Origin of the sequence: Mesorhizobium sp. 2RAF21 (assembly GCF_052115345.1) — a bacterium.
In the GTDB taxonomy this organism is placed as follows: Bacteria; Pseudomonadota; Alphaproteobacteria; order Rhizobiales; family Rhizobiaceae; genus Mesorhizobium; species Mesorhizobium terrae.
Genome location: NZ_JBFRGM010000005.1, coordinates 219601 through 277011, shown reverse-complemented (window position 1 = coordinate 277011; position 57411 = coordinate 219601). Strand labels below are relative to the sequence as shown.

The 57411-nt window shown below is 64.0% G+C and carries 52 protein-coding genes, 1 tRNA gene and 1 pseudogene (2 of these 54 cut by a window edge); 39 read left to right on the top strand and 15 right to left on the bottom strand.

The window, feature by feature from the left end; genetic code table 11:
* Positions 1-678, bottom strand: partial view of an adenine deaminase gene (ade, locus tag AB4136_RS10605; RefSeq protein WP_024926586.1) — the 5' end (the start) only. It extends 1134 nt beyond the left edge of the window; only the first 678 of its 1812 coding nucleotides appear in the window; its start codon is at positions 676-678; its stop codon lies off the left edge, out of view.
* A gap of 140 nt (positions 679-818) precedes the next feature.
* On the opposite strand from ade, the gene AB4136_RS10600 reads away from it, so the two are divergent.
* The 16 genes from AB4136_RS10600 to bioD all read left to right on the top strand — a co-directional run bounded on the left by AB4136_RS10600 (position 819) and on the right by bioD (position 18714).
* The gene (locus AB4136_RS10600; RefSeq protein WP_024926587.1) at positions 819-2663 is read left to right on the top strand and encodes a sensor histidine kinase; all 1845 of its coding nucleotides are present in this window, start codon (positions 819-821) and stop codon (positions 2661-2663) included.
* The gene (locus tag AB4136_RS10595; RefSeq protein ID WP_024926588.1) at positions 2660-4018 is read left to right on the top strand and encodes a sigma-54-dependent transcriptional regulator; all 1359 of its coding nucleotides are present in this window, start codon (positions 2660-2662) and stop codon (positions 4016-4018) included. Before AB4136_RS10600 ends, AB4136_RS10595 begins: the two co-directional genes overlap by 4 nt.
* Before the next feature lie 222 nt (positions 4019-4240).
* Positions 4241-5218, top strand: coding sequence for a tripartite tricarboxylate transporter substrate-binding protein (locus AB4136_RS10590; protein WP_024926589.1), 978 nt, complete (start codon positions 4241-4243; stop codon positions 5216-5218).
* A gap of 179 nt (positions 5219-5397) precedes the next feature.
* On the top strand, positions 5398-5868 hold the full coding sequence (locus tag AB4136_RS10585; RefSeq protein ID WP_024926590.1) for a tripartite tricarboxylate transporter TctB family protein: 471 nt from the start codon (positions 5398-5400) through the stop codon (positions 5866-5868).
* A 4-nt stretch (positions 5869-5872) separates the two neighbouring features.
* Entirely contained in the window at positions 5873-7384 is a 1512-nt protein-coding gene (locus AB4136_RS10580; protein WP_024926591.1) for a tripartite tricarboxylate transporter permease, read from the top strand.
* A 127-nt stretch (positions 7385-7511) separates the two neighbouring features.
* Entirely contained in the window at positions 7512-8360 is an 849-nt protein-coding gene (locus AB4136_RS10575; protein ID WP_024926592.1) for an alpha/beta fold hydrolase, read from the top strand.
* A 126-nt stretch (positions 8361-8486) separates the two neighbouring features.
* Positions 8487-9512 carry an ABC transporter substrate-binding protein gene (locus tag AB4136_RS10570; RefSeq protein WP_024926593.1) on the top strand — a complete coding sequence of 342 codons (1026 nt, stop codon included), beginning with the start codon at positions 8487-8489 and terminating at the stop codon, positions 9510-9512.
* A gap of 117 nt (positions 9513-9629) precedes the next feature.
* Positions 9630-11129: a sugar ABC transporter ATP-binding protein gene (locus AB4136_RS10565; protein ID WP_024926594.1), complete on the top strand. Its 1500-nt coding sequence runs from the start codon at positions 9630-9632 to the stop codon at positions 11127-11129.
* Entirely contained in the window at positions 11129-12112 is a 984-nt protein-coding gene (locus AB4136_RS10560) for an ABC transporter permease (protein ID WP_024926595.1), read from the top strand. Before AB4136_RS10565 ends, AB4136_RS10560 begins: the two co-directional genes overlap by 1 nt.
* The gene (locus AB4136_RS10555) at positions 12109-13098 is read left to right on the top strand and encodes an ABC transporter permease (protein ID WP_024926596.1); all 990 of its coding nucleotides are present in this window, start codon (positions 12109-12111) and stop codon (positions 13096-13098) included. Before AB4136_RS10560 ends, AB4136_RS10555 begins: the two co-directional genes overlap by 4 nt.
* A 5-nt stretch (positions 13099-13103) precedes the next feature.
* Positions 13104-14123 (top strand): LacI family DNA-binding transcriptional regulator, encoded by a 1020-nt coding sequence (locus AB4136_RS10550; RefSeq protein WP_171020923.1) that lies wholly within the window; start codon positions 13104-13106, stop codon positions 14121-14123.
* Positions 14124-14150: 27 nt separating this feature from the next.
* Positions 14151-15389, top strand: coding sequence for a Gfo/Idh/MocA family protein (locus tag AB4136_RS10545; protein WP_137900454.1), 1239 nt, complete (start codon positions 14151-14153; stop codon positions 15387-15389).
* A 244-nt stretch (positions 15390-15633) separates the two neighbouring features.
* On the top strand, positions 15634-16302 hold the full coding sequence (locus AB4136_RS10540) for a GntR family transcriptional regulator (RefSeq protein ID WP_137900453.1): 669 nt from the start codon (positions 15634-15636) through the stop codon (positions 16300-16302).
* Between the two features lie 92 nt (positions 16303-16394).
* Positions 16395-16961, top strand: coding sequence for a biotin transporter BioY (locus AB4136_RS10535; protein WP_024926600.1), 567 nt, complete (start codon positions 16395-16397; stop codon positions 16959-16961).
* A gap of 17 nt (positions 16962-16978) precedes the next feature.
* Complete coding sequence (gene bioB, locus AB4136_RS10530) at positions 16979-18049, top strand: biotin synthase BioB (RefSeq protein WP_137900507.1); 1071 nt, start codon at positions 16979-16981, stop codon at positions 18047-18049.
* On the top strand, positions 18046-18714 hold the full coding sequence (gene bioD / locus AB4136_RS10525) for a dethiobiotin synthase (protein ID WP_137900452.1): 669 nt from the start codon (positions 18046-18048) through the stop codon (positions 18712-18714). Before bioB ends, bioD begins: the two co-directional genes overlap by 4 nt.
* A gap of 311 nt (positions 18715-19025) precedes the next feature.
* Here bioD and AB4136_RS10520 read toward each other — a convergent pair.
* A tRNA-Leu gene (locus tag AB4136_RS10520) sits at positions 19026-19111 on the bottom strand.
* 83 nt (positions 19112-19194) lie between these two features.
* Here AB4136_RS10520 and AB4136_RS10515 point away from each other — a divergent pair.
* Together AB4136_RS10515 and AB4136_RS10510 are read left to right on the top strand one after the other, a co-directional pair.
* Complete coding sequence (locus AB4136_RS10515) at positions 19195-19767, top strand: hypothetical protein (protein WP_137900451.1); 573 nt, start codon at positions 19195-19197, stop codon at positions 19765-19767.
* A 575-nt stretch (positions 19768-20342) separates the two neighbouring features.
* On the top strand, positions 20343-20540 hold the full coding sequence (locus AB4136_RS10510) for a hypothetical protein (protein ID WP_024926603.1): 198 nt from the start codon (positions 20343-20345) through the stop codon (positions 20538-20540).
* A gap of 20 nt (positions 20541-20560) precedes the next feature.
* Here the strand turns inward: AB4136_RS10510 and AB4136_RS10505 are convergent, their stop codons facing one another.
* A complete protein-coding gene (locus tag AB4136_RS10505; protein ID WP_137900450.1) occupies positions 20561-20947 on the bottom strand; it encodes a RidA family protein in 387 nt (128 codons plus the stop codon).
* 347 nt (positions 20948-21294) lie between these two features.
* Between AB4136_RS10505 and AB4136_RS10500 the strand changes: the two genes are divergently transcribed.
* The gene (locus AB4136_RS10500; protein ID WP_137900449.1) at positions 21295-21627 is read left to right on the top strand and encodes a hypothetical protein; all 333 of its coding nucleotides are present in this window, start codon (positions 21295-21297) and stop codon (positions 21625-21627) included.
* A gap of 65 nt (positions 21628-21692) precedes the next feature.
* Here the strand turns inward: AB4136_RS10500 and AB4136_RS10495 are convergent, their stop codons facing one another.
* Positions 21693-22274: an NUDIX domain-containing protein gene (locus tag AB4136_RS10495; RefSeq protein WP_024926606.1), complete on the bottom strand. Its 582-nt coding sequence runs from the start codon at positions 22272-22274 to the stop codon at positions 21693-21695.
* Positions 22275-22397: 123 nt separating this feature from the next.
* On the opposite strand from AB4136_RS10495, the gene AB4136_RS10490 reads away from it, so the two are divergent.
* The 3 genes from AB4136_RS10490 to AB4136_RS10480 all read left to right on the top strand — a co-directional run bounded on the left by AB4136_RS10490 (position 22398) and on the right by AB4136_RS10480 (position 24350).
* Complete coding sequence (locus tag AB4136_RS10490; RefSeq protein ID WP_024926607.1) at positions 22398-22772, top strand: VOC family protein; 375 nt, start codon at positions 22398-22400, stop codon at positions 22770-22772.
* 112 nt (positions 22773-22884) lie between these two features.
* Positions 22885-23988 (top strand): NADH:flavin oxidoreductase/NADH oxidase, encoded by a 1104-nt coding sequence (locus AB4136_RS10485; RefSeq protein ID WP_024926608.1) that lies wholly within the window; start codon positions 22885-22887, stop codon positions 23986-23988.
* Between the two features lie 110 nt (positions 23989-24098).
* Positions 24099-24350 (top strand): DUF2188 domain-containing protein, encoded by a 252-nt coding sequence (locus AB4136_RS10480; RefSeq protein ID WP_024926609.1) that lies wholly within the window; start codon positions 24099-24101, stop codon positions 24348-24350.
* 34 nt (positions 24351-24384) lie between these two features.
* On the opposite strand, the gene AB4136_RS10475 is transcribed toward AB4136_RS10480, so the two are convergent.
* Both AB4136_RS10475 and wrbA read right to left on the bottom strand, forming a co-directional pair.
* Positions 24385-25365: an alpha/beta fold hydrolase gene (locus AB4136_RS10475; protein ID WP_024926610.1), complete on the bottom strand. Its 981-nt coding sequence runs from the start codon at positions 25363-25365 to the stop codon at positions 24385-24387.
* A gap of 380 nt (positions 25366-25745) precedes the next feature.
* Positions 25746-26345 (bottom strand): NAD(P)H:quinone oxidoreductase type IV, encoded by a 600-nt coding sequence (gene wrbA, locus AB4136_RS10470; RefSeq protein WP_024926611.1) that lies wholly within the window; start codon positions 26343-26345, stop codon positions 25746-25748.
* Between the two features lie 179 nt (positions 26346-26524).
* On the opposite strand from wrbA, the gene AB4136_RS10465 reads away from it, so the two are divergent.
* From AB4136_RS10465 to AB4136_RS10445, 5 genes are all read left to right on the top strand, one after another.
* Positions 26525-27265, top strand: coding sequence for a competence/damage-inducible protein A (locus tag AB4136_RS10465; protein WP_024926612.1), 741 nt, complete (start codon positions 26525-26527; stop codon positions 27263-27265).
* A gap of 111 nt (positions 27266-27376) precedes the next feature.
* Positions 27377-28207: a universal stress protein gene (locus tag AB4136_RS10460; RefSeq protein ID WP_137900448.1), complete on the top strand. Its 831-nt coding sequence runs from the start codon at positions 27377-27379 to the stop codon at positions 28205-28207.
* A 175-nt stretch (positions 28208-28382) separates the two neighbouring features.
* Entirely contained in the window at positions 28383-28880 is a 498-nt protein-coding gene (gene gpt, locus AB4136_RS10455) for a xanthine phosphoribosyltransferase (RefSeq protein ID WP_024926614.1), read from the top strand.
* A gap of 263 nt (positions 28881-29143) precedes the next feature.
* Positions 29144-29635 (top strand): NUDIX hydrolase, encoded by a 492-nt coding sequence (locus tag AB4136_RS10450; protein WP_137900447.1) that lies wholly within the window; start codon positions 29144-29146, stop codon positions 29633-29635.
* A gap of 113 nt (positions 29636-29748) precedes the next feature.
* A complete protein-coding gene (locus tag AB4136_RS10445) occupies positions 29749-30438 on the top strand; it encodes an aspartyl/asparaginyl beta-hydroxylase domain-containing protein (RefSeq protein WP_137900446.1) in 690 nt (229 codons plus the stop codon).
* A gap of 20 nt (positions 30439-30458) precedes the next feature.
* Here the strand turns inward: AB4136_RS10445 and AB4136_RS10440 are convergent, their stop codons facing one another.
* The gene (locus tag AB4136_RS10440; RefSeq protein ID WP_137900445.1) at positions 30459-30839 is read right to left on the bottom strand and encodes a hypothetical protein; all 381 of its coding nucleotides are present in this window, start codon (positions 30837-30839) and stop codon (positions 30459-30461) included.
* Positions 30840-31523: 684 nt separating this feature from the next.
* Between AB4136_RS10440 and AB4136_RS10435 the strand changes: the two genes are divergently transcribed.
* The 4 genes from AB4136_RS10435 to AB4136_RS10420 all read left to right on the top strand — a co-directional run bounded on the left by AB4136_RS10435 (position 31524) and on the right by AB4136_RS10420 (position 37917).
* Positions 31524-35330 (top strand): vitamin B12-dependent ribonucleotide reductase, encoded by a 3807-nt coding sequence (locus AB4136_RS10435; RefSeq protein ID WP_137900444.1) that lies wholly within the window; start codon positions 31524-31526, stop codon positions 35328-35330.
* A 42-nt stretch (positions 35331-35372) separates the two neighbouring features.
* On the top strand, positions 35373-35633 hold the full coding sequence (locus AB4136_RS10430; protein WP_137900443.1) for a helix-turn-helix domain-containing protein: 261 nt from the start codon (positions 35373-35375) through the stop codon (positions 35631-35633).
* A 22-nt stretch (positions 35634-35655) separates the two neighbouring features.
* Positions 35656-36249, top strand: a complete 594-nt coding sequence (locus AB4136_RS10425; protein ID WP_137900442.1) for an ImmA/IrrE family metallo-endopeptidase — start codon at positions 35656-35658, stop codon at positions 36247-36249.
* A 219-nt stretch (positions 36250-36468) separates the two neighbouring features.
* A complete protein-coding gene (locus AB4136_RS10420; RefSeq protein WP_137900441.1) occupies positions 36469-37917 on the top strand; it encodes an aromatic amino acid lyase in 1449 nt (482 codons plus the stop codon).
* Between the two features lie 43 nt (positions 37918-37960).
* Here AB4136_RS10420 and AB4136_RS10415 read toward each other — a convergent pair whose 3' ends face one another.
* Positions 37961-38470, bottom strand: a complete 510-nt coding sequence (locus tag AB4136_RS10415) for a hypothetical protein (RefSeq protein ID WP_161773075.1) — start codon at positions 38468-38470, stop codon at positions 37961-37963.
* A 247-nt stretch (positions 38471-38717) separates the two neighbouring features.
* Between AB4136_RS10415 and AB4136_RS10410 the strand changes: the two genes are divergently transcribed.
* Together AB4136_RS10410 and AB4136_RS10405 are read left to right on the top strand one after the other, a co-directional pair.
* Entirely contained in the window at positions 38718-38960 is a 243-nt protein-coding gene (locus AB4136_RS10410; RefSeq protein WP_024926620.1) for a hypothetical protein, read from the top strand.
* A gap of 153 nt (positions 38961-39113) precedes the next feature.
* The gene (locus AB4136_RS10405; RefSeq protein ID WP_024926621.1) at positions 39114-39386 is read left to right on the top strand and encodes a hypothetical protein; all 273 of its coding nucleotides are present in this window, start codon (positions 39114-39116) and stop codon (positions 39384-39386) included.
* Positions 39387-40653: 1267 nt separating this feature from the next.
* On the opposite strand, the gene yghU is transcribed toward AB4136_RS10405, so the two are convergent.
* The 5 genes from yghU to bcsN all read right to left on the bottom strand — a co-directional run bounded on the left by yghU (position 40654) and on the right by bcsN (position 49374).
* A complete protein-coding gene (yghU, locus tag AB4136_RS10400; protein ID WP_024923716.1) occupies positions 40654-41529 on the bottom strand; it encodes a glutathione-dependent disulfide-bond oxidoreductase in 876 nt (291 codons plus the stop codon).
* A gap of 171 nt (positions 41530-41700) precedes the next feature.
* Positions 41701-43836: a hypothetical protein gene (locus AB4136_RS10395; protein ID WP_065998101.1), complete on the bottom strand. Its 2136-nt coding sequence runs from the start codon at positions 43834-43836 to the stop codon at positions 41701-41703.
* Positions 43833-46145: a cellulose biosynthesis cyclic di-GMP-binding regulatory protein BcsB gene (locus AB4136_RS10390; protein WP_024923717.1), complete on the bottom strand. Its 2313-nt coding sequence runs from the start codon at positions 46143-46145 to the stop codon at positions 43833-43835. Before AB4136_RS10390 ends, AB4136_RS10395 begins: the two co-directional genes overlap by 4 nt.
* Positions 46142-48340: a UDP-forming cellulose synthase catalytic subunit gene (gene bcsA, locus AB4136_RS10385; protein WP_065998103.1), complete on the bottom strand. Its 2199-nt coding sequence runs from the start codon at positions 48338-48340 to the stop codon at positions 46142-46144. The genes AB4136_RS10390 and bcsA overlap by 4 nt, the downstream gene beginning before the upstream one ends.
* A 179-nt stretch (positions 48341-48519) precedes the next feature.
* A complete protein-coding gene (gene bcsN, locus AB4136_RS10380) occupies positions 48520-49374 on the bottom strand; it encodes a cellulose biosynthesis protein BcsN (protein WP_161773074.1) in 855 nt (284 codons plus the stop codon).
* A 431-nt stretch (positions 49375-49805) separates the two neighbouring features.
* Between bcsN and AB4136_RS10375 the strand changes: the two genes are divergently transcribed.
* On the top strand, positions 49806-50717 hold the full coding sequence (locus AB4136_RS10375) for an alpha/beta hydrolase family protein (RefSeq protein WP_024923720.1): 912 nt from the start codon (positions 49806-49808) through the stop codon (positions 50715-50717).
* Between the two features lie 48 nt (positions 50718-50765).
* Here AB4136_RS10375 and AB4136_RS10370 read toward each other — a convergent pair whose 3' ends face one another.
* A complete protein-coding gene (locus tag AB4136_RS10370; protein ID WP_024923721.1) occupies positions 50766-51965 on the bottom strand; it encodes a helix-turn-helix domain-containing protein in 1200 nt (399 codons plus the stop codon).
* Positions 51966-52188: 223 nt separating this feature from the next.
* Between AB4136_RS10370 and AB4136_RS10365 the strand changes: the two genes are divergently transcribed.
* From AB4136_RS10365 to AB4136_RS10355, 3 genes are all read left to right on the top strand, one after another.
* Positions 52189-53142, top strand: coding sequence for an AraC family transcriptional regulator (locus tag AB4136_RS10365; protein WP_036253957.1), 954 nt, complete (start codon positions 52189-52191; stop codon positions 53140-53142).
* Positions 53143-53352: 210 nt separating this feature from the next.
* Entirely contained in the window at positions 53353-53895 is a 543-nt protein-coding gene (locus tag AB4136_RS10360) for a helix-turn-helix transcriptional regulator (RefSeq protein WP_081769993.1), read from the top strand.
* Between the two features lie 263 nt (positions 53896-54158).
* Positions 54159-54800 carry a hypothetical protein gene (locus AB4136_RS10355; RefSeq protein ID WP_244431205.1) on the top strand — a complete coding sequence of 214 codons (642 nt, stop codon included), beginning with the start codon at positions 54159-54161 and terminating at the stop codon, positions 54798-54800.
* 870 nt (positions 54801-55670) lie between these two features.
* Here the strand turns inward: AB4136_RS10355 and AB4136_RS10350 are convergent.
* Complete coding sequence (locus AB4136_RS10350; RefSeq protein ID WP_161773073.1) at positions 55671-56270, bottom strand: hypothetical protein; 600 nt, start codon at positions 56268-56270, stop codon at positions 55671-55673.
* Here AB4136_RS10350 and AB4136_RS10345 point away from each other — a divergent pair.
* Together AB4136_RS10345 and AB4136_RS10340 are read left to right on the top strand one after the other, a co-directional pair.
* Positions 56211-56396, top strand: a pseudogene (locus tag AB4136_RS10345) (hypothetical protein); the annotation flags it as partial. The gene AB4136_RS10350 and the pseudogene AB4136_RS10345 sit on opposite strands and share 60 nt — an antisense overlap.
* A gap of 39 nt (positions 56397-56435) precedes the next feature.
* Positions 56436-57411 carry the beginning of an autotransporter outer membrane beta-barrel domain-containing protein gene (locus AB4136_RS10340; protein WP_441931237.1) on the top strand. The gene runs 1847 nt beyond the window's last position, so the window shows 976 of its 2823 coding nt (coding positions 1-976); it begins with the start codon at positions 56436-56438; its stop codon lies off the right edge, out of view.

The following is a 57411-nucleotide window of genomic DNA, read 5'->3' as shown; positions in this document are numbered from 1 at the left end:
GCCGAGATCCGGCGAGGCATAGTGGCCGCCCACCGTCTTGCCGGCGCGCACGGTCGCGGCGATCTCGCCCGACATCACCGGATTGTTGGCGGCGACGCCCGGGAAGTTCATAACCTCGCCGAGCCCAATGATGTTTTCCCAGCCCATCGCCTCGACGACATCCTCGACGGTGAGCTGAGCACCGGCATTTTCCAGCCCCGGCGCCGAAGGCACGCAGGACGGCATCTGCACATGCACGTTGATCGGCATGGCCAGCGCCTCGTCATGCATCAGCCGCACGCCGGGCAGACCCAGCACATTGGCGATCTCATGCGGGTCGATGAACATGGAGGTGGTGCCGTGCGGAATGACGGCACGGCTGAACTCGGTCACCGTCACCATGCCGCTTTCGACATGCATGTGCGCGTCGCACAGGCCGGGCACCAGATAGCGCCCGCCGGCATCGACCACCTGCGTATCAGGGCCGATGGCGTGCGAGACATCGGGCCCGCAATAGGCGAAGCGCCCGCCGACCACGGCGATATCGGTGCCGGAAACAATCTCGCCGGAATGGACATTGACCCAGCGGCCGTTGCGCACGACGAGGTCGGCCGGCTTGCGGCCCATGGCGACGTCGACCAGCAGCGTCGCCATTTCGGTCCAGGGTCGCGGCTTGGAAAAGGATGAATTTTTCGGCATTGCAAGGAGATTCCCGTGTTTCTTCGCGACTGTAGCGAAAGCCGCCGCGGAAAACAGCGGCTCGGTTGTTTGAACTGAGACCGTGGCTATACTCGATAACAGAATTGTTCCGGGTCTTTAGGACCTGCCATGGACTTCCGATGCCGCAGTTCCTCAAAGGTCGCCGCTGGATCTGGCCTGCGCTCGCGGTCGCGACGCTGGCTGTGGCGCTCGCCTTCTATGGCAGCAGCTTCGCCTCGCGCGCTTATCTCGACCAAGCGGCATCGCGCGGCAAAACCACGCTGAGACTGGCCGTCGCCGCCTTGCAGGGGCAGCTCAACCGCTTCGAACCGCTGCCCTCGCTGATCGCCGACAATGACGACATCAAGGATTTGCTGGCCGACCCCGGCAATCCGGAACTCCGCGCCAGGGGCAATGCCTATCTCAGGCAAATCAACGCGTTGCTGCAATCTTCCGACATCTATGTGATCGGCCCGGACGGCGAGACGATCATCGCCAGCAATTTCGACCGCCCGATCAGCTTCGTCGGGGAGAATTTTTCCTATCGACCCTATTTCCAAGACGCGATCGAAGGCAAGCGCGGCCGCTTTTTCGCGCTCGGCACCACCTCGCTGAAGCGCGGTTACTATTTCTCGGCCCCGGTGCGTGTCGGCAGCGCCATCCGCGGGGTCGTGGTGTTCAAGGTCGAGGTCGATGCCATCGAGGCCTCATGGCTTGGCGGCGACGACGAGATCATCGTCACCGACCCCGAGGGCATCATCTTCATGGCGGAACGGCCGGAGTGGCTCTATTCCAGCCTTTTGCCGCTGACACCGGACCGGCTTGCCCGCACCGCCGCCTCGCGGCGTTACGCGACCGCCACGCTGCGTGAACTGCCGATCACGCGCAGCAGCTTCGGTGACCGGCTTCCGCTGATGACCGTCAATTTCGAAAGCCAGCGCAGCGAATATCTGGTCCTGTCGGAGGCGATGCCGGACGCCGGCTGGACGATCAGTGTGCTGCTGGACACACGTTCGGCGCATACCCAGGCCTTGATCACCGTGACCGTCGCGCTGCTGGCGCTCGGCCTTGCCGCCCTGGCCGGCTTTGTTTTCCTGCAGCGACGGGCCCGGCTGGCCGAGCGGCTGCTTCTGCAACGCAACGCCCAGGCCGAGCTCGAACGCCGCGTCGACGAACGCACCCACGACCTCGCGCTGGTCAACACGCGCCTGGAGACCGAGGTCACCGAGCGCCGCGCCACCGAACAGCAACTCAGGCAAACGCAAGCAGACCTGATCCAGGCCGGCAAGCTCGCCGCGCTCGGCCAGATGTCGGCGGCGCTGTCGCATGAGTTCAACCAGCCGCTGGCGGCGGTGAAAACCTATGCCGACAACGCCGCCGTACTGATCGACCGCGAGCGCGCGGCCGAGGCCCGCGACAATGTCGCGCGCATCTCCAGCCTCGCCGACCGCATGGCCTCGATCAGCCGGCATCTGCGCAATTTCGCCCGCAAGCCGAACGAAAAACTCGGGCCGGTCGACCTCGCCGAAGTGATCCGCGACACGCAGGAGATCGTCGCCTGGCGGCTGAAGGCGGCGGACGCGACGCTCACGGTCGATCTCGGCCGCGCGCCGCTGACGGTCAAGGCCGGCTCGGTGCGGCTGCAGCAGGTGCTGGTCAACATCATCACCAACGCCGCCGATGCCGTCGAAGGTTTGCCGGACCGGCGGATCGAACTGGTGGCGAAACGGCGGGCCGGCAAGGTGGCGATATCGGTACGCGATCATGGTCCCGGCATCGCCGAGGCGATCGCGGAACGCATCTTCGACCCGTTCTTCTCGACCAAGGGCGTCGGCAAGGGTCTTGGTCTCGGCCTTTCGATTTCTTATAACATCGTCAAGGATTTCGGCGGGGACCTTGCTGTTTTGAATCATCCCGAGGGTGGCGCCCTGTTCACCATCGAGCTCGACGCGGCGCGCAGCGGCGTGCGCGAGGCGGCCGAATGAAGCCGCCCATCGTGCTCCTGGTCGACGACGAGGAGGAGCCGCGCCGTGCTGCCGCCCAATCGCTCGACCTCGCCGGTCTCGCCGTGCAGGACTGCGCTTCCGCCGAGCGCGCGCTCGATTTCATCACGCAGGGTTTCCACGGCGTCGTCATGTCGGACATCCGCATGCCAGGCATGGACGGCATGACACTGCTCGGGCGCATCCGCGAGATCGACGCCGACATCCCCGTCATCCTCGTCACCGGTCATGGCGACGTGCAGCTTGCTGTGCGCGCCATGCGCGAGGGCGCCTACGACTTCATCGAAAAACCCTATGCGACGCAGCATCTGGTGGAGATGGCCATGCGCGCCATCGACCGGCGCAAGCTGGTGCTGGAAAACCGCCAGCTGCGGGCGGCGGCCGGCAAGAACGACGACCTCGAAACCCGCCTGCCCGGGCGCACCCAGGTGATGGTCGAGTTGCGCTACAAATTGCGCGCCATCGCCGCCACCGACGCCGACATATTGGTGATCGGCGATACCGGAACCGGCAAGGAAGTGGCGGCACGCGCGCTGCACGACATCAGCGGCCGCGCCACCAAACCTTTCGTCGCCATCAATTGCGCGGCACTGCCCGCCACGCTGATCGAAAGCGAGCTGTTCGGCCATGAGGCCGGCGCCTTTCCGGGCGCGCTGCGCCCGCGCTTCGGCAAGTTCGAACATGCCAGGGGCGGCACAGTGCTCCTCGACGAGATCGGCTCGATGCCGGCCGACCTGCAGGCGAAGCTCCTGCGCGTCATCCAGGACCGGGTGATCTACCGGCTCGGCTCCAACGAGCCGATACTGCTCGACGTCCGCTTCATCGCCGCCAGCAAGGTCGACCTCGACGAAGAAGTCGCGGCGGGCCGCTTCCGCGCCGACCTGCTCTACCGCCTCAATGTGGTGACGCTGCGCATGCCTTCACTTGCCGCGCGGCGGGAAGACGTGCCGCTGCTTTTCCTGCAACTGGTGCGCGAGGCCACCGGCCGCTATCGCCGCGACGACACCGACGTGCCACCGCACATCATCGCCGATGTCGCCAGCCGCGACTGGCCGGGCAATGTGCGCGAACTGCGCAATGCCGCCGACCGTTTTGTCCTTGGCCTCGGGCAGCATGGCGCCGAAGAGCCGGCCGGGGCGGACGCCGGAGACTTGCGTCTCGCCGATCGCGTCGCCGAATTCGAGAAGGATGTCATCGTGGCGGCGCTGCTTGCCCATGGCGGCAGCCTCAAGCCGGTCTACGAACAGCTCGGAATCTCGCGCAAGACGCTCTATGAGAAGATGCAGCGCTACGGGCTCGACAAGAAGCGGCTGGGCGTTTCGGAAGCCGCCGACTAGGTCCGGCTCCGACTGCCGCGCCCGCATGTGTGGAAACCCACACACGCCGGAGCGGCGATGTTACGATTTCCACCCATCGCGCGACACTCCTTGCGGAAATGCCGCCGTTTTGCGCCTGCGTCGTGTTGCCGAACGCGGCTCTGGCCCCTCCTATTCGCCATCCACTGCCTGCGCTGGAGGAAACCAGGGCGTCGGCAGGGCACGCATATTTGGGAGGACTCCATGAAGACGCTCATCGCCTCGCTGGCGACGGCTGCCGCCATTGCCATGCTGACCGGTTCGGCCATGGCCGAAAGCTATCCAGACCGCACCATCACCGTCATCGTGCCGTTCTCGGCCGGGGGCCCGACCGACACCGTTACCCGGCTGGTCGCCGAGGCCATGTCCAAGGATCTCGGCCAGCAGGTGATCGTGGAGAATGTCGGCGGCGCCGGCGGTACGCTGGGCGCGGCCCGCGTCGCCGATGCCGACCCGGACGGCTATACGCTTTTGCTCCACCACATCGGCATGGCCACCAGCGCCACGCTCTACCGCAAGCTCGCCTACGATACTTTGAACGCCTTCGACTATGTCGGCCTCGTCACCGACGTGCCGATGACCATCGTGGCACGCAAGGATTTCGAGCCGACCGACCTCAAGGGCCTGATCGACTATGTGAAGGCCAACAAGGACAAGGTCACCCTTGCCAATGCCGGCATCGGCGCCGCCTCGCATCTGTGCGGCATGATGTTCATGAACGCCATCCAGACCCCGTTCGTGACGGTTCCTTATAAGGGCACCGGACCGGCGATGACCGATCTGGTCGGCGGCCAGGTCGACCTGATGTGCGACCAGACCACCAACACCACCAAACAGATCCTGGGCGGCACCATCAAGGCCTATGCCGTCACCTCGCCGGCCCGGCTGGACGTGCTGCCCACCGTCGCCACCGCCGAGGAAGGCGGCCTGCCCGGCTTCCAGGTCGGCATCTGGCACGGCATCTACGCGCCCAAGGGAACGGCGCCGGAAAAGCTCGACCGGCTCTCCAAGTCGCTGCAAAAGGCGCTCAAGGACGAGAACGTGGTCGCCCGCTTCGCCGAGCTCGGCACCAAGCCGTCGCCCGAGGCCGACGCCACGCCGGCGGCGCTGAAGGCCAAGCTCGAAGGCGAGATCGCCCGCTGGAAGCCGGTGATCGAGGCCGCCGGCCAATACGCCGACTAAGGCATACGGCAGGGCGAGCATCCCCTCACCCCGAGGGCAATCGCAGGCGAGCCTACCCCTCATCCGGCGCCGACGGCCTCCTCTCCCTCGGGGAGAGGTCGGTCCGGGTCCGGCAGCGAAGCCGCAGCATGCGGAGGCTGAGTGAGAGGGATGGCCGCACCAGGCATTGGGAGGGAACCGTGGACAAGCTTTCCATCGACCGAACGAACGCGGCGTGCGGCGCGATCTTCATCGCCGCCGGCCTGTTCTTCGGCTACCAGTCGCTCGGGCAGGAAATGGGAACGGCCTTTCGCATGGGCCCGGGTTATTTCCCGCTCGTCCTGTCGGGCGTTCTCGTGCTGCTCGGCGCCATCATCGCCATCCAGGCGATGCGCATGGCGGGCGAACCGATCGGGCCGATCGCCTGGCGTGGCCTGTTCTTCATCCTGCCGGCCCCGATCTTCTTCGGGCTCACCGTGCGCGGGCTGGGCTTCGTGCCGTCGCTGTTCTTCACGGCGCTGATTGCCGCCTTCGCTTCGCAGCGCATGCGGCCCACCACCGCGATCATCATCGCCGCGGCGCTTACGCTGTTTTCGGTCGTCGTCTTCAGCTACGCGCTCGGCCTTCCCTTCCAACGTTTCGGGCCGTGGCTCGCCGGGCTAGGAGCCTGACGCGATGGATCTCTTCAGCAATCTCGCACTCGGCTTTATGACGGCGTCGACGCTGGCCAATCTGGGCTTCTGCCTGATCGGCGTGCTGCTCGGCACCCTGATCGGCGTGCTGCCGGGCATCGGCGCCACCGCCACCATCGCCATGCTGTTGCCCGTCACCTTCCAGATCGGCGACCCGGTGTCGTCGCTGATCATGCTGGCCGGCATCTATTACGGCGCCCAGTATGGCGGCTCCACCACCGCCATCCTCATCAACATGCCGGGCGAATCCTCCTCCGCCGTCACCGCCATCGACGGCTACCAGATGGCGCGCAACGGCCGCGCCGGCGCTGCCCTGGCAACGGCCGCGCTCGGTTCCTTCTTCGCCGGCACCGTCGCCACCTTCCTTGTCGCCATCTTCGCCCCGCCGCTGACCAGGATCGCGCTGGAATTCGGCGCGGCCGAATATTTCTCGCTGATGGTCGTCGGCCTCGTCTCCTCGATCGCGCTCGCGCACGGCTCCATCGTCAAGGCGCTCGCCATGGTGGTGCTCGGCCTGCTGCTCGGCCTGGTCGGCTCCGACATTTTCGAAGGCACGCCGCGCTTCACGCTCGGCATCCGCGAATTCTCCGACGGGCTGAATTTCGTGGCCGTGGCGGTCGGCGTGTTCGGCGTGGCCGAGATCCTGCGCAATCTGGAAAACGAGCACGACCGCTCGGTGATGATCCGCAAGGTGACCGGGCTGATGCCGACGCGCGAGGACTTCCGGCGCATGACGGCGCCGGTGCTGCGCGGCACGGCATTGGGCTCGGCGCTGGGCATCCTGCCTGGCGGCGGCTCCATCCTGGCCTCCTTCGCCTCCTACACGCTGGAAAAACGCGTCGCGAAAAATCCCGAGGAGTTTGGCAAGGGCGCGATCGAGGGCGTGGCCGGGCCGGAATCGGCCAACAACGCGGCCGCGCAGACCTCCTTCATCCCCATGCTCACCCTCGGCATCCCGGCCAACCCGGTGATGGCGCTGATGATCGGCGCCATGATCATCCAGGGCATCGTGCCTGGCCCGGACGTGGCTGCCGAACGGCCGGCGCTGTTCTGGGGCCTGATCGTGTCGATGTGGATCGGCAACCTGATGCTGATCGTGCTCAACCTGCCGCTGATCGGCCTGTGGGTGAAGCTTCTTACGGTGCCCTACACCGTGCTGTTCCCGGCGATCATGGCGTTTTCGGCCATCGGCGTCTATTCGGTGAAATCGAGCGCCTTCGACCTCTACGCGGTCGCCTTCTTCGGCCTGCTCGGCTATGTGCTGGCCAAATTGCGCTGCGAGCCGGCGCCGCTGCTGCTCGGTTTCGTGCTCGGCCCGCTGTTCGAGGAGAACCTGCGCAGGGCGATGATCCTGTCGCGCGGCGACCCGTCCATCTTCGTCACCCGTCCGATCAGCGCAGGCCTTCTGGCCGTCGCGGCGCTGATCCTGGTGGTGGTGCTGTTGCCGGCGGTGCGCAAGAAGCGCGAGGAAGTGTTCGTCGAGGAGGACGCGTAAGGTCTCAGGGGCGAAGGTTCGTGCCGGGGTCGGGAATCCATTCCCGACCCCGGCGTCGCTTTTGCCCGATGTTGACTTTGCGCGGCGGAAGGCGGTTGATCCGGGTTCAATCCCGGAGGACCGCCCGATGTCGCGTTTGTGGACCGCTTTGGCCTTTGTCGCCCTTCTCATCGTCTCGGGCGCCGCGCGCGCCGAGGAACGCTGGCTGACCCTGCCCGAACCCGCGCCCATGCCGAAGGCCGAGGAAAGCGGCTATGCGCCGGTCAACGGCATCCAGATGTATTACGCCGTCTACGGCAAGGGCGATCCGGTCCTGCTCATCCATGGCGGCCTCGGCCATGCCGACATCTGGTCGAGCCAGGTGGCGGAACTGGCCAAGACGCACAAGGTGATCGTGGCCGACAGCCGCGGACATGGCCGCTCCACCCGCACCGAAGAGCCCTATGGCTACGACCTGATGGCGTCCGACTACCTTGCCCTGCTCGACCATCTCAAGATCGACAAGACGGCGCTGGTCGGCTGGAGCGATGGCGGCATCATCGGCATCGACATCGCCATGAAGCATCCCGAACGGCTGACCCGCCTGTTCGCGCAAGCCGCCAACGTCACCACCGATGGCGTCGATCCCGGCGTGCTCACCAACAAGACTTTCGCCGCCTATATCGAGCGCTCGGGCCGCGACTACAAAAAACTCTCCAAGACGCCCGACCAGTACGACGCCTTCGTCGCCCAGATTAGCAAGATGTGGGAGACGCAGCCGAACTGGAGCAAGGAGCAGGTCGCCAAGATCACCACGCCGACGGCCATCGTAGCCGGCGATCACGACGAGGCGATCAAGCGCGAGCACACCGACTACATGGCCAAGACCATTCCGGGCGCCAAGGAGATCATCCTGCCCAACGCCAGTCATTTCGCCATGCTGCAGGCGCCCGACGAATACACCAAGGCGGTCGTCGACTTCATCGACCAGAAGTGAAGACGCAACGATAGCCCGTCCCTGCCCGCATGGAGGCGGGCTCATCCCCCAAAAAGCTGCGTTTGCGCTATTGAAATCGATTTCATTCCTGTTACCATTCGCGCCGTCGCACTCAGGGAGGAACATATGAAAAAGGCGATCGCATTAGCTTTGACGGCCACCACCGCGCTGGCCATATCGGCGTTTTCCACTTACGCAGCAGATTTCAAGATCGGCCTTTCCAACGGCTGGGTCGGTTCCGAATGGCGCACCCAGATGATTGACGAGGCGAAGGCCGCGGCAGCCGCCTGGAAGGACAAGGGCGTCAATGTCGAGGTCGTGGTGCAGAGCGCCAATGTCGACGTGCCCGGCCAGATCGCGCAGGTGCGCAATTTCATGAGCCAGGGCGTCAACGCCATCATCATCAACCCGAACAGCCCGACCGCGTTCGACCCGATCTTCAAGCAGGCCAAGGACGCCGGCATCCTGGTGATCGCCACCGACGCCGAGGTGTCGTCCAAGGATGCCACCTATGTCGGTATCGACCAGAAGGCCTGGGGCGCCGCCGGCGCCAAGTGGCTGGCCGAGACGCTGGGCGGCAAGGGCAATGTCGTGGCCATCAACGGCGTCGCCGGCCATCCGGCCAACGAGATGCGCGTTGCCGGCTACAAGGAAGTGTTCGGCAAGTATCCCGACATCAAGATCGTCAACGAAGTGAACGCCAACTGGGACCAGGCGCAGGGCCAGCAGGCCATGCAGAACCTGCTCGCCACCTATCCCGACATCAACGGCGTGTGGGTGCAGGACGGCATGGCCGCCGGCGCCTGGAAGTCGATCATCGATGCCGGCAAGCAGTCGTCGATCGCCGCCACCGGCGAGATCCGCAAGGACTTCATCGACATCTGGACCAAGGACAAGCTGAACTCCGGCGCTTCGGTCAATCCTCCGGGCGTCATGGCCTCGGCGCTCAATGTCGCCGTGCTGATGCTGCAGGGCAAGGAACTGAAGGAGCCGGCGGCGGCCGGGCAGTACAAGAACGCCATGTACCTGCCGATCCCGTTCATCGATTCCAAGAACCTTCCGGAAGCAGCGAAAGCAGTGGACGGCAAGCCCGGCTACTACTCCTTCACCAGCCAGCTTTCGATCGAAGACGCTGAAAAGCTCTTCAAGTAATTCCTCCCAAGGAACTCCGTTCGGCGGCTTCGGTCGCCGGGCGGACCTGGGACGAAATTTCAAGTAATCTGGCAATTTCCGGGGTTTTACCCCTGCCCTGCCGAAGGAACGGCATCGATGTCCGAACTCATCGTTCGCGGCGCGCGCAAGGCCTATGGCGCAACGGTTGCGCTAAGCCGAGGCGACCTGCATCTCAAGCCTGGCGAAGTGCATGTGCTGATCGGCTCGAACGGCTCGGGCAAGTCGACGCTGTGCAAGATCGTCGCCGGCAGCGTCAAGCCGGACGCCGGCGAGGTGCTGCTGGACGGCAAGCCGGTGACGATTGACGGACCGCGCGCGGCGCGGGCACTCGGCATCGGCATCTTCTACCAGGAGCTCAGCCTGGCCGCGCGGCGCACCGTGGCCGAGAACATCCTGTTGCCGGCGATGCCGGTGAAGGGCGGCGTCTTTGTCGACCGCACCGCATTGGAAGAGCGCGCGGCAAAGGTGATCGCCGAGTTCAAGGATGTCGCCGGCGAAGGTTTTGCCGCCGACGTGACGGTGGACCGGCTGCGCGCCGACCAGCGGCAGCTGGTCGAGATCATGAAGGCGCTGGCCACCGAAGCCCCCATCCTCATCTTCGACGAACCGACATCGGCGCTCGACCGCGCCCAGGTCGACCGTTTCTTCGAAATCCTGCGCCGCCTGAAACAGGAAGGCCGCGCCATGGTGTTCATCTCGCACCGCATGGACGAAATCTTTTCGATCGGCGACCGCGTCACCGTCATCCGCGACGGCGCCACCGTCGCCACTTCGGCCATCGCCGAGACCAATGCCGATACGGTCATCCGCCAGATGGTGGGCGAGCGCGAGGCGGTATTTGTCGATGCCAAGCCGCCGGTGCCGGCCACCGCCGGCGATGCGGTACTGTCCGTCGCCAACCTATCGGGCGCGGGCTTCCGCGACATTTCCTTCAGCGTCGGCAAGGGCGAGATTCTCGGTTTCGGCGGCCTGCACGGCCAGGGCCAGTCGTCGGTGCTGCGCGCCATCTTCGGGGCGCTGGCCCATAATTCCGGCGCCATCCATGTCGGCGGCAAGCCGTGCGCGGCCCGCACGCCGGCCGAGGCGATCCGCAACGGCATCGCCTATGTCTCGGGTGACCGCGGCCGCGACGGCACGCTGACCGGCCGGCCGATCCTGGAAAACGTCACGCCGATCCATTTCCTGCGCAACGGGCTGCATCTGGCCCGGCCGGGTGCGCTGACCGCACTGGTCGACGGGCCGCTCAAGGCGTTGAAAACCAAGTTCCAGGACATCGGCCAGCCGGTGAATTCACTGTCGGGAGGCAACCAGCAGAAGGTGGTGATCGCCCGCTGGCTGGTCGACCGTCCGTCGATCCTTTTGCTCGACGATCCCACCAAGGGCATCGACCTCGCCGCCAAGTCCGACCTTTTCCAGCTCATCCGTTCGCTGGCCGCCGACGGCATGGGCATCGTGCTCTATTCCTCGGAGGACGCCGAACTGCTTGCCAATGCCGACCGTATCCTGGTCTTCAACTCGGGCGCGGTGACGCGCGAACTGAAGGGCGAGGACCGCACCCGCTACAATCTCTACCACGCCGCCTACGAGGCCGCCTGATGAGCGACGCGACCCAACAATCAAGAACCGGCGGCCTCGGTCGCCTGATCCGGCGTTATCCCTTCCTGCCGGCGCTGATCATCCTTGTCGCGCTGCTGGCGCTCAACGGCATCTTCGAGCCGCGCAGCCTCGGCTTCCGCGCCATGACCGGCCTCGTTTCCACCTATCTGGCGCTGATGATGCTGGCGGTGGCGCAGACCTATGTCGTGTTCTCCGGCGATATCGACCTTTCGGCCGGCAGCATCGTGTCGCTGGTCAATGTGTCGGTGATCGTGCTGATGCAGAAATGGGGCGGCGACGGCTTTTCCGTGATCGCCGCCTGCCTTGCCGGCGCCCTGATCGGGCTCGCCTGCGGGCTCATCAACGGCATCATCGTCGCCGGCCTCAGGCTGCAGGCGATCGTCGCTACCTTCGCGACCTCGATCTTCTTCACCGGCCTTGCGCTCACCGTGCTGCCGGTGGCCGGAACGCCGGCGCCGGAAGCCTACTGGACCACCTATGGCGGACGCTTCTTCGGCATCCCCTTCGTGCTCTACGCGGTTGTTGCCGTGGCGATCGTGCTCGCCTTCCTGATGCGCATGCGGCTGACCACGCAGATGCTGGCCGTCGGCGACGACCAGCAGGCCGCCTTCCAGAGCGGCTTGCCGGTCACCGCCATCCGCATCAAGGGTTATGTCTTCTGCGGCCTGTTCGCGGCACTCGCCGCACTCTGCATCACCGGCGACACGGCGAGCGGCGACCCGCTGGTCGGCGGCAAGATGACGCTCTATTCGGTCGCGGCCGTGGTGCTGGGCGGCTCGGCGCTGGCCGGCGGCTTCGGCACGGTCACTGGCTCGCTGATCGGCGCCCTCATCATCGGCCTTATCAACGCGCTGGTCTTCTTCGTCGGCACGCCGTCGGAATGGCAGAACTTCGCGCAGGGCTTCGCCATCCTGGCCGCCCTGATGACCGGCATCCTCGTCAGCCGCGGAGCACGGGCATGAGCGCCGACGCCCTCGCCTCGAAGCCGGCGCAGAACGCCGTGCTGGCCTTCCTGAAGAAGCCGCTCGTGGTGGCGCTGATCCTCATCGTGCTGCTGCTCGCCGTCGGCGAATGGCTGTCGCCGGGCTTCGCCTCGCCGGGGCAGGTGCTCAGGCTGCTCATCGTTGCAGCCTTGCTCGGCATCGTCGCCGCCGGCCAGAACCTCGTCATCCTGGGCGGGCGCGAAGGCATCGATCTGTCGGTCGGTGGCATCGTCTCGCTGGCGGCGATCCTTGCCGGCAATGTCATGAACGGCGCCGATGGCGGCATCCTGCCGGCCATCCTGGTCTGCATTGTCGTCGGCGCTTTCTTTGGCCTCATCAACGGCGTCGGCGTCACGCTGCTGCGCATCCCGCCGCTGGTGATGACGCTCGGCATGCTGGGCGTGCTGCAGGGCCTGCTGGTGGTGATCCGCAACGGCATCCCGTCGGGACGCGCCGCACCCGGCCTCTCCGACTTCGTCGTCAAGCCGTTCCTGCTCGGCCTGCCCGGCATCATCTGGCTATGGCTTCTGATCGGCCTTGCCATGGCGCTGCTGCTGCGCCGCACCGTGTTCGGCTACCGGGTCTACGCCATCGGCTCCAACGAGCAGGCCGCCTTCATGGCCGGCGTGCCGGTGAAGACGATCCGCATCGCGCTGTTCATGCTGTCGGGTGCCTTCGCGGCAATCGCCGGCATGTGCCTGCTCGGCTATTCCGGCTCGTCCTTCGCCAATGTCGGCGAACAATACATGCTGCCGTCCATCATCGCCGTGGTTCTGGGCGGCACGCCGCTTTCCGGCGGCAAGGGCGGTTACACCGGCACCATGGCCGGCGCGGTGCTGCTGGTGCTGCTGCAAAGCATCCTGACCACCGTGCATATCGACGAATCCGGCCGCCAGATGGTGTTCGGCGCGACGCTGGTGGCGCTGATGCTGTTCTACGGCCGCGCCAAGGCGATGCGGAGCTGATCGGCATGGCCGGGCCCGCCAAGATCAAGGACATCGCCGCGCGCGCCGGGGTTTCCCCGGCGACGGTCTCGCGGGCGCTTTCCGACACCGGACTGGTGGCCGAGCCGACCCTGTCGCGCATCCGCGAGGTGGCGCAGTCGCTGAACTACCGGCCCAATGTCAGTGCCCGCAACCTGCGCACACAGCGCTCCATGGCGGTGCTGATGGTGGTGCGCGACGTCGGCAACCCCTTCTATCTCGAGATCATGAAAGGCGTCGAAGCGACCGCGCGCGCCGCCGGCTATTCGGTGCTGATGGGCAACACCGAAAACAATGCCGAACGCGAGGTCGAATATTTCGACATGCTGCGCGACGGCCATGCCGACGGCATGATCCTGATCACCGGCAAATTGCCCTGGCCTGTTCAGGAAAGCCGCTCTCACCTGCAGGGCCTGCCTGTCGTGGTGGCGCTGGAAACCATCGAGGGCCTCGGCCTGCCGCATGTGCAGATCGACAATGTCGGCGCCTCGCGCGCCGCCGTCGAACATCTCATCGACCTCGGCCACAAGCGCATCGCCCATATCAGCGGGCCGGTGCCGGAGGTCATGAGCGTCAAGCGCCGCGACGGCTATCGCCAGGCGATGTCGGCCGCCGGGCTCACTATTCCGGACGGCTACGAGCCGGTCGGCGACTATCTGCTGCATTCGGGCGAGACGCTGTGCCGGGCGCTGTGCGAGCGGCCGGACCGGCCGACCGCCATCTTCGTGGCCAATGACGAAATGGCTTTCGGCACCATCAACGAATTGCGCCGGCTGGGTCTCGACGTGCCGCGTGACGTTTCAGTGGTCGGCTTCGACGACCTGTTCCTGAGCCAGGCCTTCTACCCGCCGCTGACCACGGTGCGCCAGCCGCGCGCCGAGATCGGCCAGGAAGCGATGCGGCAGCTTTTGCGCGTGCTGACCGGCGACCTGACGGAAGCCGAGACGCTGGAAATGCCGACGGCCTTGCAGGTTCGCGGCTCGACGGCGCGCGCCAAACCGATCTGAGAGATTTCAAAGCAGGAAAGGACGACCATGGCACAGTTGCCGAAGGAGAGATTGCGCGTCGGATTCGTGGGCACGGGCTTCATCGCCCAGTTTCACCTGAAATCGCTGGTCGGCGTGCGCAACATCGACGTCGTCGGCGTCTACAGCCGCTCGAACGAGAAGCGCGCGCATTTCGTGAAGCTCGCCGACGAGCTCGGCCTCGGCGCCTGCAAAAACCACGACAGCCTCGAAAGCCTGCTTGGCGACCCTTCGCTGGATGCCGTCTGGATCCTGACGCCCAACTACACCCGCCTCGACGTGATGCGCACATTGCATGCGGAAGTGAAGGCCGGTCGCTCGAAAGTGTTCGCCGTCGCTTGCGAAAAGCCGCTGGCGCGCACCGTGGCCGAGGCGCGCGAAATGCTGCGGCTGGCCGAGGATGCCGGGCTGAACCACGGCTATCTCGAAAACCAGGTGTTCTCGACGCCAGTCATCCGCGGCAAGGAAATCATCTGGCGTCGCGCCGCCTCCACCACCGGCCGCCCCTATCTGGCGCGTGCGGCGGAGGAGCATTCCGGCCCGCACGAAGCCTGGTTCTGGCAGGGCGACAAGCAGGGCGGCGGTGTCTTGTCCGACATGATGTGCCACAGCCTCGAAGTCGCCCGTCACCTGCTCACCGCGCCAGGTGCCGCGCGCAACTCGCTGCGAGTGAAGTCTGTCAGCGGCACCGTCGCCAACCTCAAATGGACGCGGCCGCATTACGCCGACGACCTCGCTCGCCGCTTCGGCCCGGGCGTCGACTACCGCAACCATCCGTCCGAGGACTTTGCCCGTGGCGTGGTGGCATTGGAAGACGAGGCCGGCAACGAGCTGATGATCGAGGCCACCACTTCCTGGGCCTATGTCGGCGCCGGCCTGCGCATCCAGCTCGAACTGCTCGGGCCAGAATATGCGATGGAGTTCAACTCGCTGGGCACCGGCCTCAAAATATTCATGTCGCGCGCCGTCAAAGGCTCGGAAGGCGAGGACCTGGTCGAGAAGCAGAACGCCGAACAGGGCCTGATGCCGGTGCTGGAGGATGAGGCCGGCGTCTATGGCTACACCGACGAGAACCGCCACATGACCGAATGTTTCCGCAAGGGCGAGACGCCGCAGGAAACCTTCCATGACGGGCTCGGCGTGGTCGAGATGATGATGGGCCTCTACAAATCCGCCGAAACCGGCGAGACGGTGCATTTCCCGGCACCCGACCTCGAACATTACGTGCCGCCGGTGGCGCGGCGCTAGCTTCCGGCAACAGGCGTCGAGGCGATGCGGATGAAGGGATGAACCCCGCCTGCCATTAGAGGCAGATCCGCGCTTCGACGCCCGTCTTCAAGGCAAGGTGCCCTCCCGTACCTTGCCTTTCTTTTTGGGCCTTTCTTTTTGTCCCCTCGCGTCCGGCGGGCCGCGTCACCCGGTCAGGCTATGCGCCTGTGGCTTGTCGCGCCGGCCAATCGACAAGCGTCGCGCGTCAAATTATCTATGAAATATGGGCGCACAAAAAGAAGACACGCTGGCGGTCCGAATCTCCAGGACGCTGGCCGACCGCATCATCGCAGGCAAGATCGAGCCCGGCTCGCGGCTGCGACAGGACCATATCGCCGAGGAATTCGGCGCCAGCCACGTTCCGGTGCGCGAGGCGTTCCGCCGCCTCGAGGCGCAAGGGCTTGCGGTGAGCGAGCCGCGCCGCGGCGTGCGTGTCGCCAGCTTCGACCTCGCCGAAGTGAAGGAAGTGGCGGAAATGCGCGCCGCGCTCGAAGTTTTGGCGCTGCGCCATTCGGCGCCGCACATCACGCCCGCCATTCTCGACGCGGCCGAGGAAGCCACCAGGGCCGGCGACAATTCCCGCGACGTGCGCTCCTGGGAAGAGGCGAACCGGCGTTTTCACCGCGTCATCCTCGAACCCTGCGCCATGCCGCGCCTGCTTTCGGCGATCGACGATCTGCACGCCGCCAGCGCCCGTTTTCTGTTCGCCGCCTGGCGTTCCGACTGGGAAGCCCGCACCGACCATGACCACCGCGCCATTCTTGCCGCCTTGCGCAAGGGCCAGGTCGAAACCGCCTGCGGCACGCTTGCCGGCCATGTGCAGTGGATCGGCCGCCGGCCGCAGAAGTCGGCAAGCGGTAGCGTTCGCGACGCTTTCGCGATCGTCGGATAAAAATATCTATAATTTAGTTGCGACTCGTTTCCTTTTGTGGATTCAATGTAGATATAGATCATAAATTATCTATAATCTGCGAAAGGAAAAATATGAGCCAGACCCTCACGCTGCGCGGCGTCAAGCCGCGCGAGGCGATCAAGACCGCCGCCGTCATCGTCGCCGGCGTCGCCTTGCTCACGCTGTGCGCCAAGATCCGCATCCCGTTCTGGCCGGTGCCGCTGACCATGTACACGCTGGCGGTGATGGGCATCGCCGTGGCGACCGGCCCGCGCATCGCCACCGCCACCTTCTTCTCCTTCCTGGCGGTGGGTGCCGCCGGCCTGCCGGTCTTCTCCGGCTCGCCGGAACGCGGCATCGGCCTTGCCTATATGATGGGCCCGACCGGCGGCTATCTGCTCGGCTACCTGTTCGCCAGCTGGCTGACGGGCGCACTCGCCGAAGGCCGGCAGATGTTCGGCCGCACCATGGCCATGCTCGCCGGCCTCGCCGTGACCTACGCCGTCGGCCTGCCCTGGCTCGGCCTCTACATTCCGATGAAGGACGTCATCGCGCTCGGCTTCACCCCCTTCATCCTGGGCGACCTGATCAACATCGCCATGGTTGCCGCGGGCTCCGCCATGATCCCGGCCCGCCTTTTGGGCAGGATCGGCCGGTGAGCGTGCCGCGCCAAGCAATGGGGGATCGCCTGTCTCTGCTGGGGACGGGCGATCTCCGCACCGACTGGACGCAGGAGGAAGCGGCGGCGATCCACGCCCTGCCCCTGCCCGACCTCATCTTCATTGCGCAATGCCTGCACCGCCGGTATTTCGACCCGACCGAGGTCGAGACCGCCAGCCTGCTCAGCGTCAAGACGGGCGGCTGCCCGGAAGATTGCGGTTACTGCTCGCAGAGCGCGCATCACAAGACCGGCGTCAAGGCGACCAAGCTGATGGCGGTGGACCAGGTGATCGAGGAAGCCAGGCGCGCCAAGGCCGGCGGCGCGACGCGCTTCTGCATGGGAGCGGCCTGGCGCGGCCCGAAGGACCGCGACATGGGCCAGGTCTGCGCCATGATCGAGGGCGTCAGCGCGCTCGGCATGGAAACCTGCGTGACGCTCGGCATGCTGACGGAGCCGCAGGTCGAGCGCCTCGGCGAAGCCGGTCTCGACTACTACAACCACAACATCGACACCTCGCGGGCCTATTATCCCGAGATCGCCACCACCCGCAGCATGGACGACCGGCTGGAGACGCTGGCGCTGGTGCGCGCCGGCGGCATCAAGGTCTGCTCGGGCGGCATCGTCGGCATGGGCGAGACGATGGAAGACCGCATCGCCATGCTGGTCATCCTGGCGACGCTCGAACAGCATCCCGAAAGCGTTCCCATCAACGTGTGGAACGAGATCAAGGGCACGCCGGTGATGGAGAAGAGCCGGCCGGTGGAACCGATCGCCTTCGTGCGGCTCGTCGCGCTGGCGCGCATCCTGATGCCGAAAAGCGTGGTGCGGCTGTCGGCCGGGCGGCACGCGATGAGCGACGAATTGCAGGCGCTGTGTTTCCTGGCCGGCGCCAATTCGATCTTCACCGGCGACGTGCTTCTGACCACCGGCAATCCCGGCCGCGGCAAGGATTTTTCGCTGCTGGAAAAGCTCGGCATGCGCGCCGCGTTGCGCCCTGTGCATGAAGACGTCTGCGATGATAGCCCGGCAGGCGTCGGCCTCAGGCCTCAATCGGCACCGCCTGCCCCAACGGTCGAAGCCCAATGACAACACGCATCGTCGTCACCGGCACCGACACCAATGTCGGCAAGACGGTGTTCGCCGCCGGGCTCACCGGTTTCCTCGGCGCGTCCTACTGGAAACCGGTGCAGGCCGGCCTGCTCGGCGAGACCGACAGCGAAACCGTGATGCGGCTCGGCGGCATTCCCGCCCGGCGCATCCTGCCCGAGGCCTGGCGGCTGAACGCGCCGGCCTCGCCGCATCATGCCGCCGCCATCGACGGCGTCGCCATCGATCCCGAAAAGCTGACGATACCGGACACGCAAGGCCCTCTCGTCATCGAGGGCGCCGGGGGCGTACTGGCGCCGTTGACGCGGACCGTCACCTTCGCCGATCTCCTCGCCCGCTGGAAGGTGCCGGCGGTGCTCTGCGCCCGCACCCGGCTCGGCACCATCAACCATACGCTGCTGTCGCTGGAAGCGCTGCGCGCCCGCGCCGTGCCGGTGCTCGGCATTGCTTTCATCGGCGACGCGGAACCCGAAACCGAACGCATCATCTGCGAGATGGGCCGGACAAAATCGCTCGGCCGCCTGCCCTTGCTCGATCCATCGACCCCGGCAACGCTGCACGGCGCATTCGCGGCGGCGTTCCGGACTGAGGATTTTCTGTCCGGTTCGGCCCACTGCCTGTTCGCCGGGCAAAACACCGGTTGACGAACTCCGCTCAAGCCTCGAAAAGCAGGGCGCGCGGACGTGGCGGAACTGGTAGACGCAAGGGACTTAAAATCCCTTGCGTGGATTTCTTATAAATCAATAGCTTAGCGGAATTTCAACACCCCCTTTTTTACACTAAGGGGTTGTGCAATTTTTCAATTATCGGCTGCAATCCTGTAAGCAACTGAAAAAAATCGCGATTTTATCATCGCACGAACAGGAAGGTCTCACTTCCGGGACGGGATTTTGTAATTTGGGGGATTGTAGGGATTTTTGTAGGAGACAATATTTAGTCGGCTATTTTGATTTGGTGGTGCGGGCGGCGGGACTTGAACCCGCACGGCCTATGGCCTCCGGATTTTAAGTCCGGTGTGTATACCAATTTCACCACGCCCGCATTCCGGCGCGTAATTAAGCTACTCGACTGCATTTGCAAAGCTTACTTCTACTCGCCTACCACTAATCGTCGGAGGGTGCTCATTGGATAAGTTTCTCTGCACGCAGGCGTACAACGACAGCGTCGATGCGGTGGCGCGCTTAGCTACGTTCTGCACATCCGACTACGTGAAAAAGATTGGGCATGGACAGTATGAAGACAGAGCCGTGTCAATGGCATCACGAGACATGATGCTGATGTGCATTTCGCTTCGGCGATTGGCAGAGTTAACCGCGACCCAGGCTATGCTGCGGCAGGAGCAAATACGTGCATTTACTCCAAAGCGGCAAGGAGAGAATCTGGACGTGGCCGACGCCGGCCATGGCTATTCGGCGTGGGATATACTCGGGAACGTAATCCATGCGAAGCTTCTACTAATCGTCACGGATGACGCCGAACTGAAGCACCTTTTGTACGCCACCAATGATATTGATTCAATCTTGCAAGCGATAACAAAAAGAAAGCAGATCGAGCCAGTCTGCTTCATCAAATCTGACAAGGGGGCAAAGGGCTTCAGAAGTCTTCACCTAGTCAAAGCTGCAGTTCGATACCTCGAAGACATTGAGGATGTACTCGGAGACAATCGTATCTTTGTAGGCGGGCTAATGTTTGACTAGCGGCGCATCGTGCACTTGCCAAACGGCGGCGATGCCACCACCGAAGTGTGTAGGATTTCTTCTAGGAGATCAGTAAGAATTTCCTACAAGCACATGGCAGGCGTTGCGAAATCAGCGCGTCCAAAACTTAATAATGTTACATATTCAAAGGCATACAGCTTAGTCCCTATCGCTCGCATCGTCGCAAAAGTAGGAAAAAGTGGACTTAAAATCCCTCGATCCTCGATCGTACGGGTTCGATTCCCGTCGTCCGCACCATTTTCCAAATAATATTTATAAAAATCAGCTGGATAAGACCAAAGAACCTTATCTACCCCCGTTGCAATCCCTATTTGCGGCGTCGCTCGGCCTGGCGATACACATCCACTATCGCGCTGTTTTCGGGCCATCCAGACAATGCATCACGACACCACAGAACCTCTCGCGATGCGGGAAGAAACCGAGACCTGGCTAACCGCGTCGTGGGAAGAGGCGATGACGCTGCAGCGTTCTCTTCCTGACAACATGACAGCCTTGGTTGATGCACCCAGCGACGCGATCAGCGTTCGACAGGTGCTGTTTTCTAGGAGGTTCGAATGGACCGGATTGTTCGCCTCGACACACGGCGGGAAACCGCATTGCAGCGCATCGCCGACCGCTTCGTCGCCAGCCACAAGGGCGACGTGATGATGGCGCTGAAACAGATGATCGTGCTCAATGGCGAGATGCAGCAGCGCCTCGATACGCTGGGAGATGGCTCGCCGTTCGACCAGCAGCCTCGCAGCCATCATTGAGTGATGGATGATGGCCTATCTCACGCGGCCGCGACCACCTCGATCTCGACCAGCCATTCCGGCACAAGCGTCTGGGCCACGATCGCGGTTGTTGGAATGCGCCGGTCACCCAGAGCCTTGATGCGGGCGTTCTGGTTTGCCTCGGCGTATGACGCATCGCGCAGATAGCTCGTCAGCCGCACGATGTTGTCGGTCGTCATATGGGCTTCTGCAAGGATACGCCGGAGATTGGACCAAATCAGATCGAGCTGTTCCTCCAGGCTTTCCGGGGCATTGCCCTGGGTATCAAGCCCCATCGTACCGCTGATGAACAGGAAGCGCTCTGCGCTTCTCACCTCCATGGCATGCACGTAGTCATCGGTCGCGGGATAGATGCCGTCGCGTGGATTGCAAGGTGTCAGCTGCATTCTCGTTTCTCTCCGGTCGACATGTTGCCGTTACGCTTTTTTGGCCGCGGTTTCCAGGAAGAAGCTATAGCGGCGGATACATGCCGTTCGGTCGCGTCGAACGGTGGACAGCCCGATGGATTGGATTTCCCGGTCAAAGTGAACAGGTCAATTCGGCCAGAGCGCCAACGATGGGCTGATAAGAAATAGCGTGCACAGGGTAGCGCACCTGCTGATCCTTGCGGAAGGCAAGCCACATCGCGCTATCCGAAACCGGGTACCGACCTACCCAACCGCCCCGGGAAGCGTGAACATGCCGGCCTCGCCCGCCGGTTCCAATTCACCGCCGGCCTTGCTAGGCTGGCGCCATGAAAGCGATCGGCCTCCGTTTCCCGGCAACCGCCTTTCTGCTCGGCCTTCTGGCGGGCTGCGGGTCGATGAAATCCGTCGATCCCTCGCAATATGCGTCGATGGATTGCAGCGGTCTCAACGCCGCGCTCGGCGTCGTCGCCACCGATGTCACCCGCAACGCCCTCAGCCGTGGCACCATTTCGAACGCAGATGTGCCGCTGTGGCTGCCGGGCGGACAGAAGGCGGTGTCGCTGCTGAAGGACAGGCGAACGGCGGAGATCGAGCGCCTGCAGGCGCAAGGCGCGGCCATCGAGGCTGCGCGCAATCGCCGCTGCAAGGGCGAACTGTAGCATTCGCGCCAACCCACGCCGGGTATCCAGTGAGCTGTTTCGTCTATCGAAAAGCGGCGCTTCCCTCAGCCGAACAGCGCCGGATTGAGCTTCAGGTGCTGCAGGAGAATAATGGTCTTGCCGTCGATGATGCGGCCGTCGGCGACCGCCGCCATCGCCTCGTCGACCGGCATTTCCAGCACCTCGATGTCCTCGCCCTCGTCGGCCGCGCCGCCGCCGGCGGAGATGCGGTCGGCCGGGCTGTAGCGGCCGGCGAACAGCCACAGCCGTTCGGTGACGCTGCCGGGGCTCATATAGGTGGAGAACAACAGCTTCACCCCGTTCAGCCTGTAACCCAGCTCCTCTTCCGCCTCCTTGCGGATGCAGGTTTCGGCATCGTCCTTGTCGAGCAGGCCGGCGCAGGCCTCGATCAGCGGTTCCTTGTGGCCGGTGACATAGGCCGGCCAGCGGAACTGGCGCACCAGAAGCACGGTGCCGCGGTCGGGGTCGAAGGGCAGGATCGCGGCGCCGTCGCCACGGTCGTAGGTCTGGCGCACCTGCGTCTCCCACACGCCGTCGCTGCGGCGGTAGTCGAAGGTCGTCTTCTTGAGGATGGCCCAGTCGTCGGAAAGGATTTCCTGCGAAAGAATGCGAATACGGTCGTCCATGCTTGCCTCGTCTCGGGGGATGCGCTGGGATAGCGCGCGGCGACGCGGCCCGCAAGGATGGCGGCCGGAAACAGGACATCTACCGGCCTCATCGGGCGGCGGCGATGCAAGTGCGAGGTTTTGATGCGGCTCAATCAGGTCACCGTGACCGCCCCCGATCTCGACGCCGCCTGGGAATTTTACCGCAGGCTCGGGCTCATTCCCGTCGTCGACAGCCGGCCGCACTACATCCGTTTTCTCTGCCCGGACGGCGACAGTACATTTTCCGTCGATCAGGGCGAACGCACGGGAAGCGGAACGACCGTCTACTTCGAGATGGACGATCTCGACGCCGAGGTCGCACGCTTCAAATCGCTGGGCTTCGCATTCACCTCCGGGCCCCGGGACCAGCGCTGGCTTTGGCGGGAAGCGGAACTCTTCGATCCCGCTGGCAACAGGATCGTCCTCTATCATGCCGGAAAGAACCGCATCGACCCGCCATGGCGGGTGCGGGCTTAGGTCAGGACTTGGTGCCAATCATGGCAGTGTTTGGGCCAATCCACGCCGGCCTTGATCCGCGGCGCGCGGCGGCCTTTAGTGGGAAAACGGTCGCGACAACGCCGGAGATGTCATGACAGCCGCCCTTTTCCAGCCCATTTCGCTCGATGGCCTCGTTCTGCCCAACCGCATCGCGGTCGCGCCGATGTGCCAGTATTCGGCCGATGACGGCTCCGCCACCGACTGGCACATCTGCCACTGGATGAACCTTGCCATGTCCGGCGCCGGCATGATCACGGTGGAGATGACCGACGTCGAACGGCGCGGCCGCATCTCGCACAATTGCCTTGGCCTTTATTCCGACCACAACGAGGCCGCCGCCAAGCGGGCGCTCGATGCGGCAAGGCGCGTCGCCATGCCCGGCGCCAAGTTCGGCGTGCAGCTTGCCCATGCCGGCCGCAAGGCGTCCTGCCAGCGGCCCTGGGAAGGCGGCGGACCGCTGATGCCGGGGCAAGACCCGTGGGCGGTCGTCTCGGCCTCGGCAATAGCCTATGACACCGGCTGGCAGGTCCCGCATGCGCTGGACGAAGACGAGGTGCTTGGCGTCATCCAGCGTTTCGCCGAGGCGGCGCGACGGGCCGAGCGCGCCGGCTTCGATTTCATCGAGCTGCACGCCGCCCATGGCTATCTGATCTTCCAGTTCCTGTCGCCGCTTTCCAACCGGCGCACCGACCGCTGGGGCGGTTCGCTGGAAAACCGCATGCGCTTCGCGGTCGAGGTCGCCAAGGCGGTGAAAGCGGCAGCACCCAAGCTGATGCTGGGCGCCAGGCTTTCGGTGAAGGAGTGGGTGGATGGAGGTTTCGACGTGCCGGAGGCGATCGAGGTGGCCAAGACGCTGAAGCAAGCGGGCGTCGCCTATCTGTGCTGCTCGAGCGGCGGCAACTCGCCGCTGCAGAAGCTGCCGACCGGCGCCGGCTACCAGGTGCATCTGGGCGAAGCGGTGCGCAAGGCCACCGGCATCGCCACCCGCACCGTAGGCCTCATCACCGACCCCGACTACGCCAACACCATCGTGGCGCAAGGCAAGGCCGACATCGTGGCGCTCGGCCGCGCCTTCCTCGCCGATCCGCGCTGGGGCTGGCGCGCGGCGGCGACGCTGGGCGAGAAGATCCACCCCGCCCCGCAGCTCGCGCGCGCCGTCACCACCATGGAACACTGGCTCAAGGACGACGATTGAACAGGGCGTCATGGCGCCGGCAAAACCAGCCGAAGGTTGAAATCCGCGCGAAAGTGCTGGAAAGTGCGGGAAGTTGGCTTTCGATCGCGGCCAACTGACCGGAGGTTTTCATGACGAAGCTGACCTACAAGATCGTCGAGCATGACGGCGGCTGGGCCTACAAGGTTGGCGGCACCTATTCCGAGACGTTCCCGAGCCATTCCGACGCGTTGCAGGCCGCCCAGATCGCCTCCTCGGAACAGCAGATTGCCGGCCAGACCGACGGCATCGAATATGAGGATGCCACTGGCAAATGGCATTCGGAACTGGCCGACGGACGTGACCGGCCGCAGACGGAAGTGCAGGACGACAGCAACGCCTGACGACGGATGCGCCTGATCGACCGGCCGGGACCGGTCAGGCCGCCGCGCGACCGGCGAATGCGCGCTCGGCAATGCGGCGAATGAAGGCAGCAACCTGGTCGGGGCCGACGAATTGCGGCATGTGGCCAAGCCCTTCGGCGATCTCCAGATCCAGCCCCGCGATCTTCTCCTTGACCGGCGTGCCCTGCACTTCGAGCCTGATGATCGGATCGACGCCACCGAACAGAAGGCCGGTCGGCACCTTGATCTCATTGTAGCGCTCCGACAGGCGCGGCAGGTCCATCTCGATGACTGCGAAATCGGTGGCGCTGGCGTAATAGTGGCTGGGCCGCAGCCCGATATAGCCGCCATTGTCGGTCATGTAGTTCTTCGGCGCCGGATGCGGCGCGAAGATCAACCCCATCGTCTTCATGCCGTATTTCAGCCCGGCGGGCGCCGAGACGGTGTGCGCGAGGATAAACCGCTTCAGCGGCGAGGAGACGAACAACGCCTTGAATTCCGGCCTGAGCTCGACCTCCTTGTGGGTGAGCGCTGACAGAAGCACGAGACCGGAAATCGCCTCGGGATGTTCGACGGCGATGGCGAGTGCCACCGATCCGCCCAGCGAATGGCCAACGATGACGGGCTTCTCCAGACCAAGCTGTTCCATGAAGGCGCAGACGATGTCGGCCTGCTCCGGCAGGCGCCCGGTCGAGCCCCTGGCGCGCGTCGAATAGCCCGAGCCCGGCCGGTCGAGCGCGATCAGCCGGTAGCCAGGTCCGAACACCTTGAACAGCGGATCGGTGAAATGGTGCAGCTGGGCGCCGAGGCCGTGCAGGAACACGATGGGCGGCCCCTCGCCCATATCGACATAGTGGATGCGGTTGCCCTTCACCTCGATGAACTTGCCCGCCGGCGGCATGGTGCGTTCGACCCAGGCAACGATGCGCTGCGTCTTGAACACGAAGTAGCCGACGACGGCCACGGCGGCCAAGATGATAGCGGCGAGCAGCCAGAGAAGAACCGTGAGCAACATCAGCAGCCTCTAATCCACACGATCCGCATATCGGCGTGTCCGCCGGCTCCGTGTCAAGGCAAGCCATGTTGCGTGGCTAAGAGAATGGGAAATGGATGGCGACAAGGTAAATACAGCCACGGTGCCGATCGCGGCGAGGCAGCGCGATTGATGCCCCAATGCGGCCCAAAGACAAAAATCCGGACCGTTTCCAGTCCGGATTTCCGGCAAGCTCGTTACCCCACCCGAAGCCCCGGAGCCCGCGGCCGCACGCTAGCGGAGGACACGCCTCAAGGGCATACGGCAAATGACGTATATTAAGGCCCGCCGCTCCGGTATTTTCAAAGCGGAACGGGCGGCCCTTGCGGACCGCCCGTCGCAAGCCACCGGCCGTGAGACGCTCAGCCGTGCAGCTTGTTGGCGATTTCGGCGACGCGCTTGCCCTGGAAATGCGCACCTTCCAGTTCCTGCGCCGAAGGCTGGCGCGAACCGTCGCCGTCGGAGGTGGTGGTCATGCCGTAGGGCGCGCCACCGCGCACCACGTCGATGCCCATCTGGCCCTGATAGGCATAGGACAGCGGCACGATCACCATGCCCTGGTGCTGCATGAAGACCTGCGCGTTGATCAGGGCGAGCTCGCCGCCGCCATGCTGGGTCGCGGTCGAGACCATGACCGAGCCGACCTTGTTGAGCAGCGCACCCTGGGCCCAGAGCGGGCCGGTCTGGTCGAGGAAATTCTTCATCTGCGCCGCCATGGTACCATAACGCGTGGCGGTGCCCAAAATGATGGCATCGTAATTGGCGAGTTCCAGCGGGTCGGCGACCGGCGCGTCCTGGTCGAGCTTGTAGAAGGCGGCCTTGGCAACGTCTTCGGGCACCAGCTCGGGCACGCGCTTCACCGTCACCTCGGCGCCGCCCTCGCGCGCGCCCTCGGCAGCGGCCCGCGCCATCTGCTCCATATGCCCCCAGCTCGAATAATAAAGGACCAGGACCTTCGCCATGCAGTGTCTCCTTGATGATGGATTGTCGGGACTGGAAGCGTCCCGCCGCGCGGCAAAATAGGGCCCTGATCGTTCACCGGAAGACTGCAATGCCGATACGCACTGTTCACTGTTTCAGGAGCATTGCCCGCATCCGTGCGGCGCGGTATTCGACTGCGTCCCTGCCCTCGGAGCCAGCCATGCCAGATATCGTCACTGCCGCCATGATCGTCATCGGCGACGAAATCCTGTCCGGCCGCACCAAGGACAAGAACATCGGCCATCTGGCCGACATGATGACGGCGATCGGCATCGACCTGAAGGAAGTGCGCGTCGTGCCGGACGAGGAGGACGAGATCGCCGCCGCCGTCAACGCGCTGCGCGCCCGCTACACCTATGTGTTCACCACCGGCGGCATCGGCCCGACCCATGACGACATCACCGCCGATTCCGTTTCCAAGGCTTTTGGGGTGCCTTGCGAATACGACGCCAAGGCGCTGACGCTGCTCGCCGCCAGCTATGAGAAGCGCGGCATCGAATTCAACGACGCGCGCAAGCGCATGGCCCGCATGCCGCGCGGCGCCGAGCATATCGACAATCCCGTCTCGGTCGCGCCTGGCTTCCGCATTGGCAACGTCCATGTCATGGCCGGCGTGCCGTCGATCTTCCAGGCGATGCTGGACAATGTCATGCCGACGCTGAAGACCGGCACCAAGCTGCTTTCCGCCACCGTGCAATGCCCGTTTGGCGAAGGCCGCATCGGCGAACCGCTGGCGGCGATCCAGAAGGCGCATCCCGACACCATCATCGGCTCCTATCCGAAATATGCCGACGGTTCGTTCTGGACCGAACTGGTGGTGCGCGCCCGCTCGGCCGAAGCGCTGGAAGCCGCGCGCGCCGAGGTCGAAGCCATGGTCGCTGGGCTCGTCGCCGAGGGCTGACAGGGGGAACCTGTCCCAATCCTCCACGTTTTATCATTATCCGAGATGTCGCTGTTATGCCGCCGCGGTGGCGGCTACAGTGCGGACGGAGAATGCAGGCAGGAGGGTTTGATGACGTTCAAGACCATCGTCGCCATCGTTCAGAACGAACAGGATGCCGAGCGGGTGCTCGACGGCGCCATTGCGCTTGCCTCCCGCTTCGGCGCCCATGTCATCGGCGTGCACGCCGAGGCGCTGCCGATGCCGTATACATCCGCGACGGGCTTTCCAGACACCGAGTTCCTGCAGGTCTCGGCCGACCTCAACAAGGAACGCTCGGCCAAGCTGAAGGCGATCTTCCAGAAGCGCCTGCAGCCCTCCGGCCTCTCCTTCGAATGGCGTGCGCAGGAGACTTTCTCCGGCGACAGCGCGCTGTCCAGCCTGTCCAGCGTGCGCGCCGCCGACCTGGTGGTGGCGGCGCAGCGCGACGCCGGCGGCGATTCCAACGCCGATATCGGTTCGCTGATCTACGACGCCGGACGCCCGGTGCTGGTGGTGCCGCATGCGGGGCCGGCGGCCGCCAGTTTCCGCCATGTCATGCTGGCCTGGAACGGCAGCCGCGAGGCGGCGCGCGCCGCCTTCGACGCTCTGCCCTTCATGATCGGGGCCGAGAAGGTCGAAATCTTCGTGGTCGACCCCGGCGAGGACGGCGACGAGGACGATGCGGGCGGCGCCGGCATCGCGGCGGCACTGTCGCGCCATGGCGTCAAGGCGGCCGTGGCAATCCGCCAGTCCAAGGGCGGCACGATCGAGGATGCCGTGCAGAACCGCCTGGTCGAGACCGGCGCCGACATGATCGTCGTCGGCGCCTACAGCCATTCCTGGCTGCACCGGCTGCTTTATGGCGGCGTGACGCGTACGGTGCTGCGCTCCTCCCCGGTCACCGCCTTCCTGTCGCGCTGAAACGGCTGGCCCCCGCGGGTTGTTGAAGACGATGAACGGCCGTGGGTGGTGGATATCCTCGGCCCGGACCGGAGGACAATTCCGCAAGCCCTTGCCAAGCACGCGGCTTTCCGGCTAATTCCGCCCGCATTCCTTGATTTCTGCGCGCGGTCGGCGCGCCTGCGGAGTGCGAGCCATGTCCCTTCCCGAAAAGGCCTTTCCCGTTTCCTGGGACCAGTTCCACCGCGACGCGCGCGCGCTTGCGTGGCGCCTGTCGGGCGTCAACGGCCAATGGAAGGCGATCGTCTGCATCACGCGCGGCGGGCTGGTGCCCGCGGCGATCATTTCGCGCGAACTCGGCATCCGCATCATCGAGACGGTGTGTGTCGCCTCCTACCACGACTATACCTCGCAGGGTCAGATGCAGGTGCTGAAGCACATCGAGCCCTCGCTGCTGGCCGACGAAGGCGTCGGTATCCTGATCATCGACGACCTCACCGACACCGGTAAAACCGCCGGCGTGGTGCGCGCCATGATGCCGAAGGCGCATTTCGCCACCGTCTATGCCAAGCCGAAAGGCCGGCCGCTGGTCGACACTTTCGTCACCGAGGTCAGCCAGGACACCTGGATCTATTTCCCCTGGGACATGGGCTTCACCTACCAGAAGCCGATCGCCGACGACCACGCCGGCTGACCGGCACCGACGACCCCGATCTTCGAAAATTGTCCGGTTTCGGGTTCGGGCTCGAATCAGCGCTTGCGCGCGCCTGTCGAAACGCAATGCGAAAGCGGCCGGCAAGGCATCCGCATCTGTTTTTCCGCCAGCATTTCACAACTTTTTCCAGTTTTCGGGCGGTTTCCGGAAACATCTGTGAAGTTTTTACTTTTGTTTCGGAAAATAGCGCCCATATTTCGTGAAACAGCGAAGAAGTTTCGATTTCTTGCGGCGATTTTCGAATGTTGAACAGGCCCCTCTCTCAAGACCATATCACCGAACGTGTGCGCAAGCTGTTCGGCAAGGCGCCGTTGCGCCTGCAGGTGGCGGCCCTGCCCTGGCGGCAGAATGACGGGACGCTGGAGGTGATGCTGATCACCAGCCGCGATACCGGCCGCTGGGTGCTGCCGAAGGGCTGGCCGGAAGCGCGCGAGCCGCTCTGCGAGGCGGCAGCCCGCGAGGCCGGCGAGGAAGCCGGGCTGACCGGCAAGGTCTCGACCATCGAGGCCGGACGTTATTTTTATGCCAAGGCGCTTTCCACTGGCCAGCAGGTGCCGTGCGAGGTGCTGGTCTTCCCGCTGCTTGTCGACACCATCGCCGACAAGTGGAAGGAATGCCATCAGCGCGAACGAAAATGGGTCACCCCGGCGCAGGCCACGCGCATGGTCAACGAACCCGACCTCGGCCAGATCATCGCCTATTTCGGCACCGACCCGCAGCGCTTCGCCGCCTGATTGCATCGCGGCAGCCGCCTGCGACCTGCCGTTGATCGCGGCTGGCATCACACGCGCTCAGGGAACCACTTCACGCCTGCGGAGTTTATCGTCGTCCTTGTCTCGGATGGGAGATGGCGGTGTCTTTCTACGACAGTGCATCGGGCCTGGTGCGGCGCATCTATGAACGCCGGATCGACGCACCTCCCATCCTCGACGCCGCCACCGAATTCCCCGACGCCCAAAAATTCACCGCCCAATGGCAAGCGATCCGCGACGAGGCGCTGGCGGTGCGCATCGACAAGGTGCCGCGCTTCCACGAGATCATGCCCGAACAGGCCGACATCTCGGCCAATGACGGGCTCGACTGGCGCATGTTCGTGCTGAAGGCCTATGACGTCGCCGTGCCGGAGAATGTCGCCCGCATGCCGGTGCTGGCCCGTATCCTCGGCGAATGCCCCGAAGTGAAGTCGGCGGCGATCTCGTTCCTCGCGCCCCACAAGCACATACCGCGCCATCGCGGCCCGTTCCGCGGCATCATGCGTTTCCATCTCGGCCTGCAGATCCCGAGCCTGCCCGACGGACGGCCGGCGACGATCATGATGATCGACGACGAGGAACACCGCATCTCGGATGGCGAATGCATGTTGTGGGACGACACCTATCCGCATGAGGTGATGAACCTGTCGGACAAGCCGCGTGTCGCGCTTCTTCTCGACGTATGGCGTCCGCACATGCCGGTCGACATGGAAATGCTGTCGCGCGCCATCGTGGGCGCGGTGCAGCTCGGCATGCGATATCGCGGCGTTTCCTACTCCGCCTGAAGCCAACCTTACGACCGGGGCTAAGCGACCTTGTCCGGCGTCGCGCGCTTTGGCGCGGCATCCCGCGATGAAACGCTTTTGCCGGACCATTCGCGAATCAACTTCAGCGCGGCCGGCTTCAGCGGCTTCCATTCCAGTTCGCCGCCCTCGCGCAATTCGTCGTCCCATTGCTGGGAAAAGGCAGCGTCCTCGAGGCCGGTTTCCGTTCCGTCCTCGGCCAGTGGCCATTGTGTCTGCGTGGAGCCGGGAACAAGCAGGCCGCCCATCGGCGCCGGCGCATAGTCGCAGATCGCCGGGTCGCAGCATTCGTCGACAAGCGCGGCAAGCAACACCAGGGATGGGGCGACAAAAAACCCGACGACTTCGCAGTCGACGGACTTGCGGACAAAATAGGCCTTCAACTGTCACCCCAATGTGTGACGGCTGCCACTCTCAGCCATATTCCCCCGCGCCTCTTTTACGCACGCGTACGAAACACGCAAGCCGTCAGCGACAAATTCCTGACAAGGCCCGTCGTTAGCCGGGCGGTTTTCTCCCCATTATCCACATATGTGACACACAATATGTTGGGGTCACAAAATCTACAAAAACGAATCCTTGACGGGTCGGGGCGAGTCGACTTTTATAAGCCATGCGCTCGTGTTTCGGGCGCGGCCGGAAAGTTTCGAGGCCGGTCTTTTTCCCAGGATCTTGTGCGTTTTCGCTCGTATTCCGCCTTACCCACCAGGCCGGCGGAGGCGTGACGTTTGCCGGGCGGGAAGCACCGAAAAGGAGACTTTTACGGCTGGAATAAATGACCTGTTAACACTATATTTAGTGTTTGCAGCCATGATCAGCCCTAGATAATGTGAATTTCCCTCCAGTGAGGGAATCGAGATTTTTTCGAATTTGAGGGACCCGCGCGGGTCCGTCGACAGGCTGAGCAGGGTTTCGCAAGAGGCTTCAGGCGGCAAGGCGGCGACAGGGCGCGGAGAGGACCCCCGGCTGTTGCGAGGCGGCCGGAGAGCTGGGACGTGCGCTTTTCGAAAGGGACCGGGAAATCTCCCGCGAAAAGCGCTATATATAGATGAAAAGGGACCACGACGATGCGCATCGAGCGGCGTTTCACCAAGCAGGGACAATCGGCCTATGCGGAGATCGAATTCCGCAAGGCGCTTTCGGAAATCAAGAACCCCGACGGCTCCGTGGTGTTCCGCCTCGACGGCATTGACGTGCCCTCGCAGTTCTCCCAGGTCGCGGCCGACATTCTGGCGCAGAAGTATTTCCGCAAGGCCGGCGTTCCTGCGCGCCTGAAGAAGGTCGAGGAAAACGACGTTCCTTCCTTCCTGTGGCGCTCCATCGCCGACGAGGCCGAACTCGAAAAGCTGCCGGAAAACGAGCGCTACGGTTCCGAGCGCGACGCCCGCCAGGTCTTCGACCGTCTTGCCGGCACCTGGGCCTATTGGGGCTGGAAGGGCGGCTATTTCGCCTCGGAGGAAGATGCCTCCGCCTTCCGTGACGAACTCGCCTATATGCTCGCCACCCAGCGCGTGGCGCCGAATTCGCCGCAGTGGTTCAACACCGGCCTGCACTGGGCCTATGGCATCGATGGCCCCGGCCAGGGCCACTATTATGTCGACCCCTTCACCGGCAAGCTGACCAAGTCGAAGTCGGCTTACGAACACCCGCAGCCGCATGCCTGCTTCATCCAGTCCGTCGGCGACGACCTCGTCAACGAGGGCGGCATCATGGACCTGTGGGTGCGCGAGGCGCGCCTGTTCAAATACGGCTCGGGCACCGGCTCGAACTTCTCCTATCTGCGTGGCGAGGGCGAAAAGCTGTCGGGCGGCGGCAAGTCGTCGGGCCTGATGAGCTTCCTCAAGATCGGCGACCGCGCCGCCGGCGCCATCAAGTCGGGCGGCACCACGCGCCGCGCCGCCAAGATGGTCATCGTCGACGCTGACCATCCCGATATCGAGGCCTTCATCGACTGGAAGGTCAAGGAAGAGCAGAAGGTCGCCTCGCTGGTCGCCGGCTCCAAGATCGTCAAGAAGCACCTCGACGCGATCATGCGCGCCTGCGTCAACTGCGAAGGCCAGGATGACGACTGCTTCGACCCCGCCGTCAACACGGCGCTGAAGCGCGAGATCAAGGCCGCCAAGAAGAACGCCGTGCCGGAGAACTACATCCAGCGCGTCATCCAGTTCGCGCGCCAGGGCTACACCGCGCTCGACTTCAAGACCTATGACACCGACTGGGATTCGGAAGCCTACCTCACCGTCTCCGGCCAGAACTCCAACAACTCCGTCTCGCTGAAGGACGACTTCCTGCGCGCCGTCGAGCAGGACAGCGACTGGCATCTGACCGCCCGCAAGGACGGCAAGGTCCTGAAGACGCTGAAGGCCCGCGACCTGTGGGAAAAGATCGGCTACGCCGCCTGGGCTTCGGCCGATCCCGGCCTGCACTTCAACACCACGATGAACGACTGGCACACCTGCGCTTCGGCCGGCGCCATCCGCGCCTCGAACCCGTGCTCGGAATACATGTTCCTCGACGACACGGCCTGCAATCTCGCCTCGATCAACCTCTTGCCCTACCGCAGGGCCGATAGCTCGATCGACATTGAGGCCTATGAGCACACCGCCCGCCTGTGGACCATCGTGCTCGAAATCTCGGTGATGATGGCGCAGTTCCCGTCCAAGGAGATCGCCAAGCTCTCCTACGAATACCGCACGCTCGGCCTTGGCTACGCCAATATCGGCGGCCTGCTGATGACCTCCGGCATCCCGTATGACTCGGCCGAAGGCCGCGCCATCTGCGCAGCGCTGACCGCCATCATGACCGGCGTCGCCTATGCCACCTCCGCCGAAATGGCCCGCGAGCTCGGCGCCTTCCCGGACTACGACCGCAACGCCGTCAACATGCTGCGCGTCATGCGCAACCACCGCCGCGCCGCCTATGGCGACAAGGCCGGCTACGAGAAGCTGGCGGTCGACCCGGTGCCGCTGGTCCATGCCGACCTGAAGCAGGTCGAGCTCGGCCAGCACGCCAAGGCCGCCTGGGACCGCGCCATCGAGCTCGGCGAGGAGCACGGCTACCGCAACGCGCAGGCCACCGTGATTGCGCCCACCGGCACGATCGGCCTGGTGATGGATTGCGACACCACCGGCATCGAGCCCGACTTCGCGCTGGTGAAGTTCAAGAAGCTGGCCGGCGGCGGCTATTTCAAGATCATCAACGCCGCCGTTCCGGAAGCGCTGCGCACGCTCGGCTATTCCGAAAGCCAGATCGCCGAGATCGACGCCTATGCCGTCGGCCATGGCAACCTCAACCAGGCGCCCGGCATCAACCCGTCGACGCTGAAGGCCAAGGGTTTCACCGACGCCAAGATCGAGGCCGTCAATGCCGCGCTGAAGAGCGCCTTCGACATCAAGTTCGTCTTCAACCAGTGGACGCTGGGCGCCGACTGGGTGAAGGAAACCTTCGGCTTCACCGACGAGCAGCTCGGCGACTTCTCCTTCGAGATGCTGCCGGCGCTGGGCTTCTCCAGGAAGGAGATCGAGGCCGCCAACGTCCATGTCTGCGGTGCGATGACGCTGGAAGGCGCGCCCTTCCTGAAGACCGAGCACTATGCGGTGTTCGACTGCGCCAATCCCTGCGGCAAGATCGGCAAGCGCTATCTGTCGGTGGAAAGCCACATCCGCATGATGGCCGCCGCCCAGCCCTTCATCTCGGGCGCCATCTCCAAGACCATCAACATGCCGAACGAGGCGACCGTCGAGGACGCCAAGAGCGCCTATATGCTGTCGTGGAAGCTGGCTTTGAAGGCGAACGCGCTCTACCGCGACGGCTCGAAGCTGTCGCAGCCGCTGAATGCCTCGCTGATTGCCGATGACGACGAGGACGAGGATGACGCCGTCGAGGCGCTGATCGCCGCCCCCGCCGCTGCCAAGGCGGTGCAGGTGACGGAGAAGATCGTCGAGCGCGTCATCGAACGCCTCTACCGCGACCGCGAGAAACTGCCGAACCGCCGCAAGGGCTACACCCAGAAGGCGGTCGTCGGCGGCCACAAGGTCTATCTGCGCACCGGCGAGTTCGACGACGGCCGCCTCGGCGAGATCTTCATCGACATGCACAAGGAAGGTGCCGCCTTCCGCGCCATGATGAACAACTTCGCCATCGCGATCTCGCTCGGCCTGCAATATGGCGTGCCGCTGGACGAATATGTCGAGGCCTTCACCTTCACCAAGTTCGAGCCGGCCGGCATGGTCGTCGGCAACGACGCCATCAAGAACGCCACCTCGATCCTCGACTATGTGTTCCGCGAGCTCGCCGTCTCCTATCTGTCGCGGCACGACCTCGCCCATGTCGACCAGTCGGACCTCGACAAGACCTCGCTGGGCAAGGGCATCACCGAAGGCAAGACGACCCCCTTCTCCAAGGGGCTCTATCGCGGCGCCTCGCCGGTGAAGCTGGTGTCGGGCATGGGTGCAGCCGAACCCAAGGGTTTTGCCGGCCAGAGCCCGGCCGCCCCTGCCCGCGCGGCACCGACCGCCTTCTCCGGCTCCAACGTGCTGGCGCTGGCGACGGCTTCCGCCACGGCTCTGCGCCCCTCGGCCGATGAATCGACCGCCTACAAGCGCGACTATGAAGAGCGCGCCAAGGAACTGGCCGAAGACATCGCCGTCGAGGAAAGCGCCGACCAGGCGTCCGACACCACCTCGGCGCTGTTCACCGACGCCGCCGCCAGGGAGGCAGCCGACGCGAAGAAGCTCGCCGCCGATCGCCGCGCCAAGTCGCTGCTGCAAGGCTACACCGGCAACTCCTGCTCGGAGTGCCAGAACTTCACCATGGTGCGCAACGGCACCTGCGAGAAGTGCGACACGTGCGGGGCCACGAGCGGGTGTAGCTGAGCAAGCCATTTCCAAAGACGAAACGAATTTCAGGAGGCTAAAGTGATTGAGCCTGGACCGGAAAAGTTTGGGAAATTTATCGAACGCTATCGTTGCGGACACCGTTGGTCTCAGAACCAATTGGGCAAGCTAATTGGCGTGAGGAGCTCTTACGTAACGAGTGTGGAAAACGGGGAACTTTGGCCCGATGACCATGTGATTGATCAGTTCGCAGCCCTTTTTGGAGTGCCTCATGAGCATCTCTACGCTATGCTTGGCCCGAAGCCGCTGGCAGTTGAGAACCGCTTGAAATCGAGCATTTGAAGATTGGCGGTCGGAGGAAATTATGAGGTCCATCGACCGCTCAAATCCTGAAAAACAAAATGAACTTGATATCGCTCTACGGGCTGTGCGGTTTAGAGAGCATCTTGGTATCGCTGAAACCCTCTACGTTGACATTGTCGAGATTCTCGAATTTCGAGTGAGGGAATTTATACCAGAATTCAAATTGATGGTCAGAAGGGATATTGAACTCGATAAGACCGCAATAACAACCGAGAATCCTCCCCGAATATATGTTCGGGAAACCATTTATGACGCAGCATGCGAAGGCGATAGTGAGTCCCGGCGCATACTGGCGCACGAGCTCGGCCATCTGCTGCTACATCATAAAATAGATGGCCCAAAACATAAAAGCTTGGAGTCCTACCAGCCAGAATTTAGCGGGATGACCTCACTAGATAGTTCTGAAGACCAAGCAGATATTTATGCTCGGAATCTTCTGGTGCCTCCTTTTTTAGCATTTCAATACAGACACGACACCTCTAGCCTTTCCCGGATTACTGGCGCACCGCTTCGAATTGCGAACGCCGCCGCCACAATCTCCCGTCGGCAGGAAATGTTAAGAGTGCGGCAGCCGGTACATCGAGACAAACGATGATACCGTTCAGCGACAACTGACAGCTCGAGATTAGTTCTTGCGCCGCGATTAGAATCTTTGACCGCCTACCCACCGCCGCCCTTCGCCCGCGCTGATGTTCCCTGTCTCGCATAGCCAAACAACCACCGTGGCGCCTAGCAAAACAACCGCTCGACACCCTTGACGCCGCGCCCACCGCACTTCTTCCATCACTGCGTCAAGCACACCGGGGAAGCAGCGATGACGGTCACCATCACCTCTAGGAACGACATCAATCTCGACACCGTGCAACGTGTCGCCTGGCAGAACGAGCCGGTGACGCTGAGCGCCGCCGCCCTTGCCGAGATCGCCCGCTGCCGCGCCGCCTTCCTCAGCCTCATCGACACCGACCCGTCGCTCGTCATCTATGGCGTGACCACCGCAATGGGCGAGTTGGCCCACACCCGGCTTTCGATCGAGGAACGCGAGCGCCACGCCCGCATAAAAGCCTTCGCCGCCGCGACATCCTTCGGCGATCCTTTCCCCGAGCGCGTCGTGCGGGCGATGGTGCTGGCGCGGCTGGCGAATTTCGTCGAGGGCCACGCGGCCACCACGCCGCGCATCGCGCTTGCCGTGGCCGAAATGCTCGATGGCCGGCCGATGCCCAGCGTCGCCTCGTCCGGCCAGGGCGGGGCCGGCGAAATCCTCGCGCTCTACCCCCTGTTCGCAGCACTCACCGCAAGCCTCGACCTGGAAGTCAAGGAACGCGGCTCGCTGATCAACGGCTCGCCCTGCGCGGCGGCGCTCGTTGCCGACGCGGCACTTGCCGCCCGGCGGCGCCTGCGGCGCGCCGAGCAGGTTTTCGCGCTTTCCATCGAGGCGTTCCGGGCGCCGCTCGAACATTATGACGCCGCCCTCGAAACGCTGTGGGGCGACGAGCATGAGGCGGCGGCGCTCAGCGGCCTGCGCCATCTGCTCGAAGGCGGCGCCGGCGAGCGGCGCAACTACCAGGCGCCGGTCTCCTTCCGCATCGTGCCCCGGGTGCTCGGACAGGCGCACCGCGCCTTGGCGGCGGCCGAGCGCGCCGCGACGATCTCGCTGCGCTCGGCCTCCGACAATCCGATCTTCATTCCGCCGGACGAGACGCATGTCCACGGCCGTTGCATCAGCACCGGCGGCTACCACAACGCCATGGCCGCACCCGCCATGGACGATCTCGCGGCGATCTGGGCGGATCTCTGCCTGCTCTGCGACCGCCATGGATCGAAGCTGCTCAACGGCGCGGTCTCCCATTTGCCTAATCTGTTGATGGTCGACCGGCACCCGAGCGACAGCGACGGGCATGGCGCACTCGGCTATGTGCCGATGGCCTCGACGGGCTATCTCGAACAGGCGAAGCTCGCGGCCCAGACCACCTTCATCCCCGGCACGGAATCGGCGGGTTCGGGCCAGGACGATGTCGCGACCACGGCCTTCATCGCCTGGGCGAAGGAGGAAAAGGCCGGCCGCTGCCTCGACGCCTGCATGGCGGCGCTGTCAGTCGTCGCCTCGCAGGCCTTCCACGCCACCCGGCGCAACGCCCCGCCCCGGCTCGCCCCCTTCATCGACGAAATACGCTCCATCGTGCCGCCGGTGAACGAGGACAGGGTGCTCGGCCCGGAGCTGGAGCGGCTTTCGCGACACTTCACCTCGGAGACGTTCAAAGCCTAGGCGAAGAAGTCAAAGCGAGGGCGGATATAGGCTACAGAACCGCCTACTGTTTGAAAACACTGGGCACGCGAATGTAAGAATTCTGTTGTGAGTACTCTGTTTTCGGAACTCCCACTCCCAACGTCACAGCACCCGGTATGAGTTTTCCTTTTGGTCCGAATTGGTATTCTATCGCAGAACAAAGGTGGGCAAGATCAAAGTATGAAAACTGACGCAACGAAGATTCAGCTTCAAACGCAGCAGAATTACCTTCATTGACAGTAATATTTGACCAATTCGACAAATATTCTTTCAATAGCTTTTTGTTGAAGGTTGATCCTTTGCACCACGCACCTTCCATGCGCGCCAGCAGCGAATTCCGAAAGGCCGTTGATGGCGCGTCTTTCAGGTCGGCAGTGTATTTTTTCAGCGGGTAGTTTAGTGCGGGATCATTGACCATCGACTTCCGCCAAAACCTTGGAATCTCATCAGCGCTCGCAACGCTGGCGATTGCAGCCAAGGCAAGCACAACTGCCGCCAGACCAGCTTTCCGTTTCAAACAGCGATGAGACATAGAATACCCTCTTGCTGTGACCATCGCACACCCGACCAGAGCTAACAACGGCTGCTGCGCGCATTAGCCTCGTGGGGCATTTTCACAGGAAAACCCTGCGAATGACTTCGACGCAGCGACCTTAGCGACACACTCGCTTACGCCTGGCCGCCCGGCCCCTCCTCCGCCGGGCGTTGACCATCCTTCAGCCGTTTCCCGGCTTTGGCAGGCTACGATACCCGCCATCCTTGTCATCGGGTTCTCGTCCATGGTCTCCTCGATCTCCTCCACCCCTCCCCGCCCGCCGCTCTCGGCATCGCCGTCGGGGCAACAGACCGAAGCCGCGCTCAGGCGGCAGATTGCGGCAAAGGAAGCCGAAATCCAGGCCACCACCAACAAGGCCCAGGCCGCCCGGCTGGCCGAAGAAGTGGCCGCCCTGAAAACAAGACTGGAAATTTTGCAGCAGAAGAAGGAAACGGCACGGACCGGCGGCGGCCCCGCCCAACGCTGACCGTCGCGGGACCCGGTCCAGCGATCATTTGCGGACGCCGGGCGTCTGTAGCCGGCCACGTATCGCCGGTTCTGTGCAAGCCGATCCTTACGCGCTAAACTGCCGGCAACCCTGGGGGCAATACCCGGGTGAAGCACAGTCGGGCACCAGATCATGCGGGCTCCGCTCATCGTCATGCTTCTATTGCTGGCCGGTTGCGACGACCGCCCGGGCGAATGGTCGGCGATCGTCTATCCAAACCGCGCCGACCGCACGAAATTCGACGTCACGCCGCGCTTCAAGACCGCCGAATACTGCAAGGAAGCAGCGATCGAACGCATGAACACGCTTAAGCTAAACGGCAGCGGCGACTACGAATGCGGCTATAAATGCGACACCTCCGGCGATCCCCACAAAATGAACCGCTGCGTGGAAACCCGCAAATAATGGGCGGGTGAGCCGAGACGGCCAATCGGGGCGGAAGCGGAAAAGCCCGGCGAGGCCGGTTCCCAAGAGTTGGTTAGGCTCTGGCGTGACGCCAGTCGACAGGTTCTTCATGTCCGATCGTTCTGGGCGGCAGCTGACATTTGGCTCCGAACCGTGGGCGACACCGTCAACGTTCCGGCATGGATTCCCGACACGCTCCAGTCGCTTCGCTCCTTCACGCGGTTGGGAATGACGAGAGGCGTGGATGGTCTCGCCAATTGTCCGTGCCCGGCTTTGCATCAGGGGCGCTGCGAACGACAGCGATCCCTAAAACCGTTGGTGTGAACAACGGCGGTCATCGAAACCGACGCGAACGACAACTACTCTCAAAACCGTTGGCGATTGACGAAAGCGCTCAAGGACATTCGTCATTCCCGACCGCGTGAGCGAGGAACGAGCGGAGCGTGTCGGGAATCCATGCCGGAACGCTGACGCGCCCGCGCGGTGCAGGATGTGGATTGGATGCGTGGAGGAAGGCGTAGGTCGAAAGAAAGAACCTTGTCCGTTCAATCCCTTGCCGCAAACCACGCGAAAAATCGTTCGCGGATTTATCCACGCCCTCGCGACACACGCCACAATCGGCCCGTCGCCCTCACGGGAACCTGGTGCGCACCGGGTATCAGGGAGGGCGCCGGTGCCGGACTGGCAGCGCTACGGTGGCGCTGTCTGGTGACGAGCCCTAAGTCCGGGCCCTGGAAAAACCCGGCCGCCGCGAATGGCGGCTTTGAGGCCCGAAGTCTGCCGTCGCGAATGACGGCGAGGTCGGTCCGGGGCAAGAACACTGGCGGGGCGCCCGGAAGGCGCCACGTACTATTTGCTAAGAGGCACCGACCCGGCGCCCCGCTTCCCACCTCCCGCAAGGGAGCATTTCTTGGCAAAGGCCAGGGCGGATTTCCGCAGCGTGGCGATGAAGAAGTGTATCAACGCGTCATCGCGTCGACGCGACTGCGCCACCGCCGTCATTCCGGCTGAGCGCAGCGAGAGCCGGAACCCATTGGCCGCCCGTCGTCGGGCACGGCTCGGTCCTCGTCCTGGACCGCCCAGCAGCCGAACCGACGCCGCATATTTCACAGCTGTCCGTGCGAACTCAGGACCCGGCCGTGCTGCTCAATGGGTTCCGGGTCGGCGCTCGGCTTCGCCTCGCTGGCCCGGAATGACGAACGCGTGGGAGATGCCGCCTCGTCACATCCCTCTGACAGCCAGTAACAGGCTAAAGGGCGGCAAGCCCCTACCCGACGGTCTCCAGCTTGTCCTGCGTCCTCGTCTCGAAATCGCTGGCATCGTGGCGTTCGCGCAGCTGGCCGGCCGGATCGCCCGAGACGCGGTTGACCATGCGCCCGCGCTTGACCGCGGCCCGAGCATAAATCTGGTCGGCCCAGCGCAGCACGTTTTTGTATTCGTGCACCGACAGGAACTCGGCCGCACCGTAGTTCCAGCCCTTCACCATGCCGCCATACCAGGGCCAGATCGCCATGTCGGCGATGGTGTATTCGGAACCGGCGACATAGTCGCTCTCGGCCAGCCTGCGGTCGAGCACGTCGAGCTGGCGCTTGGTCTCCATCGCGTAGCGATCGATGGCGTATTCGATCTTTTCCGGCGCATAGGCATAGAAATGGCCGAAGCCGCCGCCGAGGAACGGCGTCGAGCCCATCTGCCAGAACAGCCAGGACAGAGCTTCGGCGCGCGCCGGCTGTGCTGTGGGCAGGAAGGCGCCGAATTTTTCGGCCAGATACATCAGGATCGCGCCGGATTCGAACACACGCACCGGCTTGTCGCCGCTCCGGTCCATCAGCGCCGGGATCTTGGAGTTCGGATTGACGTCGACGAAGCCGGAGCCGAACTGGTCGCCCTCGTTGATGCGGATCAGCCAGGCGTCGTATTCGGCGCCCTTGTGGCCGAGCGCCAGCAACTCCTCCAGCATGATGGTGACCTTCTGGCCGTTAGGCGTGCCCAGCGAATAAAGCTGCAGCGGGTGCTTGCCGACCGGCAGGTCCTTGTCGTGAGTGGCGCCGGCGATCGGCCGGTTTATGGAAGCGAAGGCGCCGCCATTGGCCTTGTCCCAGGTCCAGACTTTCGGCGGCGTGTATTGCGGGGTGTCGGTCATATTGGGCTCCAGAGGCGCGGTTGGCACGAGGATAGGCGATCGTCCCTTGATGACATAGGTCGCCAATACCGTGGCCGCCAATCTTCTTGGCGGCGATCGTTGGTCCAGCGCGGCAATATCTGCTAGGCGTCGCACGGCTCTCGCCAGGAAATCGGAGCCGCCTCCCGGTTGCTAATTCGGATTGCGGGCGCGAGCGAGATCGCCGAGCGCCTTCAAGGCGTCGCGGTCGCCGGTGGCGGCGGCGGCACGAAAAACCTGCTCGGCATCGGAGAAGCGGCGCAGCTTGAGATAGGCATAGCCGCGCAGGATCATCAGGTTGATGCGCTCGGGCGCGATGCGGGCCCGTTCCTCCAGCGTCATCAGGGTCTCGCGATAGCGGCCGTGCTCGAAGGCGGCGAGCGCCTGCTGTTCCAGAAGCGCGGTGCGGATTTCGGTGGCGCGGCCGCCGCTCAGCGGGGCTTTCGTCGATGCCACCGCCGCCCGGTCGGCAAGGCCGGCGCGCAGATAGGCCAGGCTTTGACCATAGGCCGCGTCGCTGCGGGTGCGGCCGCTGCCGCGCAGGGCGACCTCGAAGGCGGCGGCGGCCTCGAGCGGCCGGTTGATCTCCATCAGGCACCAGCCGCGCGACAGGGCCTGTTCGGGCGCCATGCCGGTGGGGTCCTGCGTTGCCTGGCAATTGCGCGGCTGCGCCGCAGCACGACGCGGCCGAGCCCGGCGTTCGGGCGCGGCCTCCTGCGTCGGCGATACGGCGACCGGCGCCCTCGCCTGCGGCTCGACCCGGGGCTGGGTTGGCGCCAGGGGCGGCAGAGGTGCCGTTGGCGTGCCGTTGCGCGGTTTCGCCTCGGGTTCGCCCACCCGGGCGATCCGTTCCGAACGGCCGGCCCAGGCCCTTTGCATCTCGCGCACGCCGGCCTTGTCGCCGAGCTTCCAGCGCATCAGGGCAAGCCCATAGGCATTGGGCTCGTCGTCGGGTTTCCAGCCGAGTGCCAGCGCAAACCATTGGCCCGCTGTCTGGAACTGGTTCAAAGCGTCGGCATACCAGCCGAACTGCTGCGCCGACACGGGATCCTTCGCGGCCACCACAGCGCGCGACATGCGGTCCAGCACTTCCGGCGTCGGCTGCGGCGGTGGATTGGCGGCAAGCAGATTGGCGACGGCGGCCAGATAGACTTTTTTCGTGTCGTCGCTGCTGTCGCGCCACTGGAACAGGACCGTTTCGGCCTCGGCGGCGCGGTTGGTGTCGACCAGGCTGAGCGCCAGGCCTTGTGCGGTCTCGGCGGAGCTTTCCTTCAGATAGGCCCTGCGGAACCAGGTTTCGGCGCCCTGCGGATTGTCGCGGCGCAAATGGTACCAGCCAAGCAGAAGGTTGTCGGAGACCAGGTTCTGGTCGTTCGCCAGCTTTTCGACGAGGGCCAGGTCTTCCGGCAGGACGGTGAGTTTCGGATCCTTGCCGGCATCGGCCAGGCTTTGGCGGGCGATGTCGGCGCGCACCGGTTCGAACTCGCCCTTGCCGTCGGGCGCCTTGCGCTCCAGCGCAAGCAGCAGGGCAATGTCCGAGCGCGGCAGCAGCGGCAAAGCCTTCTGCACGCTACCCAGCCGCTCCTCGGGCTTGTCGCAATTTCTCAGCACATAGAGATAGGCGTCGGTGGCGCGATCCTTGCGGTCGGTGCGGGCGAAGGCCTCCGCCACCCGCCACAAAACATCGACGTCGCCGCAGGTCAAAAGGCCTGTATTAGCGGCGCCGAGCCGCACCACCTCGTCATAGTTCTTCAGGTCAGCGGCCTTGACGAGCTGTTCTCGCGCCTCGGCGAGTTTCAGCCGATCGACGAGATCAGGCGGCGGCGTCCAGCCGGGCTCGGCCAGCTGCCGCGCGGCGATGGCTTTTTCGAGTTCGGCGAGCTTGCCGTCGGAATAAAGCTTCCACATCGCATCGAGCTGGGGATCGCCGACGGGTGCTGCCGCGAGCGGGTTCTGCGGCGGCACCCAATTGGGGTAAAGCGCCTTCAGCCTGGCGATCTCGGCTTCCAGGCGCTTGGTGTCGCCCCTGGCGGCAAAGTAGCGAAGCGCCGTCTCGTCGACCTTCGGCTGGGCGGTCGGGCGGGCCGACAGGGGCGTGGCGGTGCCGCCATCAGCCTGCGCCAAAATCGTATGCACGTCGGCGATCGTTGCCGTCATGTCGCCGCCGGCCAGGTTCTGTGCGCCCATGCCTGTACCGCCGCGCACGAACTGCTCAAGCCGGTCCGCATTAGCGACCGCGAGGGCGCCAAGCACAACCAGGCCAGCGGGAATGAGGATGCGCGCCCTCATGGTCGCCTGCCCAGGGAAGCGAGCAGACCTGCGGTGGCGAGGCCAAGCAGGATGGACAGCACAGCAAGCGCCACCGAATAGGCAAGCGCATTGGCCGACAGCCAGTTCGCCACGATCAGCCGGTAATTCGAAATGGAGAATGGCTGCGTCTGCACGAACCCGAACCTGACCACTGGCTCGGTCGTCACCTTGTGGCTCAAGACATCCAATGCGGCGATACGGCCGCTGAGCTGCCGCCACTGTGTTTGCTGAGCCAGCGCGTCGACGCCCTCCTGCAACAAGTCGGCGTTCGGCGCGGTGGCAACGGTCCAGGTGCCGAAGCCGTCCGGGCTGGCCTGCTGGGCAAGCAGCAAGCTGGTGCCGCCCGGAGGCGAGAACGGCCGGTCAGAGCGTGGGATCAGCCGCAACGAACTGAAGGAAAAATTGAACGTCCGGTTCAGCCAATCCTCGAACATGCTGACCTGACCGCGCCATCCGCTGCCGCGCAGCCTCTGGCGCCATTCGTCGAAGGTGGCATCGGTGTTGGTGCCGGCCGGGCTCGTGGCTTCGCCCCAGGTCAGCGCCACATCACCGGCGATGCCCAATTGAGCAAGCACCGTCGCTGGGATTTGCGAGACCGCACCGACAAAGATCGCATCGCGATCCGTGGTCGCTCCGCTTGCCGTTGCCGCCTTGACGGGTATCGGCCGGCCGGCGGCCACCGACATTCTGGCAAGCAGGGAGGCGGCGGCCGACAAGGCCTTGGGCTCGCTGTTGTCGACGATGAGCGGTACCGGCTCGCCTGCCCTGCCATAGGGAAATCCGTTGCCGCTGACGGCGCTGAGATTAGGCGTCCGGCCGATGCGGGCAAAGGCCGGCACCACCAGCTCGGAACTGTCGAACAGCACGAAACGGCTGCTGCCGGAGCCGGTGGCACCGGGCGCGCACACAGCATCCGACTTTGTCTGCAGCACCGCCTCGATCGCAATCGAATTGTCGCCCGGCCGGAAATGGCGCATCGTCACATTGATCGGCAGGTGCCGCAGGATCTCGCCGCCCGTCGAGGTGATCGGCATGGTGGCGGCGATGTTGCCGTTCACATAGACATCAATGTGGCTGCCGGGAAGCACGTCCTGCGAATAGGCAGCATCGAGCAGCAGCGTCACATGGCCGTAGGAATCGGCGTAGAAATCAGCCGGCATGCCGATCATGAAATCCGTCCTGAACCGGCGGCCGCTGAACTCCTGCGTGGCGACGCCCAGTTCGGAAAATGTCTTGAGCCCGGCCTCGAAAAAAAGCGGTACGTCTGGCATGTGCCATGTCTGCGTGGCGAGGCTCGTTCGCTGGCTGGTCGCAGGCCGGTCCAGAACCTTGGCGATGTCCTCGACCGCCGAGCCGACAGCCTGCCAGTTGGGCCCGGTGACCACGAGGGTGGACGGGCCGCCATTGGGATCGTCGACCATCGCCGAGACCGGAGCGGTCGTCGCGCCTGGCGGCAATGCCGGCAGGTATTGCTGGATGTCGGCTGCCGGGCCAACGACCGCCACTGCCTGGCCGGCGCGCGCTGGCGCATCGGGCTTCTCGCGCAGTGCGAAGGTCTGGTTCGGCATGTTGGACAATGTGGCCAGCACTTCGGCCAACCGGACGACGGGAACCGTGGCCGGGGTTTGTGTCATTGACGGCGCCACCAACAGAAAACTGGTCCCGCCTTTTTCGTCGACCCCGACGGCGCGGATGTCCTCGACGCTTTTCCAGCGGCCGGCAGCCTGGTCCTGAAAGGTCAGAAAGGTCTTGGCCGGATCAAATCGTGTCCACAATTCATAGGTGGATGCGACCGTGCAGTCGGTGCGGTGGCGCTGCTGCGCTTCGACGACGATCTCGTTCAGGCCCTGGTGAAGCAGGTTGGCGGGGATGTCGACGCCAAGCTCGGCCGTGCCATTGGACGATTTGATCTGTGTATCGACCAGCTTGTTGCCATTGATCGACAGTACCAGATGCGAAATCTCGGGCGCCACGACAACCGCGTTCTGGTAGCCGATGCGAAGCCCTGCCGGCGAGGCAGCCTCCTGCTGGGTGAGGTAGATGGCCCAAGAGCGGCGCGCCGTCTCACCCGACAGTACGAATTCAGGAAACGGCAGAAGGTAGCGCCGCTGCCTGTCGGCAACGGTGGGAAGCGGTTGCGGGTTGGTGCCCTGCGACGGCTGTGTCTGGGGTTGGCCACTGGCCGCCGGACGGCCGAGCTCGGGCGTCATGTCGAAGGGTATCGATTGCGCGCCTGCGGCCACTGTCGACAACAGCACTGCGAGGCCAGCGTAGAGCCGTGCTCTCATGGCCGCCGCTCCGCGGCCTTGGCGACGGGCGTGTCATGCTCCGATCGGCCGCGAATATCGCGCAGGAGATAAACGACGCCGCGATAGGTCTGGTAGAGCGCCAGCCGCAGGAACCAGAAGGTGCCGCGCAACAGGCCGGGATTGCCCCGGCGCGACAGTTGGAATTCCTCCCACTGCTTGGAATTGGCGAAGATCAGATCCGCGACCAGCTTGTGATGCGCCGCCTCTTGCGGGCGATAGCGGCAGCCGATGGCGATGCCGTCGGCGGTGCGTTCGAAATTGCGGATGGCGACAGGCAGGACGCCGTCGGTGTCGGTCGCAAAGGTGCGGAAACGCAAGGCCGCTTCGGCACCCTGCGCGATCTCCTCCAGTTCGGCGCCCGAGACCACGACCCTGGCCCCGTTGGCGGAGACGTTTTCGATCGTTCCCTTCAGCCACCGTCCATTGAGGTTGAAGTCGCAGCGGCGGCTCACCTTCACGCGTCGTGTCGCGGCGCGCTCACCGCGCTCGGAGACCACGCCCAGCGCGCATCCCGCCATGATCAGATTGAGCAGGTTCCAGCCGCCGACGACCAGGGTGACGTCGGCTTTGTAGGGCTCGGCATAGACCTTGTAGATGGTCATGGCGACGCCGAGCAGCAGAACGCCAAAGATGACGAAGAACGGCCTGCCGATTTCGGAAAGCCGGCTCGTGGCGATGGATTCGTCCTTGGCCGTGACCTTGAAGGTGGGCTTGCGCGGATTGGCGATCACCGAAACCACCGCCGGAAGCAGGTGGATAGTCTGAACATATTCGTAGAGTTCCGAAATCCACGGCCAGCGGAACGCCCCGTAGAGGTAGTTCTGCATCATCAGGTTCACGATCATGTAGGCGAGCGTGTAGGCCATGAACTCGCCGCCCGAGGCCGTGAATATCTGCAGGTCGAAGAACAGATAGAAGAGCGGGGCGAACAGGAAGATCGACCGCGCGAAGGGAAACAGCCAGAACAGCGTCGACGACATGTAGCAGAGGCGCTGCGGGAACGTCAGACCACGCTTGAGCGGCGGGAACCGGAACCGCAGGATCTGCATCATGCCTTGCGCCCAGCGGCTGCGCTGGCCGATGAAGGATGCGAACGTGGCGGGCTGGAGCCCGGCAATCAGCGGTCGGTCGACATAGACGCTGTTCCAGCCTCTTGAGTGAAGTTCGACTGCAGTCTCGCAATCCTCGGTGATCGAAACACCGCTGAAGCCGTCGGTTTCCAAGAGCGCCGAGCGCCGAAGCACGGCCGCCGAGCCGCAGAAGAACGAGGCGTTCCACTTGTCCAGTCCGCGCTGGATGACGCCGTAGAACATCTCGTTCTCGGAAGGCATCTTCTCGAAGGTGCGCAGATTGCGCTCGATCGGATCGGGATTGAGGAAGAAATGCGGCGTCTGGACCAGGAACAGGCGTGGATCCTCGTCGAAATAGCCGACCGTCTCCTTGAGGAAGTCGCGAGCCGGTGCGTGGTCGGCGTCGAAAACCGCGATCAACTCGCCCTTCGAATGGTCGAGGCCGTTGTTCATATTGCCGGCCTTGGCGTGTTCGTTGCGATCGCGGGTCAGATAGCGGGCGCCAAGATCGGCGGCGAGCTTCTGCAGTTCGACATGCCGCCTCGCGGCGTTGTCCGCCTCGGTCAGCCGTTCGGAATTGCGCTTCTGCAGCGTGCCGCCGTCGTCGAGCAGCCAGACGGTGAAACGGTCGGCGGGATAGTCCATGCCCATCGCCGCGGCCACCGTATTGGCGAGCAGCGCCGGCTCCTCATTGTAGGTCGGGATGAAGACGTCGACCGTCGGCAACCTGCCGTCGAACTTCGCCCGCGACGGTCGCGAGGGCAGCGGCTGCGCCACCACGAAAAGGCTGATCGCCAGCATCAGCACGCTGTACATTTCGGCGAGGTAGAGCAGGAAGCCGGGGATGAAGTTTTCGGGCTGATTGATCGGCGGCAAGGTGCTGGTGGAGCGCCAGTAGACATAGCGCATGACGACAGCCGTACCGAAAGCCAGCGCGATCAGCCGCCACATGCCGTCCGGTCGCACCAATTTCAGGATCATCATCGCGAGAACAACGGACAATCCCGCGACCAGCTGGGTCTCAAGGCTGATCGGCAGCGTCACAAGACCCAGCACCGCAACGGAGGCTACGGCCCATTGCAGCACTATGATCAGTTTGCGCATCAAATCCGTCTTTCCACCATCTGGAACCTCGTCCCCGCCATCCCGACGGGACGTTCTGGACTTGCCTCGCAGCGCTCCGTGTTCCGCTGAACCTCCCGCTTCAGCATCAAAGACGAATGGGAGGCCTAGTCTCCTCCATGACCACGGATATGGTTAATGATTCCTTTCCATCAGCCTGCCTATCGGCAGTTCGTTGTTGTCGGATCGCATGGCGGCGGCGGCACGATGACTGCCGCCCTCGGCGACGGTACAACGACCTGTTTGCCTGTCGTCGTCTGCGGGATTTCCGCCCCAGGCGCGCCCGAAACCGGCGGTGGCGGCACGACGGGGCCAACCGGCTGTGGCAGCGCCTGCTGGGTCCTCGCAGGGCTGCCCCGCGCTGACGACCTTACTGGTGCGGCGACCGGCGCGGGACGCACATCCGGCACGGCCGGGCCACCGGCCGCCGCCGGATAAATCGGCGCACCGGACTTGCCGAGTAACGGATCCGGCGGATTCGCATCGCCATAGGGATTCCAGCCGCTCGACTGGAAATAGGACGAGATCGTAAAATCATACATCGTCTGCAGCAGACGATGTTCCGGCAAGGACTGGTCGCAAAGCCGCAATCTGATCTGGACCGACCCCTTGTTGCCGATCAGGGTTTGCGTCGAGCCGGTGGAGGTCAGCCGCTGCCAGGCATAGATGCAGGTATCGCCGGCCGTGGATCGCCCGACCGCGTAGCCGAACGGGCCATATCGGTTCTGGACGTAATATGGCGAGCGCGCCATGCGTATGCCGGGGAAAAGCTGCCGCAACTCCGTGCTTATGTTGCTCGGCGGCAGGAAGCCGTCGCGCAGTCGGGTCTGCCCCGTGGTTTTCGTGTCCACCGGCCCGAACAGCTGAACGCGCAACATGTTCTGGCCGGATGTGTGCGCGGAGGTGGCGAGCGCGATTTCCTGCTGGATGGCGTTGGCATAGCGCCGTTCCAGCACGGCGGTGATCGCCGGTCCGCCCGGGCCCGGGTAGGCAAACGCCTTTTCCGCCGACATCATCTGCGTGTCCGTCGACGACGCGATCTGTGGCTGGGCACAGCCGGCCAATAGCAGCGCAACCATCCCGCCAGTTGCAGCCAACATGGCGGAGCGTGGCAGCAGCGGTCGCAACTTTGCTGAAGGCAGCCTGCGTTTGAACAAGGTACGCATGCAGCGAAACTAAGAGATTCGCTCGATCTCGCGAAGTGCGAAGGCCGCCGCTTACGAATTTAGGCACATATTGATGCGGGGCAAACGGTAACGACCCCGCAACGCCAGTTCCGCCCTGCCTTTGAAAGAGAAAATTCGCCCGTGCGAGTTCGCTCTGCGCATAGGTCGTTCGCTACCGCCCAAGACGAAACCGAACTTCGCCTCCTAGACAGGGAGCGAAGCGATGGGGAGACGACGCAGCGAGGACAGTCGCCATCGTTTCAAAGCGAACGGGGGCATGTTTGGAGCAGACCGAAGTGTTGGGCGTGCGACGCGTCGCCACCAGCCATTTTCAGAAATGGCAATTGGAGGAGATCAGCTTCCAGGCCAAGGATGGCCGCGCCCTGGCAGGACGCCTGCATCTGCCCGGCACCGAGCCGCGTTTCGCGGTGGTGCTGCATGGCGGCATCGGCTTTCCGGCGAGTTTCTACGCGGATTTCGCGCTTTGGCTTGCGCGGACCCATGACGTGGCCGTGCTGACCTATGATTATCGCGACTTCGGCCGTTCGGGCAGCGGCAGCCTTTCCCGCTCGGCGACATGTCTCAGCCATTGGGCGATCGACGATCAATCCGGCGCGCTGACCTACCTCGCCGGTCGTTTCCCGTCGGTGCCGCTGCGCGTCATCGGCCATTCGCTCGGCGGCCAGTGGCTGGCCTTCCATGACGATATCGCCAAGGTCGACCGTGTCGTGGCCGTCGCCTCCGGGCCGACCCATTGGCGCGACCACCCGCAATCGTCGTTCGCGCGCATCCTGGCGTTCTGGTGGCTGCTTGGTCCGCTCGCGGTAACGCTCTTCGGCTATCTGCCAGGGCGTCGCCTGGGTTTCGGGGCCGACATTCCGGGCGGCGTCTATTGGGAATGGCGCCATCTTTGCCGGCAACGCGATTATCACCGTGCGTTCTGGGGCACGGAATATCCCGTCCCCGGCCTCGATCGAGCAAAGTTCAAACTGGCCATGGTCGCCGTTGAGGACGATCCATTGGTGTCCCCGGCGATCGCCGGAAAACTGGCAAGCTATTATCCGGCGGCGAAGGCTGGCCTGACCTTGTTGCGGCCCATCCAGCTGGCGCTCGCTTCGATCGGCCATGCCGGGGCGTTCACCAGAAAACGCAAGGCATGCTGGCCCTGGCTTGTCGCGCCGCTGCTGGACTGAATAGGGAATGAGCGAGGGCGCAGCCTCAGGAGCCCTATCACTGTCGTCTCAGGCGGTCGGTGCGACAAAGCCGCGAGCCAATGCCACGAGCGCGGCCTTGCTGTGTGTGCGGGTCTTTTCGTAGGCGGCCTTCAGGTAATTCCGCACCGCTCCGATGCCTAGGCCCAGGGTGGCAGCGATCTCAGGAATTTCCAGCCCGCTGGCCAAAAGAACGACCACGTCGCCCTCGCGCCTGGTCAGCCGGAAAACATCGACCAGCGCCGCCCGGTCGACCACGACCTGGGCATCCGGCTCAGTGATGAAGATTGCCGCAACGGCGCGGCGATGCGACAGCCCCTGGGTCTCGAAGGAAGCCGCCGGCAGCACCGACAGCAGCAGCGGCGAGCGGCTGTGTTCGCGCGGTAGCCGCAACCTGATTTCGGCCGAACCGTCGTGAATGGCCAACCGGCCGAGCCGGCCAAAAATCTCCTGCAGGCTGCGGTTGCCGCCCGGGTCGGTCGCCACCAGCCTGTTTTTCTGCAGGGCGAGCCCTTCGGCCCGGTCCAATATCGCCGCGGCGCGCTGGTTGACGAAACAGACGCAGCCCTCGCCATCGACGATCACCAGTGCCGCAGAAATGCGGTCGAGCAGGTGCGCCAGCCCCCTGGCACTGTCCTGCGCGTGGTTGAGGCGCTGCTGGACCTGCAAGGCGGTGGCGAAATGGGGAACGAGTGCGGCCAGGCCCGACATCTCGTCCGCACCGAAATCGGCGGCGCTCCGACCCCGGCATATGGCCAACGCATATTCATCCCCGGCGCCGAACCGGGCGAGTGCGGCATGGAAGCCGCGCATCGGCCTGACCACCTCGTTGTAATAGCCGCTGCGCTCGAATTCGCGGTCGGAAATCAGCGTCGCGCGGGTCATGGTCGTGCCGCGCAGCGCCGGCAACGGCGACGCCGGACTTGCGCCGGCGGCAAAGCTGACGAATTCGCGATCGGCCGATCTTGCTATGGCAGTCGCGTTAGCAACCGACGGCCGCGCCGCCGCGAGTTCCGCGCCGGCGCTCAGACTGCGCGCGAGGATATCGACGTCGAGACGGGTACTGGCCAGGAGCTGGCCCGGTTCGGTCCTGGTCGGCAATCGAACCAGGACGGCATGATCTCCGCCGGTCAGTTCAGCCACATCTTCCAGCGCAAGCGACCACTCATGCGGCGCCAGCGCGGCCGCATGGATGCGATTAACCGACGAAAGAAGCCTTGCCTGATCCATTGACCCCCGGGCGCGGTACCAAATGGCACTGGTCCAATTTTTATCTTATAGTCAAAAACAGCGGAGAAATAAACATTGCTCCGGTTCGTGGATACAAATCCACCCTGGCCGGAGTTGTTTTTCGTGCATCGCAGATGACTGGCCGCAGGCACAATATCCGTGCGGGCTCGTTTGAGTTGATCTTCGCAATGAGGCCCCTTCAATGACCGTCGGATCTTTTCCGATGCAGCGCTTGTCGACGCAAGGCATGCAGCACGCCGGCCAGATGGCCTTCGTGCATGACTTCGTGGCGCGCCAGGTGGGCGGGCTGCACCTGCACCCCGTCGACAAGGACAATATCGCAATGGACCTGGAGGCCATGACGCTGCCTGGCAGCGTCACCGTCGGCCATGCGCTCTACCCGGCGATGTCCGGCGCCCGCACGCGCGACCTGACGCAGGACGGCCGCGACAACTACCTGCTGACCATGCACAGCGAAGACCATGAAATGGAGGTGGATGGCGGCGAACCGATCAAGATCAAGGCCGGCGACCTTTTGTTCATCAACCAGGCCCGGCCGTTCAAGTTCTGGAAGGGCAAGTCCGCCCGCCTGCAGGCGATCTCGCTCGACCGGCAGGTGCTGGCACGCCTCGCTCCCCGTGTCGACGTGGAGCCGACCTATATCGTGCCGCGCGTGACACAGCAGTCGCGGCTGTTCGCGGATTATGTCTCCATGCTGCTCAAGAACCCGCCGACGACCGAGAAGGCGCAGGAGATCGTCTCGCGGCACGTTCTCGATCTCAGCGCGCTGGCGCTGGACGATTTCGTGCGCGGCGGCGCCGAGCGCAACGACAGCGGCATCGCCGCCGCACGGCTGAAACTGATCAAGCAGGATATTCTCGAACGGCAGCACGACCCGGACCTGCACATCAATGCAGTGGCCAAACGCCAGGGCGTGACGCCGCGCTACATCCAGCGCCTGTTCGAAAGCGAGGGCTCCACCTTCTCCGATTTCCTGCGCGGAACCAGGCTGGACCTGGCTTTCCGGCTGCTGCACAAGCGCGATCTGGCCCGATTTACCATCGCCGCCATCGCCTATGACGCCGGCTTCTCGGACATCTCGTCCTTCAACCGCGCGTTTCGCCAGCGCTTCGACGCGACGCCGTCCGAAGTACGCGCCAAGATATTAGCCAACTGACCTCCAGGCACGGGCGCCGGTGTACGGAACGCGCTGACAGACAGTGCCGGGACACGCCTTTGCGTTCCCACCAACCCACTGATTAAACTATAGTTTTTTCACTTTCCTTTACCTGCCGGCATTGTTCGTTTCCAGCATAGATCGTTCGCTGCCGCCCAAGACGGCGGCGGTTTCCCCAGCGTAGACGTTCAGCCAGGCGGTGTGGAGGCCATGCCTAGAGGACGCACCGCCGCCATTTCCGAGATGCGGTTGAAGGGGGACGGACTTTTGAAACGGATATTCGCCACCATACGCCGGCGCGACCCGCCGGCAAGCGACAGGGCGCGCGAGGTGATGACGCGCCACATCTTCGATCTCACCGCACTGGTGCTCGACGGCTTTGCGCGCGGCGGCGGCAAGCGCAAGGACAAGGGCATCGCGGCGGCGCGGCTGAAGCTTATCAAGCAGGACATTCTTGAGCGGCTGCATGATCCGGGGCTGCACATCGATGCCGTGGCGCGGCGCCAGGGCGTGACGCCGCGCTACATCCAGCGCCTGTTCGAAAGCGAGGGCACCACCTTTTCCGACTTCGTGCGCGGAAGCAGGCTGGACCTGGCATACCGGCTGCTGCACGAACGCGATCTCGTCTCAACCACCATCGCCACGATCGCCTATGACGCCGGCTTCTCGGACATCTCGTCCTTCAACCGTGCGTTTCGGCGCCGCTTCGAGCTGACGCCGTCCGAAGTGCGCGCCAGGCTGCTGGCCGGCTAACGCGGGCCGCGCCGCCGCCCTCGTCCCGGTCGCGCCCGACCGGAGGGAGCGGCGACGCCCGCCGCCGACCAACCGACTGAATATGCTTCAATTTTCGTCACCGGCCACAATCGTCGCGCTTTGTTCGTTTCCTGCATAGGTCGTTCGCCCTCGCCCAAGACGGCGCCAGTTTCCCCGGCGTAGACGTTCGACCGGCGGTGCAGAGAGCGGTTCTCGAGGGTGCGTCGCCGCAACTTCTAGGAAGCGGTCGAAGGGGGCGGATTTTGAAACGGATCGATGTTCTGGGTGCACGGCTCCTGGCGGGGAGCGGCCATCCAACGAGGAGGCCACACGAGACGCAGGCGGCGTTGCGGGTGACCGAGGCCGTGCGCCCCTGGCAGCGCACCACCGGCGGCCTCACCAAACTGCTTCGGGCGACGCGACACATTCTGGCTGCTGTATTTTGTGCCGGGGTGACGTTGGCGTCGAGCCCGGCGACGGCGCTGACCAGCAGCGAGGCTGCCAGCGTCGTCGATCTCATTGAAGCGCTGCAGCCGCAGCTCGGACCCTTCGCCTATGACGAGGAAATCGTCGCCGAATGGTTCGAGCGCGACGCCGAGGGCTCGCGGCTGATCACCACGGCCGGCTTCACCGCCGAGAGCTGGAAGGCGGCGGTCGGCGAGACGATGCGCGGCTTCCTGGCGGTGGTGAGCGAGGCCGAACTCCATGGCGTGTTCGGCGACCTGAAGACCGGCATCCGGCGGCTCAGCCAGCTCAACGACGTCCAAAAGGAAGAGGCCATCGCCTCCCTCGACGAGGAATTCGACAAGATGCTGGCCATGCGCGCCGAGGGCGAACCCTTCGTCGACGTGGTGCGGCCGCTGGAAGGGCGCCTGCGCGAGGTCGTGCTGACCCGGACCGAATGACGGCCCGCAACGGCTGTTCCCCCACCCCTATTCGAACAGAGAGCACATTTCATGACACATCTGGTCCCCTCGCCGGCACGGCGGCTTCCGATGACCAAACGCCTGCTTCTGTCGGCCACCGCGCTGGTGGCGGCCGGGACGGTGCTGGCGACGCCGGCGGGTGCTGCGCCAATCGTCTACAACACACCCGGCCCCCACAACGATGCGATTGTGCTCAACAGTGGAAATACGGCCCAGGCCATGTGGGCCACAAGCAATGTCACGGCTACATTTTCCGGGACAGTGGATTTTCAATCCGGAGGCCCAAAAACACTAATAATTGGCAACACGACAATTCCGGATGGGAAGGTAATTTTTTCACCGTCAGACCTGAAAACAGATAGCCAGAAATCAAATCTATACTTAAATGCTGGAATTCTTTCCATTGGCAATCAATTAGCGAGAGACGCGCTCAGCTCGGGGCGGTTGAACCTATCTTTATTTGGCGGCACATTGGATCTATCGGGTTCATCTCTCGCGGTACGCGATTTTAGCGGAACTGGAAACTCGAAAATCCTCAACAGCACCGCAGGCACCATCGCGTCATTGACGATCATGACAGCGGCAGGGTCGCCATCGCTTAACCTCGCAAGCACAATTTCGGACGACACCGGCGTTGTCGCGTTGGATATCCGCGGAAGCGGTTACGTTGATGTGCGCGGCAACAACAGCTATTCCGGTGGCACGTCGATCATCGGCGCGCAGGTCTATGCCGCTCACTCGAATGCGCTTGGGACCGGCACAATATCCATGCTGTCGACCGCCACCAATACCGCCTCGCTCTGGCTCAGTAATGGTATCATTCTCAACAACAACCTGTATCTGGACAGTTCACAACCCGTTAACCTCGGCGCAGCGGTCGTAGTAAGCGGCACGTTGCGTGGCGACATCAGCGGTGATGCCGACATACGCAAGGTCGGCGGGGGCTGGCTCCGATTGCAAGGCCAGCACCTTGGCTCTGGCCGGGTGCTGGTCGAGGAAGGCGACCTCGTAGTCGGGTCCGCCCAACCAGGTTCGGGCACCATCAACAACATGTCGGAAGTTCATATTTCGCGGCTCGCGACATTGCGTGTTCGAGAAGACGAAGCCATCGGCCATCTGGCCGGGAGAGGAACCGTCGATGTCGGCACGAATGCCGCTTTCTGGGTTGGTATGGACGACAGCAGCATGACCTTTGATGGAAACATCACAGGGCTCGGTAGATTTTTCAAAACCGGCCAGGGGACGCTCACGCTGACGCAAGCCAGCACATTTGACAGCGCTTTCTACCTGCAGCAGGGCGGCCTCTCTGTGCGCGCAACAGACGCGCTGGGTACCAGCACCCTTTTTACCGACGAAGACACGCGCCTCACCCTCGCCGATGGCGTTCGCCTGGACAACTACATCATAATCGATGACATCGGCTTCGAGATCGAGGTCGCGAACAATCATTCGGCCACGCTCGGCGGGGATATTACATCGGGCAACGGCGACTATGGTTTCCAAAAAACCGGCAGTGGCACGTTGGTCCTGACCAGCGCGGATTCAGATGTTGACTTAGTCGAGGTCAACGGCGGCACGCTGCGGGTCGACGGGCGCTTACGCGTCAACGAGTCAGTGACCGTTCAAGCCGATGCCACGCTGACCGGCCGCGGAACCGTTGACGGTGACGTGACGATCGATGGCGGCGGCGTGCTGAAGGGCCGCGCGGGCGACCGCCTCACCGTAACCGGCGACATGATGCTAAACGACGATTCCTACATCGACGTCGCGCTCGGCGCACCCAGCACCAGCGCCCTGTTCAACGTGGGCGGTAACCTCACGCTGGACGGCGCGCTGACGATCACGGATGCCGGCGGCTTCGGCCGCGGCATCTACCGGCTGTTCGATTATGAAGGCGGGCTGACCGACAACGGCCTCGAAATCGTCGGCTCGCCGCCCGGCATCCCGCGCACCAACATCTCGGTCCAGACCGCAATCGCCAACGAGGTCAACATCGTGGTGGCCGGCGACGATCCCGGCCCCGGCGAGGTTCCCGAAACGCAGTTCTGGGACGGCGGCGGCACCACGGCCGACGGCCGCATCGGCGGCGGCACCGGCACCTGGAACAACACCACCACCAACTGGACGCGCGTCAATGGCGACGCCAACGACGCCTGGGGCGGCCGCTTCGCCGTGTTCCAGACCGAGGGCGGCGTGGTCAGCGTCGACAGCAGCGGCGCGCCCGTCACCGTCACTGGCATGCAGTTCGCCACGGACGGCTACACCGTCACCGGCGGCAGCCTGACGCTTTCGGCGCCGCAGACGCTGATCCGCGTCGGCGACGGCACCGAGAACGGCACGCAGATGACCTCCCGTATCAGCTCCAACCTCATTGGCAGCGGCGGGCTGGTGAAGGACGATCTCGGCACGCTGGTCCTCGACGGCGTCAACAGCTATGCCGGCGACACCATCGTGCGCAATGGCTGGCTGGTCGGCGATGTCGACAGCATCCGCAACAACCTCCTCAACAATGCCGGCGTCACCTTCCTCCAGCATGAGGACGCCACTTTCGCCGGGGTCATCGAAGGCACCGGCCGCACCGTGAAGGACG

Bases quoted from the DNA above. Each gene is read 5' to 3' on its own strand.
- AB4136_RS10550 (WP_171020923.1), top strand. From the start codon at position 13,104: ATGGCCGGGCCCGCCAAGATCAAGGACATCGCCGCGCGCGCCGGGGTT.
- yghU (WP_024923716.1), bottom strand. From the start codon at position 41,529: ATGACCGACACCCCGCAATACACGCCGCCGAAAGTCTGGACCTGGGAC.
- AB4136_RS10475 (WP_024926610.1), bottom strand. From the start codon at position 25,365: ATGTTGCTCACGGTTCTTCTCTGGCTGCTCGCCGCTATCATCTTGGCC.
- AB4136_RS10565 (WP_024926594.1), top strand. From the start codon at position 9,630: ATGTCCGAACTCATCGTTCGCGGCGCGCGCAAGGCCTATGGCGCAACG.
- bcsA (WP_065998103.1), bottom strand. From the start codon at position 48,340: ATGCGCAAACTGATCATAGTGCTGCAATGGGCCGTAGCCTCCGTTGCG.
- bcsN (WP_161773074.1), bottom strand. From the start codon at position 49,374: ATGATGTCGGCGGAAAAGGCGTTTGCCTACCCGGGCCCGGGCGGACCG.
- bioB (WP_137900507.1), top strand. From the start codon at position 16,979: ATGGGGGATCGCCTGTCTCTGCTGGGGACGGGCGATCTCCGCACCGAC.
- AB4136_RS10505 (WP_137900450.1), bottom strand. From the start codon at position 20,947: ATGCAGCTGACACCTTGCAATCCACGCGACGGCATCTATCCCGCGACC.
- AB4136_RS10535 (WP_024926600.1), top strand. From the start codon at position 16,395: ATGAGCCAGACCCTCACGCTGCGCGGCGTCAAGCCGCGCGAGGCGATC.
- AB4136_RS10590 (WP_024926589.1), top strand. From the start codon at position 4,241: ATGAAGACGCTCATCGCCTCGCTGGCGACGGCTGCCGCCATTGCCATG.
- bioD (WP_137900452.1), top strand. From the start codon at position 18,046: ATGACAACACGCATCGTCGTCACCGGCACCGACACCAATGTCGGCAAG.
- AB4136_RS10540 (WP_137900453.1), top strand. From the start codon at position 15,634: ATGGGCGCACAAAAAGAAGACACGCTGGCGGTCCGAATCTCCAGGACG.
- AB4136_RS10575 (WP_024926592.1), top strand. From the start codon at position 7,512: ATGTCGCGTTTGTGGACCGCTTTGGCCTTTGTCGCCCTTCTCATCGTC.
- AB4136_RS10360 (WP_081769993.1), top strand. From the start codon at position 53,353: ATGCCTAGAGGACGCACCGCCGCCATTTCCGAGATGCGGTTGAAGGGG.
- AB4136_RS10465 (WP_024926612.1), top strand. From the start codon at position 26,525: ATGCCAGATATCGTCACTGCCGCCATGATCGTCATCGGCGACGAAATC.
- AB4136_RS10580 (WP_024926591.1), top strand. From the start codon at position 5,873: ATGGATCTCTTCAGCAATCTCGCACTCGGCTTTATGACGGCGTCGACG.
- AB4136_RS10425 (WP_137900442.1), top strand. From the start codon at position 35,656: ATGAGGTCCATCGACCGCTCAAATCCTGAAAAACAAAATGAACTTGAT.
- AB4136_RS10545 (WP_137900454.1), top strand. From the start codon at position 14,151: ATGGCACAGTTGCCGAAGGAGAGATTGCGCGTCGGATTCGTGGGCACG.
- AB4136_RS10600 (WP_024926587.1), top strand. From the start codon at position 819: ATGCCGCAGTTCCTCAAAGGTCGCCGCTGGATCTGGCCTGCGCTCGCG.
- AB4136_RS10485 (WP_024926608.1), top strand. From the start codon at position 22,885: ATGACAGCCGCCCTTTTCCAGCCCATTTCGCTCGATGGCCTCGTTCTG.
- AB4136_RS10445 (WP_137900446.1), top strand. From the start codon at position 29,749: ATGGCGGTGTCTTTCTACGACAGTGCATCGGGCCTGGTGCGGCGCATC.
- AB4136_RS10435 (WP_137900444.1), top strand. From the start codon at position 31,524: ATGCGCATCGAGCGGCGTTTCACCAAGCAGGGACAATCGGCCTATGCG.
- AB4136_RS10480 (WP_024926609.1), top strand. From the start codon at position 24,099: ATGACGAAGCTGACCTACAAGATCGTCGAGCATGACGGCGGCTGGGCC.
- AB4136_RS10500 (WP_137900449.1), top strand. From the start codon at position 21,295: ATGAAAGCGATCGGCCTCCGTTTCCCGGCAACCGCCTTTCTGCTCGGC.
- wrbA (WP_024926611.1), bottom strand. From the start codon at position 26,345: ATGGCGAAGGTCCTGGTCCTTTATTATTCGAGCTGGGGGCATATGGAG.
- AB4136_RS10510 (WP_024926603.1), top strand. From the start codon at position 20,343: ATGGACCGGATTGTTCGCCTCGACACACGGCGGGAAACCGCATTGCAG.
- AB4136_RS10570 (WP_024926593.1), top strand. From the start codon at position 8,487: ATGAAAAAGGCGATCGCATTAGCTTTGACGGCCACCACCGCGCTGGCC.
- AB4136_RS10410 (WP_024926620.1), top strand. From the start codon at position 38,718: ATGGTCTCCTCGATCTCCTCCACCCCTCCCCGCCCGCCGCTCTCGGCA.
- AB4136_RS10560 (WP_024926595.1), top strand. From the start codon at position 11,129: ATGAGCGACGCGACCCAACAATCAAGAACCGGCGGCCTCGGTCGCCTG.
- AB4136_RS10460 (WP_137900448.1), top strand. From the start codon at position 27,377: ATGACGTTCAAGACCATCGTCGCCATCGTTCAGAACGAACAGGATGCC.
- AB4136_RS10495 (WP_024926606.1), bottom strand. From the start codon at position 22,274: ATGGACGACCGTATTCGCATTCTTTCGCAGGAAATCCTTTCCGACGAC.
- AB4136_RS10405 (WP_024926621.1), top strand. From the start codon at position 39,114: ATGCGGGCTCCGCTCATCGTCATGCTTCTATTGCTGGCCGGTTGCGAC.
- AB4136_RS10390 (WP_024923717.1), bottom strand. From the start codon at position 46,145: ATGAGAGCACGGCTCTACGCTGGCCTCGCAGTGCTGTTGTCGACAGTG.
- gpt (WP_024926614.1), top strand. From the start codon at position 28,383: ATGTCCCTTCCCGAAAAGGCCTTTCCCGTTTCCTGGGACCAGTTCCAC.
- AB4136_RS10370 (WP_024923721.1), bottom strand. From the start codon at position 51,965: ATGGATCAGGCAAGGCTTCTTTCGTCGGTTAATCGCATCCATGCGGCC.
- AB4136_RS10415 (WP_161773075.1), bottom strand. From the start codon at position 38,470: ATGTCTCATCGCTGTTTGAAACGGAAAGCTGGTCTGGCGGCAGTTGTG.
- AB4136_RS10350 (WP_161773073.1), bottom strand. From the start codon at position 56,270: ATGATTGTTCGCGACCTCGATCTCGAAGCCGATGTCATCGATTATGAT.
- AB4136_RS10450 (WP_137900447.1), top strand. From the start codon at position 29,144: ATGTTGAACAGGCCCCTCTCTCAAGACCATATCACCGAACGTGTGCGC.
- AB4136_RS10595 (WP_024926588.1), top strand. From the start codon at position 2,660: ATGAAGCCGCCCATCGTGCTCCTGGTCGACGACGAGGAGGAGCCGCGC.
- AB4136_RS10395 (WP_065998101.1), bottom strand. From the start codon at position 43,836: ATGAGGGCGCGCATCCTCATTCCCGCTGGCCTGGTTGTGCTTGGCGCC.
- AB4136_RS10365 (WP_036253957.1), top strand. From the start codon at position 52,189: ATGCAGCGCTTGTCGACGCAAGGCATGCAGCACGCCGGCCAGATGGCC.
- AB4136_RS10490 (WP_024926607.1), top strand. From the start codon at position 22,398: ATGCGGCTCAATCAGGTCACCGTGACCGCCCCCGATCTCGACGCCGCC.
- AB4136_RS10555 (WP_024926596.1), top strand. From the start codon at position 12,109: ATGAGCGCCGACGCCCTCGCCTCGAAGCCGGCGCAGAACGCCGTGCTG.
- AB4136_RS10420 (WP_137900441.1), top strand. From the start codon at position 36,469: ATGACGGTCACCATCACCTCTAGGAACGACATCAATCTCGACACCGTG.